54 protein-coding genes (2 of these 54 only partly in view) are annotated in these 57,250 nt (G+C 56.3%); 28 read left to right on the forward strand and 26 right to left on the reverse strand.

The features are described from left to right. Nucleotides 1-360, reverse strand: partial view of a septum site-determining protein MinC gene (minC, locus tag CSK29544_RS13625; RefSeq protein ID WP_004384980.1) — the 5' portion only. 333 nt of this gene lie to the left of the window's left edge; only the first 360 of its 693 coding nucleotides appear in the window; the start codon lies at nt 358-360; its stop codon lies off the left edge, out of view. Nucleotides 361-485: 125 nt separating this feature from the next. Here minC and CSK29544_RS13630 point away from each other — a divergent pair, with 125 nt between their 5' ends. The 3 genes from CSK29544_RS13630 to ycgN all read left to right on the forward strand — a co-directional run bounded on the left by CSK29544_RS13630 (nt 486) and on the right by ycgN (nt 2,072). Then, complete coding sequence (locus CSK29544_RS13630) at nt 486-761, forward strand: YcgL domain-containing protein (RefSeq protein WP_004384981.1); 276 nt, start codon at nt 486-488, stop codon at nt 759-761. Between the two features lie 116 nt (nt 762-877). Beyond that, entirely contained in the window at nt 878-1,537 is a 660-nt protein-coding gene (locus tag CSK29544_RS13635; protein ID WP_007888075.1) for a fumarylacetoacetate hydrolase family protein, read from the forward strand. An 88-nt stretch (nt 1,538-1,625) separates the two neighbouring features. Beyond that, nucleotides 1,626-2,072, forward strand: coding sequence for a cysteine cluster protein YcgN (ycgN, locus tag CSK29544_RS13640; protein ID WP_007888077.1), 447 nt, complete (start codon nt 1,626-1,628; stop codon nt 2,070-2,072). Nucleotides 2,073-2,257: 185 nt separating this feature from the next. On the opposite strand, the gene yncL is transcribed toward ycgN, so the two are convergent. The 5 genes from yncL to nhaB form a co-directional block, all read right to left on the reverse strand. Then, nucleotides 2,258-2,350 carry a stress response membrane protein YncL gene (gene yncL, locus CSK29544_RS23010; protein ID WP_071601485.1) on the reverse strand — a complete coding sequence of 31 codons (93 nt, stop codon included), beginning with the start codon at nt 2,348-2,350 and terminating at the stop codon, nt 2,258-2,260. A 164-nt stretch (nt 2,351-2,514) separates the two neighbouring features. Beyond that, entirely contained in the window at nt 2,515-2,745 is a 231-nt protein-coding gene (locus CSK29544_RS24765; RefSeq protein ID WP_007888078.1) for a hypothetical protein, read from the reverse strand. Nucleotides 2,746-2,968: 223 nt separating this feature from the next. Continuing rightward, on the reverse strand, nt 2,969-3,058 hold the full coding sequence (locus tag CSK29544_RS24925; protein WP_085959387.1) for a hypothetical protein: 90 nt from the start codon (nt 3,056-3,058) through the stop codon (nt 2,969-2,971). Between the two features lie 152 nt (nt 3,059-3,210). Continuing rightward, a complete protein-coding gene (dsbB, locus tag CSK29544_RS13650) occupies nt 3,211-3,744 on the reverse strand; it encodes a disulfide bond formation protein DsbB (RefSeq protein ID WP_004384985.1) in 534 nt (177 codons plus the stop codon). Nucleotides 3,745-3,880: 136 nt separating this feature from the next. Next, nucleotides 3,881-5,443: a sodium/proton antiporter NhaB gene (nhaB, locus tag CSK29544_RS13655; RefSeq protein WP_007888083.1), complete on the reverse strand. Its 1,563-nt coding sequence runs from the start codon at nt 5,441-5,443 to the stop codon at nt 3,881-3,883. Nucleotides 5,444-5,654: 211 nt separating this feature from the next. Between nhaB and fadR the strand changes: the two genes are divergently transcribed. Next, a complete protein-coding gene (fadR, locus tag CSK29544_RS13660; protein WP_007888089.1) occupies nt 5,655-6,374 on the forward strand; it encodes a fatty acid metabolism transcriptional regulator FadR in 720 nt (239 codons plus the stop codon). 60 nt (nt 6,375-6,434) lie between these two features. Here fadR and CSK29544_RS13665 read toward each other — a convergent pair whose 3' ends face one another. Beyond that, a complete protein-coding gene (locus CSK29544_RS13665) occupies nt 6,435-7,970 on the reverse strand; it encodes a SpoVR family protein (protein ID WP_004384988.1) in 1,536 nt (511 codons plus the stop codon). Nucleotides 7,971-8,293: 323 nt separating this feature from the next. Between CSK29544_RS13665 and CSK29544_RS13670 the strand changes: the two genes are divergently transcribed. Together CSK29544_RS13670 and dadX are read left to right on the forward strand one after the other, a co-directional pair. Further along, nucleotides 8,294-9,592 (forward strand): D-amino acid dehydrogenase, encoded by a 1,299-nt coding sequence (locus CSK29544_RS13670; RefSeq protein ID WP_007888093.1) that lies wholly within the window; start codon nt 8,294-8,296, stop codon nt 9,590-9,592. A gap of 12 nt (nt 9,593-9,604) precedes the next feature. Beyond that, nucleotides 9,605-10,675 carry a catabolic alanine racemase DadX gene (gene dadX, locus CSK29544_RS13675; RefSeq protein ID WP_007888100.1) on the forward strand — a complete coding sequence of 357 codons (1,071 nt, stop codon included), beginning with the start codon at nt 9,605-9,607 and terminating at the stop codon, nt 10,673-10,675. A gap of 71 nt (nt 10,676-10,746) precedes the next feature. Here the strand turns inward: dadX and CSK29544_RS13680 are convergent, their stop codons facing one another. Next, entirely contained in the window at nt 10,747-12,477 is a 1,731-nt protein-coding gene (locus CSK29544_RS13680; protein WP_007888106.1) for a potassium/proton antiporter, read from the reverse strand. A 548-nt stretch (nt 12,478-13,025) separates the two neighbouring features. On the opposite strand from CSK29544_RS13680, the gene CSK29544_RS13685 reads away from it, so the two are divergent. Together CSK29544_RS13685 and proA are read left to right on the forward strand one after the other, a co-directional pair. Beyond that, nucleotides 13,026-13,319 (forward strand): DUF1330 domain-containing protein, encoded by a 294-nt coding sequence (locus CSK29544_RS13685; protein WP_007794217.1) that lies wholly within the window; start codon nt 13,026-13,028, stop codon nt 13,317-13,319. Nucleotides 13,320-14,085: 766 nt separating this feature from the next. Next, nucleotides 14,086-19,977 (forward strand): anti-phage protein ProA, encoded by a 5,892-nt coding sequence (proA, locus tag CSK29544_RS13690; RefSeq protein ID WP_007888110.1) that lies wholly within the window; start codon nt 14,086-14,088, stop codon nt 19,975-19,977. A gap of 139 nt (nt 19,978-20,116) precedes the next feature. Here proA and ldcA read toward each other — a convergent pair whose 3' ends face one another. Then, the gene (ldcA, locus tag CSK29544_RS13695; protein ID WP_007896640.1) at nt 20,117-21,064 is read right to left on the reverse strand and encodes a muramoyltetrapeptide carboxypeptidase; all 948 of its coding nucleotides are present in this window, start codon (nt 21,062-21,064) and stop codon (nt 20,117-20,119) included. Nucleotides 21,065-21,193: 129 nt separating this feature from the next. Here ldcA and emtA point away from each other — a divergent pair, with 129 nt between their 5' ends. Further along, a complete protein-coding gene (gene emtA / locus CSK29544_RS13700) occupies nt 21,194-21,805 on the forward strand; it encodes a membrane-bound lytic murein transglycosylase EmtA (RefSeq protein ID WP_029039138.1) in 612 nt (203 codons plus the stop codon). On the opposite strand, the gene ycgR is transcribed toward emtA, so the two are convergent. Next, on the reverse strand, nt 21,806-22,537 hold the full coding sequence (ycgR, locus tag CSK29544_RS13705; protein WP_029039139.1) for a flagellar brake protein YcgR: 732 nt from the start codon (nt 22,535-22,537) through the stop codon (nt 21,806-21,808). A 217-nt stretch (nt 22,538-22,754) separates the two neighbouring features. Here ycgR and CSK29544_RS13710 point away from each other — a divergent pair, with 217 nt between their 5' ends. Continuing rightward, nucleotides 22,755-23,009 (forward strand): GlsB/YeaQ/YmgE family stress response membrane protein, encoded by a 255-nt coding sequence (locus CSK29544_RS13710; RefSeq protein WP_004386309.1) that lies wholly within the window; start codon nt 22,755-22,757, stop codon nt 23,007-23,009. Between the two features lie 71 nt (nt 23,010-23,080). On the opposite strand, the gene CSK29544_RS13715 is transcribed toward CSK29544_RS13710, so the two are convergent. From CSK29544_RS13715 to pdxR, 3 genes are all read right to left on the reverse strand, one after another. Beyond that, nucleotides 23,081-25,198, reverse strand: a complete 2,118-nt coding sequence (locus CSK29544_RS13715) for a TonB-dependent siderophore receptor (protein WP_029039140.1) — start codon at nt 25,196-25,198, stop codon at nt 23,081-23,083. Between the two features lie 187 nt (nt 25,199-25,385). Beyond that, nucleotides 25,386-27,314: an alpha,alpha-trehalase gene (locus tag CSK29544_RS13720; RefSeq protein WP_007896648.1), complete on the reverse strand. Its 1,929-nt coding sequence runs from the start codon at nt 27,312-27,314 to the stop codon at nt 25,386-25,388. Between the two features lie 137 nt (nt 27,315-27,451). After that, complete coding sequence (gene pdxR, locus CSK29544_RS13725) at nt 27,452-28,843, reverse strand: MocR-like pyridoxine biosynthesis transcription factor PdxR (protein WP_007896649.1); 1,392 nt, start codon at nt 28,841-28,843, stop codon at nt 27,452-27,454. A gap of 124 nt (nt 28,844-28,967) precedes the next feature. Here pdxR and CSK29544_RS13730 point away from each other — a divergent pair, with 124 nt between their 5' ends. Both CSK29544_RS13730 and CSK29544_RS13735 read left to right on the forward strand, forming a co-directional pair. Beyond that, nucleotides 28,968-29,447 (forward strand): carboxymuconolactone decarboxylase family protein, encoded by a 480-nt coding sequence (locus CSK29544_RS13730; protein ID WP_012124522.1) that lies wholly within the window; start codon nt 28,968-28,970, stop codon nt 29,445-29,447. Nucleotides 29,448-29,704: 257 nt separating this feature from the next. Then, a complete protein-coding gene (locus CSK29544_RS13735) occupies nt 29,705-30,412 on the forward strand; it encodes a phage antirepressor KilAC domain-containing protein (RefSeq protein WP_004387862.1) in 708 nt (235 codons plus the stop codon). A 156-nt stretch (nt 30,413-30,568) separates the two neighbouring features. On the opposite strand, the gene CSK29544_RS13740 is transcribed toward CSK29544_RS13735, so the two are convergent. Beyond that, nucleotides 30,569-31,165, reverse strand: a complete 597-nt coding sequence (locus CSK29544_RS13740; RefSeq protein WP_007896653.1) for an NAD(P)H-dependent oxidoreductase — start codon at nt 31,163-31,165, stop codon at nt 30,569-30,571. Between the two features lie 113 nt (nt 31,166-31,278). Between CSK29544_RS13740 and CSK29544_RS13745 the strand changes: the two genes are divergently transcribed. Together CSK29544_RS13745 and CSK29544_RS13750 are read left to right on the forward strand one after the other, a co-directional pair. Further along, nucleotides 31,279-31,866 carry a TetR/AcrR family transcriptional regulator gene (locus tag CSK29544_RS13745; protein ID WP_007896654.1) on the forward strand — a complete coding sequence of 196 codons (588 nt, stop codon included), beginning with the start codon at nt 31,279-31,281 and terminating at the stop codon, nt 31,864-31,866. Between the two features lie 160 nt (nt 31,867-32,026). Continuing rightward, nucleotides 32,027-32,812 carry a DUF3750 domain-containing protein gene (locus tag CSK29544_RS13750; protein ID WP_007896655.1) on the forward strand — a complete coding sequence of 262 codons (786 nt, stop codon included), beginning with the start codon at nt 32,027-32,029 and terminating at the stop codon, nt 32,810-32,812. Nucleotides 32,813-32,910: 98 nt separating this feature from the next. On the opposite strand, the gene CSK29544_RS13755 is transcribed toward CSK29544_RS13750, so the two are convergent. The 3 genes from CSK29544_RS13755 to pth all read right to left on the reverse strand — a co-directional run bounded on the left by CSK29544_RS13755 (nt 32,911) and on the right by pth (nt 35,615). Continuing rightward, entirely contained in the window at nt 32,911-33,579 is a 669-nt protein-coding gene (locus tag CSK29544_RS13755) for a YecA/YgfB family protein (protein ID WP_029039141.1), read from the reverse strand. Between the two features lie 220 nt (nt 33,580-33,799). After that, nucleotides 33,800-34,891, reverse strand: a complete 1,092-nt coding sequence (gene ychF, locus CSK29544_RS13760) for a redox-regulated ATPase YchF (protein ID WP_004387866.1) — start codon at nt 34,889-34,891, stop codon at nt 33,800-33,802. A 139-nt stretch (nt 34,892-35,030) separates the two neighbouring features. After that, a complete protein-coding gene (pth, locus tag CSK29544_RS13765) occupies nt 35,031-35,615 on the reverse strand; it encodes an aminoacyl-tRNA hydrolase (protein WP_004387867.1) in 585 nt (194 codons plus the stop codon). A 267-nt stretch (nt 35,616-35,882) separates the two neighbouring features. Between pth and ychH the strand changes: the two genes are divergently transcribed. Both ychH and CSK29544_RS13775 read left to right on the forward strand, forming a co-directional pair. Next, entirely contained in the window at nt 35,883-36,158 is a 276-nt protein-coding gene (gene ychH / locus CSK29544_RS13770; protein ID WP_007850694.1) for a stress-induced protein YchH, read from the forward strand. A gap of 131 nt (nt 36,159-36,289) precedes the next feature. Continuing rightward, nucleotides 36,290-37,336 carry a MerR family transcriptional regulator gene (locus tag CSK29544_RS13775; protein ID WP_007896657.1) on the forward strand — a complete coding sequence of 349 codons (1,047 nt, stop codon included), beginning with the start codon at nt 36,290-36,292 and terminating at the stop codon, nt 37,334-37,336. 1 nt (nt 37,337) lies between these two features. Here the strand turns inward: CSK29544_RS13775 and dauA are convergent, their stop codons facing one another. From dauA to lolB, 4 genes are all read right to left on the reverse strand, one after another. After that, nucleotides 37,338-39,017 carry a C4-dicarboxylic acid transporter DauA gene (dauA, locus tag CSK29544_RS13780; RefSeq protein ID WP_004386059.1) on the reverse strand — a complete coding sequence of 560 codons (1,680 nt, stop codon included), beginning with the start codon at nt 39,015-39,017 and terminating at the stop codon, nt 37,338-37,340. A gap of 121 nt (nt 39,018-39,138) precedes the next feature. Continuing rightward, nucleotides 39,139-40,086, reverse strand: coding sequence for a ribose-phosphate diphosphokinase (gene prs, locus CSK29544_RS13785; protein ID WP_004386060.1), 948 nt, complete (start codon nt 40,084-40,086; stop codon nt 39,139-39,141). Nucleotides 40,087-40,213: 127 nt separating this feature from the next. Continuing rightward, entirely contained in the window at nt 40,214-41,080 is an 867-nt protein-coding gene (gene ispE, locus CSK29544_RS13790; protein WP_029039143.1) for a 4-(cytidine 5'-diphospho)-2-C-methyl-D-erythritol kinase, read from the reverse strand. Further along, nucleotides 41,080-41,703, reverse strand: coding sequence for a lipoprotein insertase outer membrane protein LolB (lolB, locus tag CSK29544_RS13795; RefSeq protein WP_007892454.1), 624 nt, complete (start codon nt 41,701-41,703; stop codon nt 41,080-41,082). The genes ispE and lolB overlap by 1 nt, the downstream gene beginning before the upstream one ends. A 199-nt stretch (nt 41,704-41,902) precedes the next feature. On the opposite strand from lolB, the gene hemA reads away from it, so the two are divergent. Genes hemA through kdsA form a run of 6 tightly spaced genes read left to right on the forward strand, consistent with a single transcriptional unit; the run spans nt 41,903 to nt 47,239 of the window. Beyond that, on the forward strand, nt 41,903-43,159 hold the full coding sequence (hemA, locus tag CSK29544_RS13800) for a glutamyl-tRNA reductase (protein ID WP_029039144.1): 1,257 nt from the start codon (nt 41,903-41,905) through the stop codon (nt 43,157-43,159). Nucleotides 43,160-43,196: 37 nt separating this feature from the next. After that, a complete protein-coding gene (prfA, locus tag CSK29544_RS13805) occupies nt 43,197-44,279 on the forward strand; it encodes a peptide chain release factor 1 (protein ID WP_007868426.1) in 1,083 nt (360 codons plus the stop codon). Further along, nucleotides 44,279-45,136 (forward strand): peptide chain release factor N(5)-glutamine methyltransferase, encoded by an 858-nt coding sequence (gene prmC, locus CSK29544_RS13810; RefSeq protein ID WP_007892451.1) that lies wholly within the window; start codon nt 44,279-44,281, stop codon nt 45,134-45,136. The genes prfA and prmC overlap by 1 nt, the downstream gene beginning before the upstream one ends. Nucleotides 45,137-45,142: 6 nt before the next feature. Beyond that, complete coding sequence (gene sirB2, locus CSK29544_RS13815) at nt 45,143-45,538, forward strand: invasion regulator SirB2 (protein WP_007892449.1); 396 nt, start codon at nt 45,143-45,145, stop codon at nt 45,536-45,538. Then, complete coding sequence (gene sirB1 / locus CSK29544_RS13820; RefSeq protein ID WP_004388051.1) at nt 45,535-46,344, forward strand: invasion regulator SirB1; 810 nt, start codon at nt 45,535-45,537, stop codon at nt 46,342-46,344. Before sirB2 ends, sirB1 begins: the two co-directional genes overlap by 4 nt. Before the next feature lie 40 nt (nt 46,345-46,384). Continuing rightward, on the forward strand, nt 46,385-47,239 hold the full coding sequence (kdsA, locus tag CSK29544_RS13825; protein WP_004388052.1) for a 3-deoxy-8-phosphooctulonate synthase: 855 nt from the start codon (nt 46,385-46,387) through the stop codon (nt 47,237-47,239). A gap of 244 nt (nt 47,240-47,483) precedes the next feature. On the opposite strand, the gene chaA is transcribed toward kdsA, so the two are convergent. Then, nucleotides 47,484-48,587: a sodium-potassium/proton antiporter ChaA gene (gene chaA, locus CSK29544_RS13830; protein WP_004388053.1), complete on the reverse strand. Its 1,104-nt coding sequence runs from the start codon at nt 48,585-48,587 to the stop codon at nt 47,484-47,486. A 274-nt stretch (nt 48,588-48,861) separates the two neighbouring features. On the opposite strand from chaA, the gene chaB reads away from it, so the two are divergent. Together chaB and CSK29544_RS13840 are read left to right on the forward strand one after the other, a co-directional pair. Beyond that, on the forward strand, nt 48,862-49,092 hold the full coding sequence (gene chaB, locus CSK29544_RS13835; RefSeq protein ID WP_004388054.1) for a putative cation transport regulator ChaB: 231 nt from the start codon (nt 48,862-48,864) through the stop codon (nt 49,090-49,092). Nucleotides 49,093-49,309: 217 nt separating this feature from the next. Next, nucleotides 49,310-50,008, forward strand: coding sequence for a gamma-glutamylcyclotransferase (locus CSK29544_RS13840; protein WP_004388055.1), 699 nt, complete (start codon nt 49,310-49,312; stop codon nt 50,006-50,008). Between the two features lie 30 nt (nt 50,009-50,038). Here the strand turns inward: CSK29544_RS13840 and CSK29544_RS13845 are convergent, their stop codons facing one another. From CSK29544_RS13845 to CSK29544_RS13855, 3 genes are all read right to left on the reverse strand, one after another. Continuing rightward, on the reverse strand, nt 50,039-50,284 hold the full coding sequence (locus CSK29544_RS13845) for a DUF1883 domain-containing protein (RefSeq protein ID WP_004388056.1): 246 nt from the start codon (nt 50,282-50,284) through the stop codon (nt 50,039-50,041). Nucleotides 50,285-50,493: 209 nt separating this feature from the next. Continuing rightward, entirely contained in the window at nt 50,494-52,281 is a 1,788-nt protein-coding gene (locus CSK29544_RS13850) for a methyl-accepting chemotaxis protein (RefSeq protein ID WP_007892444.1), read from the reverse strand. Between the two features lie 147 nt (nt 52,282-52,428). Then, complete coding sequence (locus CSK29544_RS13855) at nt 52,429-52,782, reverse strand: DsrE/DsrF/TusD sulfur relay family protein (RefSeq protein ID WP_007794149.1); 354 nt, start codon at nt 52,780-52,782, stop codon at nt 52,429-52,431. A gap of 71 nt (nt 52,783-52,853) precedes the next feature. Here CSK29544_RS13855 and CSK29544_RS13860 point away from each other — a divergent pair, with 71 nt between their 5' ends. Beyond that, complete coding sequence (locus CSK29544_RS13860) at nt 52,854-54,056, forward strand: nitrate regulatory protein (RefSeq protein WP_029039145.1); 1,203 nt, start codon at nt 52,854-52,856, stop codon at nt 54,054-54,056. A gap of 612 nt (nt 54,057-54,668) precedes the next feature. On the opposite strand, the gene CSK29544_RS24930 is transcribed toward CSK29544_RS13860, so the two are convergent. Then, complete coding sequence (locus CSK29544_RS24930) at nt 54,669-54,791, reverse strand: hypothetical protein (RefSeq protein WP_007868408.1); 123 nt, start codon at nt 54,789-54,791, stop codon at nt 54,669-54,671. Between CSK29544_RS24930 and CSK29544_RS13865 the strand changes: the two genes are divergently transcribed. The 3 genes in view from CSK29544_RS13865 to CSK29544_RS13875 are tightly spaced (at most 9 nt apart) and all read left to right on the forward strand, a layout consistent with a single transcriptional unit that may run on beyond the window. After that, entirely contained in the window at nt 54,790-56,040 is a 1,251-nt protein-coding gene (locus CSK29544_RS13865; protein ID WP_007890060.1) for a CmpA/NrtA family ABC transporter substrate-binding protein, read from the forward strand. The genes CSK29544_RS24930 and CSK29544_RS13865 overlap by 2 nt on opposite strands. A 9-nt stretch (nt 56,041-56,049) precedes the next feature. Then, nucleotides 56,050-56,931 (forward strand): nitrate ABC transporter permease, encoded by an 882-nt coding sequence (ntrB, locus tag CSK29544_RS13870; RefSeq protein WP_007890057.1) that lies wholly within the window; start codon nt 56,050-56,052, stop codon nt 56,929-56,931. 9 nt (nt 56,932-56,940) lie between these two features. Next, nucleotides 56,941-57,250, forward strand: partial view of an ABC transporter ATP-binding protein gene (locus CSK29544_RS13875; protein ID WP_007890052.1) — the 5' portion only. The gene runs 479 nt beyond the window's last position; only the first 310 of its 789 coding nucleotides appear in the window; its start codon is at nt 56,941-56,943; the stop codon falls past the right edge of the window.

Consider the following 57,250-nt stretch of genomic DNA (forward strand, 5'->3'; position numbering starts at 1 on the left):
CGCCGCTGGCGGCGCGGGCGTTTCAGCAGGCTTTGCAGCGCGTGGTGCGCTGGCTTTTCCCTCAGTGAGCAGCGCCAGTCCCGCACGCGAAATTTCCGCTTTCAGCGCGTCATCCTGACAGCCGCTGATGCCGACCAGATGCAGCCCGCTGTCGATAAACGTCTGGTGCAGTTGCTGCCAGTTTATCGACCCATCAAGCCCCGCAACATTCACAACCACTGGCGCATTTTTGAGAAAGGCCGGCGCCTGAGCAATTTTTTCTTCAAGCGCCTTGCGAATAACCTCAGGGTGAGCATCATGCAAATGAACCACTGATAAAGTGAAACTACTGCCTTTTAGCTCGATGGGCGTGTTTGACATCCTGGCCTTACTCAATTCAGTTTAAATCCCCACCGCAGTGGGATGATATTCCGAAGCACATCAGGCATGTTATAGTCAGCCTTATATTCAGGCAAGTAACCATCTGGCTAAATTAGAGTAAAAACATGTTTTGTGTGATCTATCGAAGCGCGCGTCGCGAACAAACTTATCTTTATGTTGAAAAAAAAGACGATTTTTCGCGAGTGCCGGAAGAATTGCTGGCCGGTTTCGGGCAGCCAATTATGACCATGATGCTGCCGCTGGATGGTCGTAAAAAATTAGCCAACGCCGATCTCGAAAAAGTGAAACAGGCGCTTAAAGACCAGGGCTATTATTTACAGCTTCCCCCGCCGCCGGAAAATTTGCTTAAACAGCATCTCGAATCGATCGGTAAAAAATAGTCCTGCGCGCCGTTTTTATACGGCGCTTTTTTTGCGCCAATGCGCGCGGTTTGACTTTTCGCACTGGCGGGGCAAATAGTTACGTACTGTCTTATCATCGAACACAGAGGGACGCTATGTACCAACATCATCACTGGCAGGGCGCGCTGCTTGATTATCCGGTCAGCAAAGTGGTTTGTGTGGGCAGTAACTATGCAAAGCATATTCAGGAAATGGGCAGCGCCACGCCGGAAGAGCCAGTGCTTTTTATTAAGCCGGAAACTGCGTTGTGCGATCTGCGCCAGCCGCTTGTGCTGCCGCAGGGGCTCGGCTCGGTGCATCATGAAGTGGAGCTGGCGGTACTGATTGGCGCAACGCTGCGTCAGGCGAGTGAAGAGCATGTCGCCAAAGCGATCGCCGGTTATGGCGTCGCGCTCGATCTGACGCTTCGCGATATCCAGGGCAAAATGAAAAAGGCCGGACAGCCGTGGGAGAAGGCGAAAGCGTTTGATAATTCATGCCCAATCTCCGGGTTTATCCCGGCAGGGGAGTTTACCGGCGATCCGCAAAACACGCCGCTCAGCCTGCGCGTGAACGGCGAGGTGCGCCAGAGCGGCAATACCGCCGATATGATCCATAAGATCGTGCCGCTTATCGCCTACATGAGCCGTTTCTTCACGCTGCGCGCAGGCGATGTGATCCTGACCGGCACGCCGGAGGGCGTCGGTCCGCTTAACAGCGGCGACGCGCTTGACATCACCTTCGACAACCACTCGCTCTCGACGCGCGTTCTGTAAAGATGCCGCCTGCAGGGCGGCAAAACTTGCATCCTGGCGTCAGAGTGTTTATAAGGTGCAGCTTAATTTTTGATGCGCGGACACCGTTATGACCGAAACGCCTTTCTGGCAGCGTAAAACCCTGGATGAGATGAGCGACGCCGAGTGGGAATCGCTCTGCGACGGGTGCGGTCAGTGCTGCCTGCATAAGCTGATGGATGAAGACACCGACGAAATTTATTTCACCAACGTCGCCTGCCGTCAGCTGAATATTAAAACCTGTCAGTGCCGTAACTATGAACGGCGCTTCGACTATGAGCCGGACTGCATCAAGCTGACGCGTGAAAACCTGCCAACCTTCGAGTGGCTACCGCCGACCTGCGCGTATCGGCTGCTGGCCGAAGGGAAAAACCTGCCGCTGTGGCATCCGCTGCGCACCGGCTCAAAAGCCGCGATGCACGCCGAGCGTATTTCGGTGCGTCATATTGCCGTTAAAGAATCCGAAGTACGCGACTGGCAAGACCATATTTTAAACAAACCGGACTGGGCAGAATAAACGCATATTCTTTTTTCGAAGACCTTGAACCGTGCATCTGCTAATTAAAGAAATATAAAAAGCCGCTAACGAAGAGCGGCTTTTTTTATCCGGAAGGTAAGCGTTGCGGTTTTTCTCACCCGTCATAGCGGGAAGAACATCGCGTGGCAAGAGGGTTTGCTGTCGGCCCCGAGACGCAGGGCGGCTCAGATCCAGCCAAACCTGACGGATAAGGAAAGGAGTAGACCAGCAAAGGCGAACAGGTTAAGTAAAACCGCAGTTCTGCTTGAAATCTCCATACAATACTCCGGGCTTCTTGTTTACGACACAGGGAGTATAGCTACTGTTTATTCCGGTGCATCTGTAATTTTAAAAAATCAGACTTTTCGCTTATTGCGGTCTGAGATATTTCTTAAGCAAGTCTGAATAATTGCATTTTCATTAATTAAAGCGTAATGACGGCTTATTCTGGTTCGCAGAATTGCGCGAGGAACTGATGCAGCGTAGCGTGCTCATCAGTAGTGAGGGATAAAAAACGAGCAACCTGTTCTTCAAGATGGCTGCAGGGTTGCGCGATGATGGTTATCAGATTTTCATTATCCGAAAGTCGGATAATCGATACGCCGCGCAGCGTACCGGACGCCGTGAGCACGGCTTTAATGCAAATATCGTCACGAAAAATCAGTGGGTTCATAAGGCTGAGAAGGCTTAGCAAAATCATCTGACCACACAAATAGCACATCTCTTGCCTTGATACAATTCACCTTTTTATAGTGATTGAACTGATAGTCTATATCTATTGTAGTGATAATTAAGGCTCTGTTTTTAATCGTAAAGTTAAGTAAAGACCTTATTGTCTAATAAACCAGCGATTGTAAAAAAATACGATAAAAAAGGCCGCCTCAGCGACCTTCTACTTACTTCTGATTCGGGCTCGGCCTTTTATCGCCAGATTCCGGTGCTTCGTTCGGATCGTCTTTTTCGACGTTAAGTAAATACTTATTCATTACGTCCTCCTGTCGTTAATCAACTCACAATTAAGTATAGGCAGGTGAACTCAGAACAAGCCAGGCGGTAAAGGCAATGCGTATGTTGAGCCAAAAAAAAACGCCCACCGGCCGGAGCGCGGTGGGCGTGGTGCAGCGCAACTGAGAAGCACTCAGTAGCGGCCGAAAAGATCGCGTTTTTTCGGTTTGAACGCCTGCGCCAGCAGCACCAGCAGGGCAACCACCAGATAAGCGGCGAAAATGCCGATTAACCACTGCGGCATCTCAAGCGTCAGGAAGGACCACTGGCGCTCGGCGCAGTCGCCGCTGGCGACAAACACCTGCGGCAGCCATTTATCGAGCGGCAGCCAGCTCGGGAAACGCGCTGCGAAATCGCAGGTCACAAACGGTGAAGGGTGCAACTGGATGTTTGTGTGCTCAATGGCGAGCATCAGGCCTTTCCAGGCGCTGTAAATCCAGATACCCATCGCCACAAAACGTAACGGGGTTTTCGGTGCAATGGCTCCCACCAGCCCTGCGCCCATTACGCCAAACAGCGCGCAACGTTCATAAATACACAACACGCACGGCTTCAGCATCATGACATGCTGGAACCACAGCGCCACCATTTCCAGCGCGAAAGCGGTAAGCGCCAGCAAAAGCCATGCGCCGCGCCCACGCGAACACTGGTTTAAATATCGCAACATAATGATTATCTCTGCAATCTGCGTTGAACCGGCAGTGTAAACGAAAACGGGTTTGACGCCACTAGCCACATCAAAAATAACGCATTAAACCTCTGCCCATAAAAAGAAAATCGGGCTGCGGGAGCCCGATTTGCGATTAATGCAGCAGCGCCGTCGTGGCAGGCGTACTCACCCAGCCGCTTTGCAGTAGCCAGTCGGTGAACGGCACCAGCGTAAACTGTACACAGGCGAGTCCCACCAGCGTCAGTACGATAGTATACGGCAGCGCCATCCAGACCATGCGGCCATAGGAGAGACGGATTAGCGGCGCCAGGGCTGAGGTCAGCAGGAACAGAAACGCCGCCTGGCCGTTTGGCGTGGCGACGGACGGAAGGTTGGTGCCGGTATTGATCGCCACCGCCAGCATCTCAAACTGTTTCGCGTCGATAACCCCCTGTTGGAGCGCGCTTTTCGCTTCGTTGATATATACCGTGCCAACAAACACATTATCGGAGATAGACGACAGCAGGCCGTTGAAAAGATAGAACAGCGACAGCTGGTTATGCGGCGAGGCTTCGAGCACATACGCGATAATCGGCGCGAAGAGATGCTGGTCGATGATAACGGCAACCACGGCGAAGAACACTGTCAGCAGGGCGGTAAAGGGCAGCGCTTCGGTAAACGCTTTGCCGATAGCGTGCTCGTCGGTGACGCCGCACAGCGACGAGGCGAGAATAATGACCGAAAGACCAATCAGGCCCACTTCCGCCAGATGCAGCGCCAGCGCCGTAATCAGCCACACGCCGATAAGCCCCTGGATTATCAGTTTCATGGTGTCCTGACGGGTACGCTTCTGGCGGCTCTTGTCATCGTATTCGCGCAGGATCTTACGCACCGGCTCCGGCAGCGGTTCGCCATAGCCGAACGATTTGGTTTTCTCCACGAGAATGCAGGTGACGATGCCGCAGATAAAGACCGGCACGCTCACGGGCGCGACGCGCAGCAGGAAGTCGCCGAAGCTCCAGCCCGCCGCGTGCGCGATAATCAGGTTTTGCGGTTCGCCGACCATCGTCATCACGCCGCCAAGCGCGGTGCCAACGCCCGCGTGCATCATCAGGCTGCGCAGAAACGCGCGAAAGCGCTCAAGCGTGGCGCGGCGCTCGTCGTCCAGCTGGGCATCATCCACCAGCTCCTGCCCCTCATCACGATTCGACGCGACGCGATGGTAGATACCGTAAAAGCCCACCGCCACGCTGATAACCACAGCGACGACCGTCAGCGCGTCGAGGAACGCGGAAAGAAACGCCGCCGCAAAGCAGAATGCCAGTGAGAGCAGGGTCTTGGAGCGAATGCCCAGCAGCAGGCGGGTGAAAATCAGCAGCAGCAACTGCTTCATAAAGTAAATGCCCGCCACCATGAAAATCAGCAGCAGTACCACGGCGAGGTTATTCGCCACTTCTTCGCGCACGTGCTCGGCGCTGGTCATCCCGATAAACAGCGCCTCGACGGCCAGCAATCCGCCCGGCAGCAGGGGGTAACACTTCAGCGCCATCGCCAGCGTGAAGATAAACTCAATCACCAGCAGCCAGCCGGCGGCGAAGGGGCTTACCCAGAAAACCAGAGGATTAAGAATCAAAAAGCCAAGTAAACAAAGCTTGTACCAGTCCGGAGATTGTCCTAAAAAGTTACGATACAACGCCCGGCCATATGAAATTTCCATGCCATGATCCTTTACGGTTATTTTTCGTTAACATGTCAGGGTACCCGGCAGTGGTGCGGCAATCAAGCCGCAGGCGCGTATGGCGGGCCGGTGGGGATTGTTAAAAACCGAACCACGATCCCTTTTTTTACATTTCGTCATGCTATCTGCGCCCCGGCGCGTCTGGTATGATGAGTGAATTTTGCATCTCAGGTGTATTGGAAAGCTCATTATGGTGATTAAGGCGCAGAGCCCGGCGGGTTTCGCGGAAGAGTACATTATTGAAAGCATCTGGAATAACCGCTTCCCTCCGGGATCTATTCTGCCTGCTGAACGCGAACTCTCTGAACTGATTGGCGTGACGCGCACCACCCTGCGCGAAGTGTTACAGCGCCTGGCGCGCGACGGCTGGCTGACTATCCAGCACGGTAAGCCTACGAAAGTAAACAACTTCTGGGAAACCTCAGGCCTCAATATTCTCGAAACGCTGGCGCGTCTCGACCACGAAAGCGTCCCGCAGCTTATCGACAACCTGCTTTCCGTGCGCACCAACATCGCGACGATTTTTATTCGTACCGCGTTGCGTATGCACCCGGAGCGCGCGCGTGAAGTGCTCGCGACGGCGGATGAAGTGGAAGATCACGCAGACGCTTTCGCGGAGCTCGATTACAACATTTTCCGCGGTCTGGCGTTCGCCTCCGGCAACCCTATCTACGGGCTGATTCTCAACGGCATGAAAGGGCTCTATACCCGCATTGGCCGTCACTATTTCTCTAATCCGGAAGCGCGTAGCCTGGCGCTGGGCTTCTACCATAAGCTCGGCACGCTCTCGCGCGAAGGGCAGCACGATCAGGTCTACGACGTGGTGCGTACTTACGGCCGTGAAAGTGGCGAGATCTGGCACCGGATGCAGAAAAACCTGCCGGGCGATCTGGCGATGCACAGCCGTTAAGGCATGACGCAAACATAAAAAAGGCTTCCTTCGGGAAGCCTTTTTTGTTGAACGCAGGTGTCAGAGCGTATTGATGCGCGGCGGGCAGCGCTCCAGCAGTTCTACGCTGCCGTCTTCGTTCTGCTGCTCCAGCAGCACGTCGAAGCCCCACAGGCGATGCACATGTTTCAGCACTTCGCGGCGGCCTTTGTCGAGCGGCGCGCGATGCTGGGGAATGTAGCGCAGCGTCAGCGCGCGATCGCCGCGCAGGTTAACGTTCCACACCTGAATATTCGGCTCCAGGTTACTGAGATTGTACTGGGCCGACAGCTCATTACGAATCGACCGGTAGCCCTCTTCATTGTGAATCGCCTCAATTTCCAGATAGTTGTTGCGATCGTCATCCAGCACCGTAAAAAAGCGGAAATCGCGCATCACTTTCGGCGACAGGAACTGGCTGATAAAGCTCTCATCTTTGAAGTCGCGCATCGCGAAATGCAGGGTTTCCAGCCAGTCGGAGCCGGCGATATCCGGGAACCAGTGGCGGTCTTCGTCGGTCGGGTTCTGGCAGATACGCTTGATGTCCTGGAACATAGCGAAGCCGAGCGCATACGGGTTAATACCGCTGTACCACTGGCTGTTATAGGGCGGCTGGAATACCACGTTGGTGTGGCTGTGTAAAAATTCCAGCATAAAGCGCTCGGTCACTTTTCCTTCATCATAGAGATGGTTCAGGATGGTGTAGTGCCAGAACGTCGCCCAGCCTTCGTTCATCACCTGCGTCTGTTTCTGCGGGTAAAAATACTGGCTCACCTTCCGCACGATGCGCAGGATCTCGCGCTGCCACGGCTCCAGCAGCGGGGCGTTCTTCTCCATAAAGTAGAGCAGGTTTTCCTGCGGCTCGGCCGGGAAGCGGTGGTGCGCCTCGACGGCTTTCTCCTCTTCTCGACGTGGCAACGTGCGCCACAGCATATTGACCTGGCTTTGCAGATACTCTTCGCGGCTTTTCTGGCGCGCTTTCTCTTCCTGGAGCGAGATCTTCTGCGGGCGTTTATAACGATCCACGCCGTAATTCATCAGCGCGTGGCACGAATCCAGCAGCTTCTCGACTTCATCAACGCCGTAGCGCTCTTCACACTCGGTGATGTAGTGACGGGCGAAAATCAGGTAATCGACAATCGAGCTGGCGTCGGTCCAGCTGCGGAACAGATAATTATTTTTGAAAAACGAGTTGTGGCCGTAACAGGCGTGCGCCATTACCAGCGCCTGCATGGTAATGGTGTTCTCTTCCATCAGATACGCGATACACGGATTGGAATTAATCACGATTTCATAGGCCAGCCCTTGCTGCCCATGCTTGTAGAGCCGCTCGGTCTCGATGAATTTCTTACCAAACGACCAGTGCGGGTAGTTAATCGGCATCCCGACGCTGGAGTATGCATCCATCATCTGTTCGGAGGTGATTATCTCAATCTGATGCGGGTAAGTGTCCAGCCGGTAGAGTTTCGCCACGCGATCGATTTCAGCGAGATAGACATCCAGCAGCTCAAATGTCCAGTCCGGCCCGTCGCTCAGACGTTGGGTATCCTTTTTCAGGGAATCAGTTACGGTAGCCATCAGCGCGCCCTCATTGTTAGCGGCTCTCATCCGGGGAGAGCCTTAATTTCAAGCATAGATCACCCCCGACTTATCAGCGCCACGGCAAAAATTTTTTCTGCGCGATTTCCTGAGCCCACCTGTCGGTAAATGACAGGTATCGCAGCATTTTATTTTGTCGGAATGGGAAGGGAGGCAGGAGATCCTGAAAGCGCTATCCCCGCTGTGGCGGGGAAAGTTGTGAGTCGGTTCACCATAAAAAAGCCATATGTTGAATAATATTTTCTTCTGGGTTATCAATTTGTAATCAGTTAATTATTCTTTAGCCTGAGAAGGAAGAGGACATGCATGTAGTCGTGCTGGGGAGTGGAGTTGTCGGCGTCGCCAGCGCCTGGTATTTACGCCAGGCGGGGCACGAAGTGACGGTGATCGATCGCGAGCCGGGCCCGGCGCTGGAAACCAGCGCCGCCAACGCCGGCCAGATCTCGCCCGGTTATGCAGCGCCCTGGGCTGCGCCCGGCGTGCCGCTGAAAGCCATCAAGTGGATGTTCCAGCGTCACGCGCCGCTGGCCATCAGCCTTGACGGCACGCATTTTCAGCTCAAGTGGATGTGGCAGATGCTGCGTAACTGCGACACCCGCCACTACATGCAGAATAAAGGCCGTATGGTGCGTCTCGCGGAATACAGCCGCGACTGCTTAAAAGCGCTGCGCGAATCCACCGGTATTCAGTATGAAGGCCGTCAGGGCGGGACGCTGCAACTGTTCCGCACCGAGCAGCAGTATGAAAACGCCTCGCACGATATCGCGGTGCTGGAAAGCGAAGGCGTGCCGTTCCGCCTGCTGAAAGCCGCTGAGCTGGCGCAGGTTGAACCGGCGCTGGCGGACGTGGCGCATAAACTCACCGGCGGGCTGCAACTGCCGAACGACGAAACCGGCGACTGCCAGCTTTTCACCACGCGCCTCGCGCAGATGGCGGAAGCGGCAGGCGTGGTGTTCCGTTACAACACGCCGGTGGACAGACTGCTCTCGGAAGGCCAGCGCATTTACGGCGTGAAGTGCGGCGATGAAGTCATCAAAGCCGATGGCTATGTGATGGCGTTCGGATCCTATTCCACCGCTATGCTCAAAGGCATCGTGGATATTCCGGTCTACCCGCTGAAGGGCTACTCGCTCACTATCCCGATTGCCGACGAAACCGGCGCGCCGGTCTCCACTGTGCTCGATGAAACCTATAAAATCGCTATTACGCGCTTTGATAACCGCATCCGCGTTGGCGGTATGGCCGAAATTGTCGGCTTTAATACCGAGCTTTTGAAACCGCGTCAGGAGACGCTGGAAATGGTCGTGCGCGATCTCTACCCGCGCGGCGGCCATATCGAACAGGCGAAATTCTGGACCGGCCTGCGCCCGATGACGCCGGACGGCACGCCGGTGGTCGGGCGCACCGAATTTAAAAACCTGTGGCTCAATACCGGCCACGGTACGCTCGGCTGGACGATGGCCTGCGGCTCCGGGCAGCTTCTGAGCGATATTATCTCCGGCCGCACGCCCGCGATTCCGTTTGAAGATCTGTCAGTCGCCCGTTACGCGCCAGGCTTTACGCCGTCGTCCTCCCACCGCCTGCACGGCGCGCACCCCTGATAAGGAACCCGCATGTCTCGTCCGATACAGGCGAGCCTGGATTTGCAGGCTCTGCGTCACAACCTGGAGGTAGTGCGCCGCGCGGCACCCCGGTCGCGCGTCTGGTCAGTGGTCAAGGCGAACGCCTACGGCCACGGGCTTGATCGCGTCTGGTCGGCGCTCGGTGCCACCGACGGTTTTGCCATGCTCAATCTGGAAGAAGCCATTTTGCTGCGCGAGCGCGGCTGGAAGGGGCCGATTCTGATGCTGGAAGGCTTTTTCCACGCCGATGAGCTGCCGCTGTTTGATAAATACCGGCTCACCACCAGCGTGCACAGCAACTGGCAGTTAAAGGCGCTGGCGGAGGCGAAGCTGAACGCGCCGCTGGATGTCTATCTCAAAATCAACAGCGGCATGAACCGTCTGGGTTTTGTACCGGAGCGGGTGCACACCATCTGGCAGCAGCTGAAAGCGATTGCCAACGTGGGGCAGATAACGCTGATGGCGCACTTCGCCGATGCCGACCGCCCGGATGGTATCGATGCGGCGATGGTGCGCATTGAGCAGGCGGCGGAAGGCATCGACGCGCCGCGTTCGCTCGCGAACTCCGCCGCCGCGCTCTGGCACCCGCAGGCGCACTTTGACTGGGTTCGTCCTGGCATCGTGCTCTACGGCGCGTCGCCGAGCGGGCAGTGGCGCGATATCGCCACCAGCGGCCTGCAGCCGGTGATGACGCTGAAAAGCGAGATTATCGGCGTGCAGACGCTCAAGCCGGGCGATACCGTGGGTTACGGCAGCCGTTACCGCGCCGCTGGCGAACAGCGTATCGGCATTGTAGCGGGCGGTTACGCTGACGGGTATCCGCGTCATGCGCCGGACGGCACGCCAGTGCTGGTGGATGGCGTGCGTACCGGCATTGTCGGCACTGTCTCGATGGATATGCTGGCAGTCGATCTCACGCCTTGTCCGCAGGCAGGCATCGGCAGCCCGGTGGAGCTGTGGGGCAACGAGATTAAAATTGACGATGTCGCCGCGGCCTGCGGCACTATCGGCTATGAGCTGATGTGCGCGCTGGCGCCGCGCGTGCCGGTCAGCACGCGCTAAACGCGTCATACCGGCGATAAAAAAGGGAAACCCGCGGTTTCCCTTTTTCTTTTCTACCACGCTATAACGTCTTACTCGTCGCTGTCCTCGGCGACTTTCAGACCGATGCGGCGGATCTGGTTATTCTCTTTCTCCGCCACCGTCCACGTCATGCCTGCAAAATCCACCTGGTCGCCCACGACAGGCGCGGCACCAATCAGCGCCAGCACCACTTCACCAATGGTGCGGTTTTGATCCACCGCCGACTGGTCATCCAGCCCGTAGATAAACGCCACGTCGGAGAATTTCGTGTCCGCTTCGAGGATAAAATCGCCGAAGAAACGCTGGTCGAGCGCCACCGGCGGCGACTGGCTGAACAGCTTGCCGAGCGCAGGCAGGTCACGTTCGCGGCCAATCACGCACAGCACGTCGCCTTCACGCAGCCGGGTGCTGCCGGTCGGGTGCATCAGCTGGTTTTCACGAAACAGCGCCGCGATGCGCGTCTCTTTCGGCATGTGGAGGTCGCGTAGCGCCGCGCCGACGCACCATTTATCGGCGCTCAGTTGATAAACAAACTGCTCCCACGGGTTTTCCGGGTGAATATCCAGCCCCACGCGCGACTGCGGACGGCCCACTTCCGGCACCACCACTTTGGCCTTTTTCGCGGCCCAGCCGAGCGTCGTTCCCTGGAAGAGCAGCGACACCAGCACCACGAAAAATGCCACATCGAAAAACAGATTCGCGCGCGGCAAACCGGCCATCATCGGGAAGACCGCAAGGATAATCGGCACTGCGCCGCGCAGGCCCACCCAGCTGATAAACACGCGCTCACGCAGCGTAAACCCGCGAAACGGCAGCAGTCCGGTAAAAATAGAGAGCGGGCGGGCGACGAAAATCATCCACAGCGACAGCAGCAGCGCCGGAATGGCGATGGGCAGCAGATGTGACGGTGTCACCAGCAGGCCGAGCACCAGGAACATGCCAATCTGCGCAAGCCAGGCGAGGCCGTCGAACGTTTGCTGAATGCCGTAGCGGTTGCGAATAGGCTTATTACCCAGCACAAAACCGCACAGATAGACTGCGAGAATGCCGCTGCCATCCAGCGCGGTGGTTACGGAGAACACCATGATGCCGCCGCTTAACGCCAGTAGCGGATAAAGCCCGGAGGGCAGCGGAATACGGTTAATGGTTTTTAAAAGCAGCCAGCCGCCGCCAAGGCCAATAAGTATCCCGAGCCCGAACTGCTGAATGATATGCACCAGGAACAGCCAGCTCAGCGCGGTCTGATGCTCCTGAATCATCGAAATCAGCGTGATGGTGAGAAACACCGCCATCGGATCGTTACTGCCGGACTCAATCTCAAGCGTTGAGCTGACACGCTCGTTCAGGCCTTTGCCGCCGAGCAGCGAGAAAACCGCTGCGGCGTCGGTAGAGCCGACTATCGCGCCAATCAGTAACCCTTCCATGATGTCCAGATGGAACAGCCATGCGGCGGCCATGCCGGTCAGCCCGGAAGTAATCAGCACCCCGACCGTGGCGAGCGACAGCGCAGGGCCGAGGGCCACTTTAAAGGAGCTGGCCTGAGTGCGCATCCCGCCATCCAGCAGGATGACGGCCAGCGCCAGGTTACTTATCAGATACGCGAAAGGGTAGTTGTCAAACGGAATTCCGCCCACGCCATCCACGCCCGCAAGCATGCCGATAGCCAGGAAAATCACCAGAATGGGGATACCAAGACGTGACGAGAATGAACTTAACAGGATACTGCAGGTGACCAGTACCGAACCCAGAATAAAAAGACTAATTATCGTCCCGGCGTCCAACGTGCGCGATCTCCTCTGCTGATGGGTTTTCTAAAAACTTAACATACTAATTATGAATCAATCGGTTTAATTAGCATGGTGAATGACATTTTCCCGATGTTTGCGTAGCGTAACTGTCAATGAGGGTAGCAGATCGCAGGGGCCATCCGGTTACCCATTCGCAACATCTTTGCCTTCAGGGCGCTGTTTTGCAGGCGGTTCGGGATTTATCTTACGTCTCACTGGCAGCCAAATGCGTGTCTCGCTGTCGCTAATGCTCTTGTCAGGCAAAGGACGGTTGCAGGATCTGCGCCCAGCCCGTGAAGCAGCTGACGCGCTGCGATATTCCTGTGTCGATTATTCCTCTTTCAGGTAACAGTGTGTTCTGTTTTTGCGTATTTATAACCCTCTCTGTACCTAATAGACTGCCTCAAATCGCGTAACCGCACGACGCTGCCGCGCGCCGGACACCTGCTTGCATTGATACAGAAAATAATTTACCCGTCTTGCGCCCGTTCAGTCTCTCGCCAGCGCGAGCATAAAACCCACTGTTATTAAAGGAAGAGAAAATGAAGAAAGGCTATCTGGTGGCTCACGTGACCATCACCGATCCGGCTGCTTACGCGGAATATGCTGAGGCCGCCGCACAGGCCATGCAACCTTTTAATCCGAAAATCGTGGCATGGTCAGGGCAGTATGAAAATCTTGAAGGCGAGGCCCACGGAAAGCACCTCGTTCTGGAATTTGATTCGTTCGACGACGCGAAGCGCTTTTATGAAAGCCCAGCGTATCAGGCCGCCAAAGCCATGCGTTTAAAAGCCGCGACCGGCACGCTGGTGTTAGTGGAAGGGCCGGAAGTGTGATGCGTTAAAGCCGGAACGTCCGCTCGTGAGGGAGCGGACGTTGCGAATAATTTACGATGGTAGATTGATATTTTAAGGAACACACTTTTAATGAAAAGGAGACTTTTCTAACTAATGATATTGTTGGCAACAATGTCATCGGGATTTTTCGGCTGTGGTTTTTACGTTTACAAGGGCTATGAGGTTTCTGAGGATTGTTAATGATAATACGTATTAGCTGGCATTATTGTATATAGAAATTATTTCCTGGCTCTATCGTGGTGTGTATCTCTATAGACTTTTCGAGTCGCCCCGATTTACCACTTGTATCAGTCTAATTCCCGATTTTAATCATTGTGTAGGCGCCCATTAATATATTTATTTGACTAATAATAAATTATCAGTTGAAAGGGCTGAAATATATTATATATGGAAACAATGTAAGATTGAGAAACTATTTAGGGCTGTGATAATTAAATGCTTGTGCATTGAAATATTAGCTTTACAAATTCAGCGCTCTATAGATTAGCTGTTCATGATCATTTAAAGTGTTAAATCAAGACTATTCTGAGATAAAGCATTCCCCCGGTAGAATTGCCGTGATGTTGCTTCGCGTTTGTTGTCTTTTGCCACCGTATTAAGCATCGGACTGTACATTACGCCTGCGATTTTTCGTTCATCGTCGCAACTATTCATCAATGACACTACCCATATGGCTTTATAACTTCCTGGAACGTCGAAAACTATCCAATGCCTGAGTGGATTTACTCTAAGGAGAAGCGTTTTTATGGCTATCAAAGCGCAGGTAAGTATTGCAAGTAAACTAGGGTTCACTTCACACCAGAATGCGGTACCACTATTACGCGAACTTATCTTGCATAACGAAACAGATGAAAGCTGGGAAGATTTGACATTATCTCTGCAAACATCTCCAGCGGTTCTGGAAGAAAAACAATGGAATATAGACCGTCTTCTTGCAGGCTCTTCAATTGATATCCGCGAACGCGATGTAAAGCTAAATGCTGAATGGTTAGCCGAACTCACAGAAAGCGTAACATGTGAAGTGACGTTAATTCTGCGGCAGGGAGAGAAGGAACTTCTGGCACTTCATTACCCACTTGAGGCACTCGCAAAAAATGAATGGGGCGGCAATGTTATGGTCGAATTGCTGCCATCATTCGTAATGCCGAACGATCCTGCAATAGATAGACTCCTTAAAGCAACATCCGATGTTTTACGGAGTGCAGGGAAGGACGACGCTCTTGATGGTTATAAAAGCCAGTCAAGAACCAGAGTCTGGGAGATGGCGTCAGCGCTTTGGACCGCTATCTGTAATCTCGGTCTCAGTTATGCCTTACCTCCTGCTAGCTTTGAGCAAAATGGACAAAAAATCCGCACACCGGGTGCCATTCTTGAAGGTAAAGTGGCTACCTGTCTTGATACATCGCTCTTATTCGCATCAGCACTTGAACAAATGGGTCTTAATTCATTGATATTACTCAGTGAAGGCCATGCTTTTGCGGGCTTATGGCTGCAGCCTCAGGAGTTTGCGCAATTAGTGACTGAGGATGTATCGTCAGTGCGTAAACGAGTCGATCTAAAAGAAATGATGGTCTTTGAAACCACTCTCATTACCCAGCCGTACCCACCTTCTTTTTCACAAGCGTTTGAGGCAGCGCTTAGTCATTTGACAGAAGAAAAGTTTCATGCAGCTATCGATACTCATCGTGCAAGGATGCAGAAGGTTCGCCCTCTGGCATTAGGTGTTACTCACTTAGACCATGCGCAGGATTCAACTATAGAGGCCCGAAACGGTTTTGAAGCAGCGCCATTTCTGCCATCCTTTGATCTGGATATCGAGGTTGAAGACGATAAAGAAACCACCAGCCGTTTAGTGCAGTGGCAACGTAAGCTGCTGGATTTGACGACCCGCAACCGCCTTTTGCACTTTCCTGAAAGTGCCAAAGGTATCCGGCTCATATGCCCAAACCCTGGTTATCTTGAGGATAAACTTGCAGAGGGCAAACGTATTCGGATCGTTTCTTTACCTGACCTTGAAATGGGAGGGCGCGACGCCGAATTATATCGCCAGCAAACACATGCGGATCTACGTGAAGAATACGCTCATCTGGCGCTTGAGCGTGGTGAGGTAGTATCTCATCTCGAAAAGGGACGATTAGAATCAGCGCTTATCGATTTGTATCGCAAATCAAAGAGTGATCTTGAAGAAGGGGGAGCTAACACTCTCTTTCTCGCTATTGGTTTTCTCAAATGGAAAAAATCCACAGATGATCCTAAAAGTTTTTCGGCTCCTCTGATTCTTTTGCCTATCCAGTTGGATCGTAAAAGCGCACTCTCCGGCGTGACTATGCGTCTTCTGGAAGAGGAGCCACGTTTCAATCTCACATTGCTTGAACTCCTTAAAAATGACTTTGCACTGACAATCAAAGGGTTGGATGGCGAATTACCCACTGATGAAAGCGGGATTGATGTAGAAGGCATATGGAACACAGTTCGCCGTGCTGTAAGGGATATGCCGGGTTTTGAAGTTACTCGTGATGTCGTGATTGGTACGTTTTCATTTGCCAAATATCTTATGTGGAAAGATCTCCTTGATAGATCACCTCAGCTGATGCAAAGCACAGTGGTTAAGTATCTCATTGAGCGAGGCCAGAAAAATGCGACGCTTGAGAGTAAAGGAGAGATCGTTGAAGTTGACAGGCTGGATGATGCGGTTAACGCCAGTGAACTGTTTCTGCCATTACCTGCAGACTCTTCTCAAATTGCAGCTGTAGTGGCTTCAGCTAAAGGGCGGGATTTTGTTCTGGATGGACCGCCCGGAACTGGCAAGTCTCAAACGATTGCTAACATGATTGCTCACAATCTTGCTCTGGGCAGGAGAATTTTGTTTGTCGCTGAGAAGAAAGCGGCACTTGAAGTGGTTTATCGCAGGCTTGAAGCGCAGGGGTTGGGTGAGTTTTGTCTTGAGCTTCATTCAAGTAAAACGTCGAAGGTCGATTTTCTTAAACAACTGGAAAGAGCATGGGGTGCGCGTGATGTACTGACGACGACTGAGTGGGAAGAAGAAGCAGCTAAAGTTCAGCATCTCCGTGACAAGCTTAATGAGGTTGTCAGATTACTTCATCATCGCTGGCCAAACGGTTTAACTCTTCATCAGGCGATGGGGCGTGTTATTCGAGATGCCAGTAACTTAACGCCGCAATTTACATGGCTTGCCGGTACGTTACATACCGCTGAACAGATGGAACAGTTCAGAGACATTGCCAGACGCCTTGAACTTAATCGTCATGCACTCATACAGCATGGTACCCATTTCGAATGTATCAATCAGACTGACTGGACAAATGGATGGCAATCGTCATTGCTTACAGAGGCCCACAATTTCCCGAATAACATTGAGCAACTCAAACAGGCCACTGAAGAATTACTCAAGGCAACAGGAATTACACTCGAGTCAGACGAGCCAGAAAAAATTATTCAGCTAACCATGCTGTGCGAAGCATTATCTAAAGCGCACGGTTTGGAGCTCAGCTTTATGTTTCTTCCAGACGCCACTACCCGCATTGACGCGGCTAAAATGGCGATTAGTTTGTTGAAAGAAATAGAAATAGCGAAAACGCAGTTGTCCGTCGTTTATCCTGATAACAGTTGGCTGCAGGTTAATACTGAGCAAATCCATAAATCACTTGAAGAAGCGGATAAAAAGTTCTGGTTCTTAGCTACAAGGGCTCGTAAGAAAGTTATTGGTGCCTACATTCGCCAGTGCTCTCTTTGTGCGACTCCTGATATTTCTACTGATGTACAGGTTATTAAAACGCTTCAATCGTTACACAAAAAATTGTCAGAGCTCATGCCCTTGACGGCATCTATGCCGGGATGGAATGGACTGGATACTGAATATTCAGATTTGCAGCATGCCATCGATTTAGCCGATGCTATTCGTATTGCACAGTCAGGTTTTGCATCCTCGCCACAGCAGCTGGCCGAAATTCGCTCTGCAGTTAAGACGCTCCTTATCGATGCCAATGAGCTCTTGGATGCACAAGGAATTATCGCTGCCCTTACGGAAAAACTTCGCGTCACACTTCATAGTTTTTCAGAGAGCAAATCAAGGTTTTGCTCATTGATCAAGGCAACAGAAAGTGAGATGACGATATCTGCATTGCATAGCTGCGCGCTGAATATTGTCAATCATCAGTCTTCATTAAAAAGCTGGAGTGACTGGTGTCGGGTGCGCGAAGAAGCAGTTCAACAGGGATTATTACCGCTTATTCATGCTCTTATTCACTTGGGTCCACATGAACAAAGTGCATCAGCTTTATTTGAGACAGCATATTGCCGTTGGTTTGCTTCCTGGATGATCGACTCAGAACCGCTAATGCATAATTTTGTCCCCGCAGAGCATATGAGCGATATTGAGGCTTATCGTATTCAAACCGATCGCCTTGCCAAATTGACCGTTCGCTATATTCGCGCGCGTTTATGCGGAGTGATTCCTGCGAAGAATGAGATTACAAGGCAAGGAGGATTTGCCTTGCTTAAGAATGAACTGCAAAAATCCCGTCGCCATAAGCCGGTGCGACAGATGGCCGCTGAAATGGGTGATGCACTGACTAAGCTGGCCCCTTGTATGTTAATGAGTCCGCTTTCTGTCGCACAGTTTTTGCCTCCCGAACAGGCGCTGTTTGATTTGGTCATTTTTGATGAGGCTTCACAAATAACTCCCTGGGATGCTATTGGCGCGATGGCCCGTGGTAAACAGGTAGTTATTGCTGGTGACCCACGTCAGATGCCCCCAACCAGCTTCTTCAATCGTGCTGCAAACGAAACGGATGATGACACAGAAGAAGATTTGGAAAGCATTCTTGATGAGTGCCTGGCAGCTGGCTTGTATAACCATAGCCTGAGCTGGCATTACCGTAGCCGCCATGAAAGCCTGATTGCCTTCTCAAATCATCATTATTACAGCAATAACTTAATAACGTTTCCAGCTCCCGAAACTCGTCAAAGTGCTGTTCATTGGTACAAAGTGGCGGGTGTGTATTCCAAAGGAAAAGGGCGCCATAACCAGGCTGAGGCAGAAGCTATCGTTGCAGAAACCGTGAAACGATTAAAAGATAAAAACTTTATCACGTCGGGGAAATCAATCGGCATCATCACACTAAACACGGAACAGCAAAGTCTCATCAGTGATTTGCTGGATCGTGCCCGGCAGCAGTATCCCGAAATTGAACCTTATTTTCAGCCTGAACTGGAAGAACCGGTTGTTGTTAAAAATCTTGAAACTGTACAAGGCGATGAACGAGATCTGATTATGCTTGGTATTGGATATGGGCCTACAGAACCTGGCGCTAATTCAATGTCAATGAATTTCGGGCCTTTGAATCGCCAGGGTGGCTGGCGCAGGCTGAACGTTGCTGTCACACGTGCACGTCAGGAGATGATAGTTTTCAGCTCGTTTGACCCATCACTTATCGATCTTAACCGCACTAATGCAGAGGCTGTTTCTCAGTTGAAACATTTTATCGAATTCGCTCAGCGCGGCCCGGTAGCCCTGGCTCAGGCTGTGCGTGGTTCGGTGGGTAGTTATGATTCGCCTTTTGAAGAGGCGGTTGCAAACGGACTGAGAAGAAAAGGCTGGCAGGTGGTACCGCAAATTGGCGTATCACGCTTTCGCATAGATCTAGGGATTGTTCATCCTGATAAACCCGGTGATTATCTCGTAGGCGTTGAATGCGATGGTGCGACCTATCATAGCGCAGCCACTGCACGAGATCGTGACAAGGTTCGAAGCACAATCCTGCAAGGGCTTGGCTGGAAGCTGCTTCGTCTGTGGTCAACGGATTGGTGGATTGATAAAGAAGGTGCGCTTGAAAAATTGCATACAGCAATTGTTAAGCTGCTTGAAGAATCCAGAGCCGCAGATACAGCTGTTGCAGAAGCTAATAATCATGAGAAGGGAACATTAGCTATAGAGAGTGAGGCTAACGTCATCCGCGAAAAGACTGCTTTGAAGAATGCAGCTCAGGTGGCCAATGATGAAGAGTTATTAGCATCAGTTACAAATATCAAAGTCGAATCCGAATCAGAAGAAAATAAAGAGGAGGCAGAGGCGCTCTCATCGGAACTCAAATATGCCAGTGCAGCGACATCTGATAAAAACGCTTGTAAAACTGCAGGTAAATATATTGTTAATAACCTGCAGGAATGGCAAGGCTGCACTGAACCAGAGAAATTCTATATGGCGGAATATGATGAAACGCTAAAAAATCTCGTTGCAGAAATTGTTAACCGCGAGGCTCCTGTCCTTGACACTGCATTGGTGCAGCGTATTGCCCGTGCACATGGGTTTACTCGTGCGGGAAGGCTTATTCGCGAGCGTATAATGGAACTTGTTGATCACCATTATTATGTTGCAACAGATGATAATGGTGAAGATTTTGTATGGCTTTCTGAGGCGCAGAGAAAAGAGTGGAATTCGTTCCGCTTGCCAGCGACAGAAGCTGACATACGACAAGTTGATGCTATTCCAAGTGAGGAGTTGCGTGCCCTTGCGATGAGTGTTAGTGGTGCAAACAAAATACCCAAAATGATTAAATTGCTGGGCATTAAAAGAGTTACCAGTCAGGTAAGACAACGACTTGAACTGGTAATCTAAAAAAAAGGCCGCTTACAAAATTAAGCGGCCTTAATTTAATATCCTGCATAGCCTTAAAGGAAAAGAATTTCTGTTCCGTATGCCACCATCATAGAACACAGCGTAAACCCTGAGCAGCCACGCTGCTCAGACACATCTTTCACTCACTTCCTTGCTTAAACCCCGTCGCTGCCGCAGCAGGTAACACCGGATGACCGCTCAGGCGAAGCTGCGCACGTTCGCCGTCATGGTGCAGTTCGCCGTGAGCGCCAAGCGGCAGCGTGACGGTCTCCTGTTCATGGCCGAAGGCAAGGCCGGTCAGCACCGGGATCCCGAGCCGCTCGCGCAGCAGGGCGGCGACGCTTTCAAGGTTATAGCCGTCGTCGTAGTCGTTCACGGCGGCGGCAGTGAAGCTCCCGAGGATAAGCGCCTTCTGACGCGCCAGAATCCCGGCCGCATGCAGTTGCAGCAGCATACGCTCAACGCGGAACGGGTGTTCGTTGATGTCTTCGACCACCAGAATGCCGCCGTCGATGACCGGCATCCACGGCGTGCCGGTGATGGACGCCAGCATGGCCAGGTTCCCGCCCCAGACGGTGCCTGCGGTTTCGCAGGGCGCGCCGTCGCTGCGCCACGCAAGCGTGAATTGCGGTTCGGTCAGCGCCTGCCAGAAGTGTCGCCAGGTAAAATCGTTCATCTCCGGCGCGCCGAAATTCCCGGCCAGCATCGGGCCGCTGAACGTTATCGTGTTGCCACGCGCCAGCAGCAGCATCTGCAGCGCCGTGAAATCGCTGTGGCCGCAAATCAGCAGCGGGTTCTCCCGCTGGCGGGCAATCAAGGGCTTCGGATCAAAGCGCTCCAGCAGGCGCGTCATCCCGTAGCCACCGCGTACCGGCATCACGATCGCGCCATTTTCAGACAATGCGCTTAACGCCTGTAAATCGCCGAGACGCTCATCGTCGCGCCCGGCGAAACGCTGCATCCGGCGCGTGATAACATGCTGATTTTTTACGATTATTCCGGCCTCTTCGAGACGGCGTACGCCGCGCCAGGCAGCGTCCTGATTAATGCAGTAGCCCGACGGGGCGATGAGATGAACAGAGACCATGACAAATCCTTGCTGACATACCAGGCGAAACCGCTATCATGCCGCTAACCTTAGCGGTTGTCATCCGGATGCCCGCGTGGCGGCCCGGTGTGATGCGTCGTTTAGCACTGATATCGAAAGGAAAGTTGCGTGAAATTAAGATGGTTGATGTGGTTAGTGGTGTTCCTCGCCGGGTGTTCTTCCACGCCGGATTATAAAAACCCGCCCTGGAACCCTGAGGTGCCGGTGAAACGCGCAATGCAGTGGATGCCGATTACCGAAAAAGCCGGCAATGCCTGGGGCGTCAGCCCGCGTCTGGTCACGGCGATTATCGCAGTGGAATCGGGCGGTAATCCGACGCTCGTCAGTAAATCTAACGCGGTCGGGCTGATGCAGATTAAAGCGTCCACCGCCGGGCGCGAAGTCTACCGCTATATGGGCTGGAGCGGCCAGCCGTCGTCCAGCGAGCTGAAAAACCCGGAGCGCAATATTTCGATTGGCACGGCGTATTTAAGCATTCTTGAGCATGGCGTCCTGAAGGGCATTGAAGCGCCGGAAACGATGCAGTACGCGCTGGTGGTCTCTTATGTGAATGGCGCGGGCGCGCTGCTGCGCACGTTCTCTTCAGACAGCAAAGCGGCGATTGAAAAGATAAACGATCTCAGTCCGGATGAGTTTGTCGAACATGTCGCGAAAAATCATCCGGCACCGCAGGCCCCGCGTTATATCTGGAAAGTGCAGCAGGCGATGAACGCCATGTGATTAGCGCACCCGGCTGGCTTTTTCCCGGGCGATACGCTCCAGCGCGAAGATAATGCGCTGGAGTTCGCGCTCGGTGCCCGGGCTTACGTTCATAAAGCGAAAGCTCAGGCGCGGCGTGGCGATAGTCTCGTTTTTACTGTCCACGACTTTGCGCTCGCTGATGGTTAAAAGCTGCGCGTCGACACGAAATTTTCCCCACTCCAGCAGATCAAGCTCCAGCGGCGAGAACTGCATTCCTGCTTCCAGCCCTTCCGGCATCGCGCCTTCCAGCAGCGTGCCCATGCCGCCAAGCGACAAATCCTGCAGGCGACCGCGAAACAGCTTGCCATCTGGCATACGCGCCAGGCTGTAGAACTGCGGCTGCACCGGCGCGGTAATGCGAAAATGCTCGCGGCGCTGCACAAACCACACGGCTTCCGGCAGCGGGGCGACAAAGGCAGACAGGTTCTGAAACTCCCCGACGTTCAGCGCAGGCAGGTTAAATTCCACCTTTGCGCCCTGGGCTTCAGCGCTGAACTGGATATTTTTCGCTTTTTGCACGGCCTGGTTTTCGCTCGCCTGACTGCCGAAATCCAGCACCAGTTGTTCCGGCGAGGCGTCAAGAATACGGCTGATAAACTGCCAGCCGCCCCAGGAGAGGCGGATCGGCGCCTGGCTTTTTTGCAAGTCGCGTAAAATCCCCAGTACGGCCAGCGGATTTTGCTTCAGAAACTGCTCACTGTAATTGCTCACGTCGCGTGATTCCTCAAATGACTGACAGAGAGATGTGAACGGTTATCGGCCCGTCCGCCAGAAACTTAAGATTTATCCTAAAATAAATCATTTTCTGTATAAGGATAATCCGAGCTTACCGGAAGAATCTTTTTTTATTACCTATACTTGAACCACTTCGGTTTGTCGCGCCTTGTGGCGAACCATTCAATGAGACTTAACCAAGAGGGTGGAGACTATGGGTATTTTGTCCTGGATCGTATTTGGCCTTATCGCGGGTATTATTGCCAAACTGATTATGCCGGGCCGTGACGGCGGCGGCTTTATTCTGACCTGTGTGCTCGGGATCGTGGGGGCGGTGGTCGGCGGCTGGCTGGCGACATTCTTTGGCGTGGGCGGTAGCGTGACGGGCTTTAACCTGCCGAGCTTCCTGGTGGCGGTCGTCGGTGCCATTGTGGTGCTGCTGATCTTCCGTATGCTGCGCAGGGATTAAAAAACGGTCCGTAAGGACCGTCTGAATGGTCAGTAAAAACGGCCCCTTGGGGCCGTTTTTTTTCGTCAGGATCAGAAATCGTAGCCGACGGTTGCGGTCACGCTGCGCTCCGCGCCCCAGTAACAGTTAGTGGTATAACAGCCGGAGATATACTCGCGATCGGTCAGGTTGTTGGCGGTCACCTGCACAAACGCGCCTTTCAGCGCGCTGTTCCACGCGCCGAGATCGGCTTTCACCATCGCATCCATCAGCGTTACGGAAGGTACGCGGCGCGTATTCTGGTCATCCGCCCACTGTTTACCGATGTAACGCACGCCAGCGCCCGCGCTGATGCCGTAATCAAACTGATAATGCGCCCAGAAAGAGGCCATCTGATCCGGCGTCAGCAGTGGCGTATTGCCATCTTTGCCGCCGAGCGAATCTTCAAACTTCACCCGGTTCCAGGTATAGCCTGCAATCGTGCTCAGTCGTGGCGTAAGCTGGTTACGCGCTTCGATCTCCACGCCCTGCGATTTCACGTTGCCAACGGCCTGGTAGCTGGAGGTCGCGATGTTCTCATCGCGCTGGGACACATCTTTCTGTTTCAGATCGTAGATAGCAATGGTGTACATATCTGACGTGCCCGGTGGCTGGTACTTCAGGCCGCCTTCATATTGCTCAGACGTGCTCGGCTTCAGCATATCGCCGCGCGCGTCGTAGAGAATCGATGGCGTAATTGCCTGGCTATAGCTGATATAGGGCGACAAACCGTTTTCAAAGGCGTAAAGCAGCGACGCGCGGCCACCCACGTGGTCGTCAGAGCGGCGAATCGTTGTGCCCGCGGTGTCGCTGACTTGCTTTGCGACGATACGATCGTAGCGTCCGGAAAGCGTGGCGTGCCAGCGGTTCCACGTCATCTCATCCTGCAAATAGACGCCGCTCTGGTAGTAACGACGGTTGTAGTGGTTGGTTGAGGTGACGACGTGCCCGGTCTGCGGCGTATAGCCGGTGAACGGGTTATACGGCGCGGCACTGCCATACGCGCCCTGAATATCATTGCGGAAGCGGTGATATTCCGCTCCCAGCACGGCGGTGTGATTCACGTCGCCTGTGGCGAAGTCGGCCTGTAAACGGTTATCGGTGGACCACGCGTTCAGCGACTCCTCATACCCGACATAGCCGCGCGTCAGCTCATTCGTATTGCCAATCCAGCCATTCTGATACACCTGATCCAGCGAGGCGTTGCTGTGGGTGTAACTGCCGCTGGAGTGTACCGACCAGATATCGTTAAAGCGGTGATCAAACTCCGCGCTGTAAATCTGCTCGCGGCGACGGTAACCGTCACCCGGATCGCCTTCGTTATAGTTCGGGCTGACTTTTCGGCCATTGTGGGAATAGAGCGAGCCTTCGGCAGGCGAGGAACCATGATAGCCGCCGGACGGATCTTTTTGCAGATACGCGCGCAGCAGCAGGCTGGTGTCACTGTCCGGCTGCCAGAGCAGAGAAGGCGAAATGGCGTAGCGCTCCTCACGCGTATTGTCGTACTGCGTGTCGGTGTTGCGGGTGATGCCCGTCAGGCGATAGGCCCACTGGTCGTTAATCGCGTCGGTGTAATCAAACGCCGCGCTTTTCGTATTCTGCGTGCCGGCTGAGAGGCGAAAGTGCCCTTCGGAATTGAACTGCGGACGCTTAGAGGTCAGGTTCACCAGCCCGCCCGGTATGGTCTGGCCGTAAAGCGCGGAAGAGGGGCCTTTGATAATATCCACGCGCTCGATGAACCACGGATCGGTCTGCAACACATTGTGACTGCCGCCGTCGCTCATAAGGCGCATGCCGTCGAGGAAAATATTATCCACGTCGCCGCCGTGAAAACCGCGCAGCGCCAGCGCGTCAAAGCGCGTCGCGCCGCCGCCGACGTTGGAGAACACACCCGGCGTATAGTTAAGCGCCTGCGTAAATGTGCTTGCGCCCTGATCTTCCATCTGCTGACGCGTGACGACGGAAACCGACTGCGCGGTGGTGATAAGCGGCTGATCGGTTTTTGTCGCACCTGTGCTGGTTTTCACCGTGTAGCCTTCGGTAGGCGAGGCGGCCGTTTGCGCGGGGGCGGCGCTAACGGTGATGGTCTCTTCGGCGAGCGAGACGTGCGGTGCCGCCAGCGCCAGCGCGCACAGCACGGCGGAGCGTTTCAGGGTTAAAGCGATTGTCATTGTTGTCTTCTCTGGTTGCCATCTGCTCCCTGCGTGACAGGGGCGTAACGATATCTAATAAAGAATGCGAATTATTATCGTTATCAACGCGCGGGGCAACTAACAGAATTGGCGGGGAAAATATATCGGGCGCAGGAAAGCAAAAAAAACTGCCCTCCGCAGAGGGCAGTGGTGTAGCGCGTGTGAATTACTGTGCCGGAGCGGGTTGCGCAGCGGCGTTATCCTGCGCGTTGCTGTTCGGCGCGGCCGGTGCGTTTTCAGCAGGCGCGCTATTGCTCGCGGGCGCAGCGGCGTCGGTTTTCGCCGGGGCTGGCGTTTGCGTTGTTGCCGGCGCAGACGTTTCTGTTTTCGCTGGCGCTGACGTTTCCGCTTTTGCGGGCGCAGAGGACTGCGCCGGTTTACTCAGCATTTTGCCTTCCTGCTTCGGCTGCGGCGCGTGGTCGCTGCCCGGACGGGTCTGCGGCACATCGTCACACGGTTTTTCGGTGCCGCACAGCAGGTCGAGCATTTTCAGCGTCACGCCGTTGGTCCAGCCAAAGCCGTCCTGAAGCGGGTATTCACCACCGCCACCGCCCGTACCGGTCGAAGAAACGTCATATTTCTCCACCAGTTTCTGCTCGCGGTTGTAGGTGTGCTGAACGTTGGTCAGGAATCGCCAGGTCACGTCCATCGCCAGATCTTTCTGCCCGTAATTCATCAGACCTTCGGTCGCCACCCACTGCAGTGGTGCCCAGCCGTTCGGCGCATCCCACTGCTGGCCGGTTTTAACCGTCGTGGTCACAATACCGCCCGGTTTCAGCAGTTGCGCACGCGTTGCCGCCGCCACTTTCTCGGCGCGATCCTGCGCGGCCGCTTTGACATACAGCGGGAACAGCGCGGCGGCGGTCAGCTGATCGCGCACCTTATTGGTTTTCAGATCGTAATCCGCGTACCAGCCATGTTTCGCATTCCACAGATGGGTTTCAATCGCCTGCTGACGCTGGCTGGCGAGCGATTCATAGCGGGCGGCACCCGCGCTGTCGCCTGCGGCTTTGCTGGCGCGCGCGAGGGTTTTTTCCATCTGGAACAGCAGGGCGTTAAGATCGACAGGCACGATACTGGTGGTGCGGATAGAGCCAAGCTGCTGCGGATTATCCATCCAGCGCGAGCTGAAATCCCAGCCGGACGCCGCGCCCGCGCGCAGATCGCGGTAGATGTCAGTCGCCGGGCGATCCGGGTTATTTTTGGCGGTGGTTACGTCATCAAGCCAGGATTCGGTACGCGGCGCGTCGCGATCGTCCCAGTAGCGGTTCAGCACCGCGCCATCTTTCAGTTTCACCACGCGCTCGTGGGCATCGCCTGGTGCCAGATTTTCGCTGCCTTCCATCCAGTAGGCGTACTCTTTCTGCAACTGCGGCAGATATTTCTTCAGCGTCTCGTCGCCGCCTTCATGGGTCGCCAGCAGTTCGACCATAAACGCGAAGAACGGCGGCTGGGAGCGGCTTAAATAGTAGCTGCGGTTGCCGTTCGGAATATGGCCCCAGGCGTCGATTTCATGGGCGAAGTTATCGACCATATCCTGCACTTTATCCCAGTGATTGCTCTCGGCGAGCCCCAGCATAGTGAAGTAGGTGTCCCAGTAATAGACCTCGCGGAAACGCCCGCCCGGCACCACGTAAGGCTTCGGCAGCGGCAGCAGGGAATCCCATTTGCTGGCGGAATCGGTCGAGCGCGTCAGCACCGGCCACAGGCCGTCGATATGCTCGCGCAGGCTTTGTCCGGCTGGCGGAACATAGGCTTCGCCTTTTTGCGGCAGGGTAAAGTTCAGCTCAACGAAATGGCGCAGGTCAAAGCCCGACTGGTTACGCTGCATGCGGTAATCGGCCAGGATCATCAAAGGATCGCTGTTCGGCACCGCGTCGGCGAACGTTTTCTGATCGGGGAACAGTTTGGCGCTCTGTACATCCGTAAACAGCGGGCCGAGAAGCTGGTCCGGTGATTGCGGCGCGGGGCGCTCTGCGCCAGACGGCTCTTCTGCGCTGGCGGGCAGGGTGGAGAACGCCAGCAGCGCGCCGCTAAGGGCGACCTGAATGGCGAAAAACAGCGTCCGGGGACGGCGCGTGACGGGTTGTGACATCAATGAATTCTCCTTAAGGGGCGCAGCGCACACCACTGCGAATCAACCATATGAAAACCTTAGACGAATATTCCCGTTTCGAGCGCACGTAAACGGGAAATTTCTGTTTTTCGCGTTCGGTTAAGCTGCTGTTTACATCATCCGTTAAGCAGCGCCAGCGTCGCCGGTTGCGCGCGGGCCAGCAGGGCGACGGCTTCGTCCGCCGAGCGAAGATTGGCGTAGCCGATAATCAGCCCGTAGCGTTTATCGGGCCGCCGGTACCAGGGCGACAGCGCGCTGACCTGCAACTGGTGCTGGTGCCAGAGGCGGGCAAGCGCCTCATCGCAGGTAGCGGTTTTCAGATACGCCACCACGTGCATCCCGCCATCTTCCAGCGGCGTTTTGAACACGCCAGGGTAAACCGCGTGCAGCGCCGCGATAGCCATCGTGCGCCGCTGCTGGTAGAGCGCGCGCATTTTCCGCAGATGAGTGTAAAACTCACCGCCGGTCAGAAACGCGGCGAGGATCTTCTGTATCAGCAGCGGCTGCCCGCCCGTCAGCAGCGCGCCGTGTTCAAGAAAGGCGTGGCGCGCCGCGCGCGGCATCACCAGATAACCGATACGCACCGACGGCATAATGGTTTTACTGAAGGTGCCGAAGTAAACGACCCGGTCATCGGTGTCGAGGCTTTTCAGCGATGGCAGTACGTTGCGGGTGAAGTGAAACTCGCCGTCATAATCATCTTCCACAATCCATGCGTTATGGCGCGACGCCCACGCCAGCAACTGCTGTTTTCGCGGCAGTGACAGCGACACGCCAAGCGGGCTGTGGTGCGTTGGCGTGACAAACGCGAGCCGGGCGTCCGGGTGGTGATGTTGCAGATAGTCCACATCCATGCCCTCGTTATCCACCGGTATGGCGTGCAGATTCGGCGTGAGCGTTTTCAGCAGCCGCTGACCGAGAAAATAGGCAGGATCTTCCATTGCCACGCTCTCACCCGCGCCGAGCAACGCCTGGACCGTGAGCAGCAGATTGCCGCGATAGCCATTGGTGATAAAAATATCGTCAGCGGTACACGTCACGCCGCGTGACAGCGTCAGATAGCTCGCGATCGCCGCGCGCAGTGGCGCGTAGCCTGCAACTGGCGGGTTCACCATCTCTTCGGGGCGCATGGCGCGCGTCGCTCTTGCGCTCAGGAGCAGCCACTTTTTATAAGGAAACTGATCCAGCGACGGCAGACCGGGGCGCAGAAACCCTTCATGCTCGTTAAGCGCCAGCAGATCGTTGTTATCGCCTGGGCGGACGGGCGCTGGCTCTGCCACGCGCGGCGGCACCGTGAGCGCCGGATTCACCAGCGTACCCTGCGGGCCGCGGCTCACCAGATACCCTTCACCCACCAGCACCGCGTAGGCCGCCTCCACCGTTTTCTTCGCCACCTGGAGTTCCTGCGCCAGCACGCGGATGGACGGTACCCGGTCGCCGGGCTTCAGAAGCCCGTCGTGGATATTCTGGCGATAGCGCTGATAAATTTCACGATAACCCGGTTTCATGTCCTGCCTTATTTCACGGTTTATGACCCTTTTGACTATGTCATGGCGCCGTATGATAGACGAGAAGAATTTGACACGCTCCGCACCGCGCGGGGTGATTTCTCTTGTGATGTAAGGAGTTTCCATGAGTACGCGCGTGAACCATTATCAGACCATTCCGGCGCTGGTTAACACCCTGATGAACGCCAGCGCGGCGCTGAAAAAAAGCAGCCTGACGCCAACGCTTAAACAGCTGATCGACATGCGCGCTTCGCAGCTCAACGGCTGCGCGTTTTGCGTTGATATGCACGCGAAAGAGGCGAAGATGGCGGGCGAGCGTGAACTGCGCCTGTACCATCTGCCGGTATGGCGAGAATCGCCGCTGTTCAGCGCGAAGGAGAAAGCGGCGCTGACCTTAACGGAAGCGATAACGCATATCAGAGAAGAAGGGATCAGCGATGCGGTTTATCAACAGGCGCGTGAGCATTTCTCTGAAACGGAGATCGCAGAGATCGCGTTTGCCGTTGCCATCATCAATAGCTGGAACCGTCTGCAACTGGTGTCGCAAATGGCACCCGGCAGCCAGGACGCGGCGTTTGGTCTGGATCGCGCCGGTCTTGAATAACGCTGTTTTTAACCTTTTGAAAAGCCCGCCTGCGCGGGCTTTTTTTATGGGCGCGGTGGGCAGATAGTGCAGGAGGCAGCGAAAAGGGATTGATTTTTAATCACATAGCGGACCACTCATCGCAGGCCGCGTCTCGCCTGCAACTTAAGTAAAACCGATTAAAAAATCTACTGGATATTTAAACAGGTGCCTGTATACTATTTCTACAAAGCACCAGGTGTTGTTGTAATTGAGTTAGTGAATGAGTGGTGAAACCTATGATGATTCCGCTGGAAAATCTTAATGCTCAGGATCAATCGGTCACAATGAGCAGCCGTGAAATCGCGACGTTAACAGGGATTGCCCACAGTGAAGTGAAGCGCATGATTAAAAGCCTGGAAACTGCGCAGCGCCTGTCCCAGCCTATCGGCATTAATCTGTACGAACGGGAAGGGGAGATGCGTCAGGAGTTCTTACTGAATAAACGCGACTCGCTGCTGACGGTGGCGCGCATTTCGCCCGCCTTTACCGCCGAAATGCTCGATCGCTGGCAGGAACGCGAACGTAACGCCAGCCTGCCGGACTTTACCAACCCGGCCGCCGCCGCGCGCGCCTGGGCCGAGCAGTATGAAAAGCGTCAGCGGGCGGAGCAGCAGCTGGCTCTCTTCGCCCCTAAAGCCGAGTTCTTCGATCGTTTCGTGCAGGTCGACGAGTCGCTTGGCTTTCGCCAGCTGTGCAAAATGCTGAAGGTGAAGGAGCCGGAATTCCGCCAGTTTCTGCTGGAGCGCAACATTATGCAGCGCGCCAACGGTACGCTGGTGCCGCAGCACCACCACCTGCAGGCGGGTTACTTTACGCTGCGCTCCGGTGTGGGCGAAAACCTGCACACCTTCGCCCAACCGCGCTTTACCGCGCGCGGCGTGAAATGGGTGGCGAGCCTGTGGGCCGCTCATCTCGCCGCACAGACCAACGGTGCCGCGGCCTGACGGCCCGGCGCACCGTGAGCGTCCGGCAGCGTCTTGATTCGCTTTTCGCCTGCGGTTATTTGCGGGGTTTAGCGGACAAGAGAGACGCGCCGGATGGCTGTTTCCTCCGCGTTTATTCCCGTTATCTCTCCGTAAACCCTTCTCTGGCCGACGCGCTTATGCTGACGCGGTAAATATTTTCGCGCCCAGCGCGCGTGCGCATTCCAGGGCGTCGTCAGGCGTACTGAGATCCGGCAGAAACAGCGTTTCGTTGGTGATAACCGGCGCACCGCAGTAATCGAAAATCCCGTGGGCGATTTGCGTGTCCCAGGCCTGGTGATAACCGTGTTTGTCGAACGTTTTTCTGTCCGCGCCGCCGATACTCACCAGATGCACCGGCAGATGCCCCAGTTTTTTGACTACTTTCCCTTCCGGGCTTTCTTCATACGCCCAGCCGTTTGAAAAAACGCGATCGATCCAGCCTTTCAACAGCCCCGGCATCGACCACCAGTACACCGGAAACACCAGTACCAGCGCGTCGGCGTGATTGATACGCGCCTGCTCGCGGGCGACATCTGGCGGCACCGGTGCAGTTTTCATAAACGCGGCGTAATCGTGCTCATTAAAGACAGGGTCGAAGCCTTCGCGTGTGAGATCGGCAATGTCGGCGGTATGACCGCTACCGTCACGGGTAATGCCTTCGGCCAGCACGTGCGCGACGCGGTGGGTCAGAGATGACGCTAACGGATGGGAAACGACGATTAATGCGTGCATATTCACTCCTCCTGCGTTGCCATCGGGTGACGACAGACGTAATCTGATATACTAAAAGTAACCTACCATTGGTAAGTTACTTTTAGTAGGTAATTCTGTCAAGGAGAAACGCCGTGTCTGAAATTCGCACGCGCCAGCGGCTAAGCCGCGATGCGCGCCACACCCAGCTTATTGAAATGGCCTGGCAGATTATTCGTGAAGAGGGCACCGAGGCGCTGACGCTCGGCAGGCTTGCGGAACGGGCGGGCGTCACAAAGCCGGTGGTCTACGATCATTTCACCAGCCGCTCCGGCCTGCTGGCGGCGCTTTATCACGAATATGAAGTGCGCCAGAACCGCAAAATGGATGAGGCGATCGCACGCATTCAACCTGAACTGTTGCCGCTGGCAGCGGTGATCGCCGATGCGTATATCGAATGCGTACTGCTGCAGGGGCGTGAAATGCCAAATGTGATGGCGGCGCTCACCGGCACGCCGGAGCTTGAAAAGCTGCGTCAGGATTACGCGGTGGAATTCATCAGTAAATGCCGCACGCTGTTTGCGCCGCTGCGGGCGGATAACGCCCTGCGTGACGCCGCGCTGTGGGCGATGTTCGGCGCTGCCGAAGGGCTTTCCTGGGCCGTCACGATGGGCGCGATTGATGCCGCACAGGCAAAAGCAGAATTACGCGATGCGATTGTCGGAATGGTAGAGAAGAGATAAGCCGCAAGTGGTGAGCATAACGCTGGCTTTCTCAAAGGCGCATGACATGCCTGTTCGAGGCATGTCGCGATATTCGTAGCACAAAACGAACTTTGCTGGATATAAATACAGCGTTAGGATGGTGTCATTGTGATCTATTTTTAACCACACCCGGCCCCGCATGTTCCTGATTAAAACGCTGTTACTGAGTTTTCTTTGTATCACTCTGCTGTCACTTGCCGCGAGCGTCGGCCAGAAGATGTATCACCATGAGCCACTTTCGCAGCGTGGCTGGTGGGCTGCCCGCAGCGACTCCGCGGGGCTCGCACCGGATCCGAGAAAAAACGCCCGGCTGGCATTGGTGCAGGTTTACGCCGCGCCGACATGGGGCTGGAAAGGCGTGGTCGCGGTCCATCCCTGGATAATCTATAAGCGCGCCGGAGAAACCCATTACACCCGCTATGAAGTGATTAGCTGGGGCGCAGGTAAGAAAGTGCGGCGTAACCAAAACGTGCCGGACGGTTACTGGTATGGCTCGAAACCCCGCCTGTTGGTTGAGCATCGTGGCAAGGAAGCCGAAGCCATGATCCCTCAAATTGAAGCGGCTATCGCCTCCTGGCCGTGGCCAGAGACTTATCGCGTCTGGCCTGGCCCAAACAGCAACACGTTCATCGCCCATATCGGGCGGGAAGTTCCTGCGCTGAAGCTGGATATGCCCGCCAATGCTATCGGCAAAGATTTTCGCTCGCTGCGCCATTTCGTTGGCTTACCGCCGTCAGGACGCGGCGTTCAGGTCTCTGTTTTGGGCGTGGCGGGATTTACGCTGGGCGCGGAAGAGGGGCTTGAAATTAACATTCTGGGGCTGAATATGGGGCTGGATCTCTCGCCACTTAAACTCAGGCTGCCCTTTATTGGCGGAGTGGGAAGCGATAATTTGCAGAAAAACAGGGAAGGCGGCGAGGGATAAACTGTCGTTTACGTATTGGTGAACACGTTCCGGTGATGTTTTGTCCCGGCTTTCTGTCCTGCCGCCGCCGAAAAAATGCGCCCGCAGGCGCATCGTGTTTAGTGCAGGCAGCAGTGCTTATACTTTTTACCGCTGCCGCAAAAGCAGGGATCGTTTCGCCCAGGCTTTTGTTCGGCCACCACCGGCTGCTGCGGCTCAGGCACCGCTTCCGGCTGGGCTATCCAGTAATCATGCAGCGCCAGCGCGGCGGGGCGGATAGCAGCGAAACTCGCTTCGAGTTCTTCCTGGGAGAGCGACTCCAGCTGCGGGAAGTTCTCTTCCTTGCCGTGCAGGGCAATGGCGTCCAGCGCGGGCTGCAGTGATTCCGGCAGTGATGACCAGTCGCCGAGTGCCACGCCGCGCAGATAGCCAAAGCACCACTCTTCCACCACGGTAAATTCCTGGCCTTCGGTCTCGCGCACGCCAAACAGCGGATCGAACTGATCGGGGAATTCCGCGAGACGATCGGCGATATCGTTCATATGCTGGAAGCACAGATCCATAAAGCGGTTCATCTCACGCTTGTTGCTCCAGCGGGGAATGCGGTTTTGACCGCCCCACAGCGCGACCAGCCATTCGCTCGGCTCAATCGTTTTTGGGCCGGAAAGCACGGCGGTCAGCAGGCCATCGAGCTCGGCGACATCGACAATCGAATCCTCGCTGCCATACTTTTCCAGCATCTCGTCAAGCCATTCCAGCTCTTTCTCGGTCAGCGGGCCTTCTTTCATCATGTTGCCTCCTCGGCGCTTAGGTCCAGGACTGGCAGTGTAAACACTTACCCTGTCCCTTTAGTCATCAATCTGTTAACCGCGGCGTTATCCGCTAAAGATACGACGCGCTTAAAACGGGTATTCAGGACGAAAAGAAAAATCCACGCCAGAGCGTGGATTTTACATTCTCAGTCAGCTTTATGAGATGGAACACCACCCCACACGCGAAAAGAAATGGTCAGACGTTGAACAGGAAGTTCATGATATCGCCATCTTTGACGATGTAATCTTTGCCTTCGGCACGCATTTTACCGGCTTCTTTCGCGCCCTGTTCGCCTTTGTAAGCGATGAAATCGTCATAAGCGATGGTTTGCGCGCGGATAAAGCCTTTTTCGAAATCGGTGTGGATTTTACCCGCCGCCTGCGGGGCGGTGGCACCGACAGGAATGGTCCAGGCGCGCACTTCTTTCACGCCAGCGGTGAAATACGTCTGCAGGTTCAGCAGCGCGTAACCGGCGCGGATCACGCGGTTCAGGCCCGGCTCTTCGAGGCCCAGCTCCTGCATAAACTCATCGCGCTCTTCATCGTCAAGCTCAGCGATATCCGCTTCCACGGCGGCGCACACCGGCACAACCACAGAGCCTTCTTTCGCGGCGATTTCACGCACCTGATCCAGGAACGGGTTGTTCTCGAAACCGTCTTCGTTGACGTTCGCGATGTACATGGTCGGCTTGAGCGTCAGGAAGCTCAGGTATTTGATGAGATCTTTCTCTTCTTTGCTCAGATCCAGCGCGCGCAGCATACCGGCGTTCTCAAGCTGCGGCAGGCATTTTTCCAGTACGGCCAGCTCGGCTTTGGCGTCTTTATCGCCGCCTTTGGCTTTCTTGGAGATACGATGAATCGCACGCTCGCAGGTATCGAGGTCAGAAAGCGCCAGCTCGGTATTGATGGTGTCGATATCTTCAGCCGGGTTTACTTTGCCCGCGACGTGGATGATGTTGTCGTTTTCAAAGCAGCGCACCACGTGGCCGATAGCTTCGGTTTCGCGGATGTTGGTCAGGAACTGGTTGCCCAGACCTTCGCCTTTGGACGCGCCCTTCACCAGACCGGCGATATCTACAAATTCCATCGTGGTCGGCAGAATACGCTGCGGCTTGACGATCTCGGCGATTTTATCCAGACGCGGATCGGGCATAGGCACGACGCCGGTGTTCGGCTCAATGGTACAGAACGGGAAGTTCGCCGCCTCAATACCTGCTTTGGTCAGCGCATTGAACAGAGTGGATTTACCGACGTTCGGCAAGCCGACGATACCGCATTTGAATCCCATGGTTTACATTACCTTAATTGCTTGTTTATCAGAGGGTTAAAATTAACCCGATGATGAGAAATGGTGTTATTTGGCTATTATACACGTAACGGGCGCGCAACGGGGGAGAAATCGCCCTTATGCCGCGCCGCCACGCGGTTTATTGCGCTTTAAAACTGTGCAGACGGTTAGTGGCTTTGGTTAAGCCGTCCTGCAGCCAGATTTCGGTGCAGCGCGCCGCTTCGTCCACGGCCTCGTCAATCAGCTTTTGCTCGCTTACTGGCGGTTTGCCAAGCACAAAGCCGACAACTTTGTTTTTATCACCCGGATGACCAATGCCCAGCCGTAAGCGATGAAAATTAGGGTTATTCCCCAGCTTGCTGATGATGTCTTTCAGGCCGTTATGACCGCCATGACCGCCGCCTAATTTGAACTTCGCCACGCCTGGCGGCAGATCGAGTTCATCGTGCGCCACCAGAATTTCATCCGGCGCGATACGGTAAAACGTGGCCATCGCCGCCACGGCTTTGCCGCTCAGGTTCATAAAAGTGGTCGGCACCAGCAGGCGCACATCGTTGCCGTTCACGTTGATGCGTGAGGTATAGCCGAAAAATTTGGCTTCTTCTTTCAGCGGGGCGCGAAAGCGATCCGCCAGCAGATCTACATACCATGCGCCCGCGTTATGTCGGGTGGCGGCATATTCCGCGCCGGGGTTCGCCAGCCCGACTATCAGTTTAATCGTCACGTTACTGTTCCTGAAAACACCTGTTTGCGGCGTAGTTTACTGTGGTGTCGCGCAGATCACAAAACCGCGTCGCACCGATGAACGGAAATCAATAATAACAATCATGAATAATTAGATTTTCATGTAATTCATTGGCTTATTTGTAAAGTTTCGTCCAGAGAAAGTTCATAATTGTGATCCCCGGCGCAACCCGCATTTATAAGCGTTGCCTATACTTTACACATAAATAACAGGGATACTTTCCCGCCCATTCTTCCGGAGGTGACTATGAAACGCAAAAACGCGTCGTTGCTCGGCAATTTCTTGATGGGGCTGGGGTTAGTGGTCATGGTTGGCGGGGTCGGTTACTCCATTCTCAACCAGCTGCCGCAGCTAAACCTGCCGCAGTTTTTCGCGCATGGCGCGGTATTAAGTATCTTCGTCGGGGCCGTGTTATGGCTGGCAGGCGCCCGCGTTGGTGGTCATGAACAAGTGTGCGATCGTTACTGGTGGGTGCGCCATTATGACAAACGCTGCAAGCGCAACCATCACTCCAGTTCATAATGATTACTCTCGTTAATACGTAAACGCTGTAAAAAGCTCCCGCCGGTCGGGAGCTTTTTTATGATACGCTCTTGACCCTTACGTTACGTCAGGGCTCACAGTGGGCTTCGAAAGGGAAGAGGAGAGGCGTTATGTTGCTACAGGTTGGTGAACTCGCAAAGCGCGCCGGGCTGACGGTCCGCACGCTGCATCACTACGAAAGCCTCGGTCTGCTCATTCCCTCCGGCCGCACGGCCGCCGGTTATCGTCTCTATAACCGCGATGATATTCAGCGCCTGCATCATATTCAGGCACTGACGCGAATGGGGTTGAGTCTGGCGCAGGTGCGGGAGTGTCTGGAGAGCGGCAGCATGACGCTGACGGAAGTCATTGACACGCAAATCACCCAGCTGAATGCACAGCTTACGCGTACCGCGATACTGCGCGACCGGCTGGTGGTGCTGCGTGACGGGCTTCTGGCCGGTTGTGAGCCGGATCTTCAGGAATGGCTGAAAACACTGGAGTTAATGACGATGTATGAGAAATGGTTTTCGCACGACGAACTGAAACAGCTGCCGTTTGCGCAGGAAAACGCCGAGCGCGAAGCGCAGTGGGCGACGCTGGTGAATGAGGTTAAGGCAGCGGTTTCTCAGGGCGTACCGGTCAGCAGTCCGGCTGCGCAGGCGCTCGCCACGCGCTGGATGGAAACGCTGGAGCGGGATACCGCGGGCAACCCTGCTTTCCTGACTCGCCTCAACGACATGCATGCCGCCGAGCCTGCAATGCGCGATAAAACCGGCATTACGCCGGAGATTATCGACTGGATCACGCATGCCTTTGCCGAAAGCAAGCTTGCTATCTACGAGCGTTATCTGACGCCCGAAGAGTACGCGTTCACCCGTGAGCACTATTTTGATCGCATGATGGAGTGGCCGCCGCTGGTGGCGAAACTTCATGCGGCGGTGAACGCGCAGCTCTCCCCGCAAAGCGAAGAAGCGCGCGAAATTGCGGCGCACTGGCTGACGCTGTTTTCTTCGTTCGCTGGCGATAACCCGCAGACGCAGCAGAAATTTCGGGAGGCGATGATGCGCGAACCGCATCTTTCTAAAGGCACCTGGATGACGCCGGAAACGCTCGCCTGGCTGCAACAGGCATTCGGCGCGTTGATGCAGGCGCAGGGGGCTGCGCCTGCACGTTGATTCACGGCGCGGCTAAGGCTGCGTCGCTCCCCGGGAAGAAAGCAAGACGCCCAGGGATGGGCTGAACGCCTGCGCGCGCCAGCGTGCGCAGCGGCTGGAATTCGAGATGACAGATACGCAGCTCGCAGCCATCCGGCAGGCGTTCAATAAAGCGTTGCAGAGCATCCAGGCCACCCGCGTCCAGCACCGGTACTGCGTCCCATTGCATCACGATAACGCGTTTGCCCGCCGCCTGCGCCAGCAGCGGCGTAAAGACGCCTTCTGCCGCGGCGAAGAACAGCGGCCCGGTCACCCGCACGGCCAGGACATCCTCTGGCACGGAAACATTCAGCGGCGCGAGCCGCGTCATGCGCGCCACCCGGCGCATAAACAGTAGCGAGGCCAGCACCACGCCGACGCTGATGGCTATCACCATATCAAACAGCACCGTCAGCGACATGCAGATAAGCATCACGACGATGTCATCCTTCGGCGCGCGGCGCAGCAGGCCAATCACCTTATGCGCTTCGCTCATGTTCCACGCCACCATCAGCAGCAGGGCGGCCATCGCCGAGAGCGGAAGCCAGGAGAGCAGCGGGGCGAGCGCCAGCAGCGCTAACAGCACCAGTAGCGCATGGAACACCGCGGCGACAGGCGAAGTAGCACCCGCGCGGACGTTGGCCGCCGAACGGGCTATCGCGGCGGTGGCGGTGATGCCGCCAAAGAACGGCGCGACCAGATTACCAAGCCCCTGGCCGATTAGCTCACTGTTGGCGTTATGGCGCGTACCGGTCATGCCGTCCAGCACGACCGCACACAGCAGGGATTCGATAGCGCCCAGCACCGCCATAGAAAACGCGGCGGGCAGCAGCGCGCGCAGCGAATCCAGGCTTAACGTAAATGACGACCCCGGCAGATCCCACGGCAGCACCAGTTGTGGCAGGAGTGGCGGGATACCGTTGCCCTGTGTGCCGTCTGCCAGCAGATAATGAAAACGTGAACCGATGGTCGCGACATTCCCGCCCAGCAGATGAACGACGCCCATCACCGCGCAGCCCGCCAGCAGCGCCGGTAAATGCCCCGGCAGACGGATGCCGAGACGCGGCCAGAACACCAGCACGCCCAGCGTGACGATACCAATCGCCGCATCGCCAGGATTCAGACCAGGCAGCGCCACCGCCAGCGCGGCCACTTTCGGCAGGTAATGTTCCGGCATATGCGCGATGTCGAGGCCGAAAAAGTCTTTGATCTGCATGGTCGCGATGGTAATGCCGATGCCGGAGGTAAAGCCCAGCGTGACCGGCAGCGGAATATACTCAATCAGTCGCCCGAAGCGCGCCAGCCCGAACAGAATTAAAAAGATACCCGAGAGCAGCGTCGCCACCAGCAGTCCGGAAAGCCCAAATTGCTGCGCGACAGGGTAGAGAATGACCACAAACGCGGCGGTCGGCCCCGAGACGCTGTAGCGCGAACCGCCGCTCAGCGCGATAACAATGCCCGCGATGGCGGAAGTATAGAGGCCGTATTGTGGCGGCACGCCGCTACCAATAGCCAGCGCCATGGCGAGCGGAATGGCGATAATGCCGACGGTGATGCCAGCAATCAGATCGCGGCTCAGCCGGGAGACGGTATATTTTTCACGCCAGCAGGCTTCCACCAGCGCACGGAAAGGAAGGATTTGCGAGAGATATTGGGTGTTCACGATATTTCATCCATGCGTTCACCACCATGTAAAAAAATATACGATGATGAATACATAAATCATACAAATAAAACAAAAGAATAAAAAAACCCGCCGGGGCGGGTTTTTACGCTCAGTCCGATTAATGCTCGAACATGGCGGAGATAGATTCTTCGTTGCTGATACGACGAATCGCTTCGGCCAGCATACCGGAGAGGGTCAGCGTGCGCACATTCGGCAGCGCTTTGATCTCTTCAGACAGCGGGATAGTGTCGCAGACCACCACTTCATCAATCACGGAGTTGCGCAGATTATTCAGCGCGTTGCCGGAGAAAATCGGGTGGGTGGCGTAGGCGAAAACGCGTTTAGCGCCGCGCTCTTTCAGCGCTTCAGCCGCTTTGCACAGGGTGCCGCCGGTGTCGATCATGTCATCTACCAGTACGCAGTCGCGGCCTGCCACGTCACCGATGATGTGCATCACCTGAGAGACGTTAGCGCGCGGACGACGTTTGTCGATGATCGCCATGTCGGTATCGTTGAGCAGTTTTGCGATGGCGCGAGCGCGCACCACGCCGCCGATGTCCGGAGAAACCACAATCGGGTTATCCAGGTTCTGCTGCAGCATATCTTCCAGCAGAATCGGGCTGCCGAAGACGTTATCTACCGGCACATCGAAGAAGCCCTGAATCTGTTCTGCGTGCAGGTCCACAGTGAGAACGCGGTCAACCCCTACGCTGGACAGGAAATCCGCCACCACTTTCGCGGTGATAGGCACACGCGCGGAACGCACGCGACGGTCCTGACGGGCATAACCAAAATAAGGGATAACGGCGGTAATACGGCCTGCGGAAGCGCGGCGCAGGGCGTCGACCATGACAACCAGTTCCATCAGGTTGTCGTTGGTGGGGGCACAAGTGGACTGGATGATGAAAATATCACCACCGCGTACATTTTCATTAATTTGTACGCTGACTTCGCCGTCGCTAAAGCGACCGACAGCAGCGTCGCCGAGGGAAGTGTACAGGCGGTTGGCAATACGTTGTGCTAGTTCCGGGGTGGCGTTACCAGCAAAAAGCTTCATATCAGGCACGAGAAGAACCTCAGGCATGCGTCCAGTGGTGGATGGCGGCGCCGCAAAACGCGACAGGAAGCAGGTTCGCCATCCAGGCGGTGTATTTAAAGAGCATGGCGCAACGTCTGGAACAGAGGTGACGTTGTCACCACGACTCAGTTTGCCCGGCGATGGCTTGCTGTAACGGGGAGTGGTTGACGCCTCGCGCAACAAAACCCTTCAGCCATTCCGGGGCTTTCTCAAGCACCCGGAGGGCCTCGGATTCGGTGTTAAATTCAGCAAACACACAAGCTCCGGTGCCGGTCAGGCGCGACGGCGCGTATTCTAACAGCCAGGAAAGCGCGGCATCAACCTCACGAAAACGTTTTCTTGCGATATGCTCGCAATCGTTGTGAAATTCACATTTCAGCAACGTTTCCATTGACCGGACGGGCGTATCGCGCGTGAGCTCCGGATCGCCGAAAATCACGGGTGTGGGAATGCTCACGCCCGGGTGCGCCACCAGATACCATTTCTCTGCAGGGCTTGCAGGCGTCAGCAATTCGCCGACCCCTTCGGCGAAGGCCGCACGGCCGCGCACGAACACCGGCACGTCGGCACCAAGTTGCACGCCAAGGCGCGCCAGTTCATCTTCGCTAAAGCCGGTCTGCCAGAGGTGATTGAGCGCCACCAGAACCGTCGCGGCGTTGGACGAACCGCCGCCGAGCCCGCCGCCCATCGGTAAACGTTTCTCCACGCCCAGATCGGCGCCCGCGCCTTCAGGCAGTCGTCCGGTTTCACGAGCGCGCGCCATCAGAAGCCTTGCGGCGCGCATGATGAGATTGTCCTCTTGCGCCACGCCCTCAACGGGCGTCACCAGCCGAAGCTCGCCGTCCATGCGCGGCGTTATCAGCACCGTGTCGCCATAGTCGAGAAACTGAAACAGCGTCTGTAAATTGTGGTAGCCGTCGTTACGACGGCCCGTGATATATAAGAAAAGATTAAGCTTCGCCGGGGAGGGCCAACGGGTCATTATTTAACAATCCAGTTATCCATTTTGAGCTTGATGCGCTGGTCGCCTTCGTGCAGCTCCAGGTTAGAGGGCATCGCAGGCTGGGTTTTAGTGTCATAACCGCCATACACCACTTTCCAGGTTTTGCCGTTCTGGGTGTAATTCACTTCGCGTAAACGGTATTGATCGTCAAGCGAGTAGTCGGTCGCATCGCCCGGCAGGCCGACAATCCACTGGCGCAGACTATTGAGCGGAATCGGCATACCGGTCAGTTTGCCGATCATCTCCTCGGCGTCCGTGGCCTGATAGTGTTTGCCTTTGTTATCCACCAGTTCCACAGCACCCGGCTTCGCGTTCAGCTCAAGCTCGGTGCTGCCAAGCGGATTAGTGAGCAGCAGGCGATAGTTTTCTTTGCCGGTCTGCTGCCAGAAGAAACGCGCGTAGACTTTCTGCTGGTCGGAAAGATAGGCGAAAGCGCCGCGGGTCTGGAACTGCGCGAGGTTTTGCACCTGCTGTTGATGCTGTCGCCACTGGGGAGAGTCAGGGCTTTTGCCAGGGCCTTGCGGGGCATGGCTGACACAGGCGGTCAGCACCAGGCTCGCCAGCGGGGCGAGAGACCAAAAACGCACAGAAGAAATCGCCATAACAGGAACAAATCCTTGATGTTGATTGAGGTTATAACCCTTCATGCTAGCGTCAGGGGCTGAGGGCGTCTATGGTCAAGTTGTCTTAAATCATGAATCTGTCTATTACTCCAAAAGAGGCGGTTCTCTTTTATTGACCTTACGCATCCTGTATGATGCGCACAGCAAACCTTATCAACGCTGGTACTATTCCCGCTCCATGACCCTGTTAGCTCTCGGCATCAACCACAAGACGGCTCCTGTTTCGCTGCGAGAACGCGTGACGTTTTCGCCGGATACGCTCGACCAGGCGCTGGAAAGCCTGCTGTCGCAGCCGATGGTGCAGGGCGGTGTGGTGCTCTCGACGTGCAACCGTACGGAGCTTTACCTGAGCGTTGAGGAACAGGACAATTTGCACGACAAGCTCGTGCGCTGGCTGTGCGATTATCACAATCTCGACGAAGAGGAAGTGCGCAACAGCCTCTACTGGCACCACGATAACGACGCCGTCAGCCATCTGATGCGCGTCGCCAGTGGTCTCGATTCGCTGGTGCTGGGCGAGCCGCAAATCTTAGGCCAGGTGAAAAAAGCCTTCGCCGATTCTGGTCGCGGCCACGCGAACGCCAGCGAGCTGGAACGCATGTTCCAGAAATCTTTCTCCGTCGCCAAACGCGTGCGTACTGAAACCGATATCGGCGCCAGCGCCGTGTCGGTGGCGTTTGCCGCCTGTACGCTGGCGCGGCAGATTTTCGAATCGCTCTCGACGGTCACTGTGATGCTGGTCGGCGCGGGCGAAACCATCGAGCTTGCGGCCCGTCACCTGCGCGAACATAACGTGCAGAAAATGATCGTCGCCAACCGTACCCGCGAGCGCGCCCAGCGCCTGGCGGATGAAGTCGGCGCGGAGGTTATCGGGCTTGGCGATATTGACGAGCGCTTAAAAGACGCGGATATCATCATCAGCTCCACCGCAAGCCCGCTGCCGATTATCGGCAAAGGCATGATGGAACGCGCGTTGAAGGCCCGCCGCAACCAGCCGATGCTGCTGGTGGATATCGCCGTGCCGCGTGATGTCGAGCCGGAAGTAGGCAAGCTTGCCAACGCCTACCTTTACAGCGTTGACGATCTGCAGAGCATCATCCAGCACAACCTCGCGCAGCGTAAAGCCGCGGCGGTGCAGGCGGAGTCTATCGTCGAGCAAGAAGCCTGCGAATTTATGGCCTGGCTGCGCGCCCAGAGCGTCAGCGAGACCATCCGCGAGTATCGCGCCCAGGCCGAGCAGGTGCGCGAAGAGCTCACCAGCAAAGCCCTGGCGGCGCTGCGCACCGGCGGCGACGCCGAAGCCATCATGCAGGATCTGGCGCGCAAGCTGACCAACCGCCTGATCCACACCCCAACCAAATCTCTTCAGCAGGCTGCCCGTGACGGGGATGATGAACGCCTGCATATTCTGCGCAACAGCCTCGGGCTGGAGTAGCACAACACAATTCTAATTACAGGGTGATCTACCGCCTATGAAGCCTTCTATCGTTGCCAAACTGGAAGCCTTGCAGGAGCGTCATGAAGAAGTTCAGGCTCTGCTGGGCGATGCGGGTACGCTTGCCGATCAGGAGCGTTTTCGCGCACTGTCGCGCGAGTATGCCCAGCTGAGCGACGTTTCGCGCTGTTTCCTTGAATGGCGCCAGGTCCAGGAAGATATGGAAACCGCGCGCCTGATGCTAAGCGACCCGGAAATGCGCGATATGGCGCAGGACGAGCTGCTGGAAGCGAAGGCTAAAAGCGAAGCGCTGGAGCAGGAGCTTCAGCTTTTGCTGCTGCCGAAAGATCCTGACGATGAACGTAACGCGTTCGTGGAAGTGCGTGCGGGTACCGGCGGTGATGAAGCCGCGCTGTTCGCAGGCGATCTGTTCCGCATGTACAGCCGTTACGCTGAATCGCGCCGCTGGCGTGTGGAGATCATGAGCGCCAGCGAAGGCGAGCATGGCGGTTATAAAGAAGTCATCGCCAAAATCAGCGGCGAGGGCGTCTACGGGCGTCTCAAGTTTGAGTCCGGCGGGCATCGCGTACAGCGCGTTCCGGCGACCGAATCTCAGGGGCGTATCCATACCTCCGCCTGCACCGTGGCGGTGATGCCGGAGCTGCCGGAAGCCGAACTGCCGGACATCAACCCGGCGGATCTGCGTATCGACACCTTCCGCTCCTCCGGCGCGGGCGGTCAGCACGTTAACACCACCGACTCCGCCATTCGTATCACCCACCTGCCGACCGGCATTGTGGTGGAGTGCCAGGACGAGCGCTCACAGCACAAGAACAAAGCCAAAGCGCTGGCGGTGCTGGGCGCGCGCATTCACGCCGCCGAAGTGGCCAAACGCCAGCAGGCGGAAGCCTCCACGCGCCGCAACCTGCTCGGCAGCGGCGATCGCTCGGATCGCAACCGCACCTACAACTTCCCGCAGGGCCGCGTGACCGATCACCGTATCAATCTGACGCTCTACCGTCTTGACGAAGTGATGGAAGGCAAACTGGACGCGCTCATCGAGCCGATTATCCAGGAGCATCAGGCCGATCAGCTGGCGGCGCTGGCTGAGCAGGAGTAATGGAATATCAGCAGTGGCTGAAACAGGCCATCGAACGTCTCACTGCAAGTGAATCTCCGCGCCGCGACGCGGAGATCCTGCTGGCGTTTGTGACCGGCAGGACGCGCACATTTATCCTCGCCTTTGGCGAAAGCGCGCTGACTGACGATGAACTCACGCGGCTTGATGCGCTGCTGGCGCGTCGCGCCGCGGGCGAGCCGGTGGCGTATCTCATCGGCCAGCGTGAATTCTGGTCGTTGCCGCTGGAGGTTTCCCCGGCAACGCTTATCCCCCGTCCCGATACCGAATGTCTGGTGGAGCAGGCGCTGGCGCGTCTGCCTGCCACGCCGTGCCGCATTCTCGATCTCGGCACCGGCACCGGCGCGATTGCGCTGGCGCTCGCCTCTGAGCGTCCTGACTGCCACGTCACCGCGCTGGATGTCATCCCGGAGGCTGTGGCGCTTGCGAAACGCAACGCACAGCGGCTCGGCATCGATAACGTCACGGTTTTGCAAAGCCACTGGTTTTCCGCACTGACGGACGCGCGTTTTTCGCTTATCGTCAGCAATCCGCCGTATATCGATGGCGACGATCCGCATCTCTCGCAGGGCGACGTGCGTTTTGAGCCGAAAAGCGCGCTGGTGGCGGATAACGCGGGCCTGGCCGATCTTGAAACGCTGGTGACTGAGGCACGGCGATTTCTTGAGGATAACGGCTGGCTCATGCTGGAACATGGCTGGCAGCAGGGCGAGGCGGTGCGCGAACTTTTTACGCGCGCGGGCTATCAGGGTGTTGAAACCTGCCGCGATTATGGCGGTAATGAACGTCTGACGCTGGGACACTATCGCGACACACAGGATCGCAACACACAGGAGTAAGGCAGCATGGCCGCTTATTTTGCAGTAAAACACCTACATGTTCTGACGGTGGTGATTTCCATCAGTCTGTTTATTTTGCGCTACTGGTGGCAGTACCGCAGCTCGCCGATGTCCTCAAAGCGCTGGGTGCGCATTGTGCCGCATGTCAACGACACCGTATTGCTCGGCAGCGGCGTGGCGCTGGTACTCATCACGCATTTTTATCCTTTTACCCCACAGGGCGCATGGCTGACTGAAAAGCTCTTTGGCGTTATCATCTACATCGTTTTAGGCTTTATCGCGCTCGGGCGTCGCCCGCGCAGCCAGCAGGTCCGCTGGATTGCCTTCCTGCTTGGGCTGGTGGTGCTTTACATCATCGTGAAACTCGCCACCACTAAAGTACCGCTATTGGGGTTGATATGAAGTCGTTGGCCGATTTCCAGTTTAACAACGCGCCGCTCTGTGACGGCATGATTTTGGTTTCACAGCATATCCGCGACGATTTTCCGGTGCAGGACGTCTACGACCAGCTCGAAAGCCTGGTGCGTCTGGCCCGTGAAGAGATCTGCGAAGGTTCACATCAGGATACACAACTTGAGCGCCTGCTGGAGCTGTTTTACGGCGAGTGGGGCTTTAGCGACGCGCGCGGCGTTTACCGCCTGTCTGACGCGCTGTGGCTGGACAAAGTGCTGAAAAAACGCCAGGGCAGCGCGGTGTCGCTCGGGGCTATTCTGCTGTGGATAGCCGGGCGTCTTGATATTCCGCTGATGCCGGTCATTTTCCCGACGCAGCTGATTCTGCGCGCCGACTGGATGGATGGCGAAATGTGGCTCATCAACCCGTTTAACGGTGAAACGCTCGATGAACATACGCTTGAAGTCTGGCTTAAAGGCAACATCAGCCCGGTGGCTGAGCTTTATATGGATGACCTGGAAGAGTCTGAACACAGTCTCGTCATCCGCAAACTGCTCGACACGCTGAAATCGGCGCTGATGGAAGAGCGGCAGATGGAGCTCGCGCTGCGCGCCAGCGAAGCGCTGCTGGAGTTTAACCCGGAAGATCCGTATGAGATCCGCGACCGCGGACTGATTTACGCCCAGCTCGACTGCGAGCACGTGGCGCTCAATGATTTAAGCTATTTTGTGGAGCAGTGCCCGGAAGATCCGATTAGCGAGATGATTCGGGCGCAGATTAACTCGATTTCGCACAAGCAGATTACCCTGCACTAAGCGCGGCGTGTACCGATTTACACAGGATAAAGGCGACAATATGAAACAAAAAGTGGTTAGCATTGGCGACATCAACGTAGCGAACGATCTGCCGTTCGTACTGTTTGGCGGCATGAACGTGCTGGAATCGCGCGATCTGGCGATGCGCATCTGCGAGCACTACGTCACCGTGACCCAGAAGCTCGGCATTCCTTACGTTTTCAAAGCGTCTTTTGATAAAGCCAACCGCTCCTCTATTCACTCTTACCGCGGCCCGGGCCTCGAAGAAGGGATGAAAATCTTTCAGGAGCTGAAGCAGACCTTTGGCGTGAAAATTATCACCGATGTCCACACCGCCGAGCAGGCACAGCCGGTTGCGGATGTCGTGGACGTTATCCAGCTGCCGGCCTTCCTGGCGCGCCAGACCGATCTGGTTGAAGCGATGGCGAAAACCGGCGCGGTCATCAACGTGAAAAAACCGCAGTTCATCAGCCCGGGGCAGATCGGCAATATCGTCGATAAATTCAAAGAGGGCGGCAACGAGCAGGTTATTCTGTGCGATCGCGGCACCAACTTTGGTTATGACAACCTGGTGGTCGACATGCTGGGCTTTGGCGTGATGAAGAAAGTCTCCGGCAACGCGCCGGTGATTTTTGACGTGACCCACGCGCTGCAGTGCCGCGACCCGTTTGGCGCCGCGTCCAGCGGTCGTCGCGCCCAGGTGACGGAACTTGCCCGCGCCGGTATGGCAACCGGCCTCGCAGGACTCTTTATCGAAGCGCACCCGGACCCGGAAAACGCGAAATGCGACGGCCCGTCCGCGTTGCCGCTGGCGAAGCTGGAAGCGTTCCTCACGCAGATCAAAGCGATCGACGATCTGGTGAAAAGCTTCCCGGAACTTGATACCGAGCATTAATCGGCCCGGTCGTAAAAAGAAAACCCCGCGATGCGGGGTTTTTTTATGGGCGTGCGGCGTGCCGCTCAGAGGGGTTAATGTCATATGGCGGGTGCGCAGGCTTATCCGCCCTACGAAAACATATTTAGCCTCTTATCGTAGGGTGGGTAAGCGCAGCGCACCCACCGCCAGGAGCAGAAACCACACGTAGGGTGGGTAAGCAACGCGCACTCACCATTCCAGCGCAGCGCGCCCACCAAAAACTCTACGCAAAAATCGTCATCAAATACGCCGCAAACAGCGCCAGATGCGCACTGCCGTTCAACACATTCGTGCGCCCGGTGGAGAACGAAATCTGACACAGCATCAACGCCGCGAGCATCACCACCATTTCCGGCGCGCCGAGCGCAAACTGCAAATCGTTGCCGGTCAGAATCGCGATAATCGTCACGGTCGGCACGGTCAGTGAAATAGTCGCCAGCACCGAGCCGAAAAAGAGATTCATCGCGCGCTGCACCTGATTATTCAGCACCGCTTTCAGCGCGCCCAGGCCTTCCGGCGAGAGGATCAGCAGCGCCACCAGGAACCCTGTGAACGACACCGGCGCGTTAAGGTGGCTTAACAGCGCTTCAAGTGGGTTCGCGTTCATTTTGGTCACTGCGATCACCGCGACCAGATGCACAATCAGCCACACCGCGTGCCACAGGCTGCTGTGCGCCGACGGCTTACCGTGGTGCGGATCGTCGTCATCGCTCTCGTCTTCATGCTCATAAACAAACAGGCTCTGGTGCGTTTTGGTCTGGATCAGCAAAAACACGCCATACATTGCGGCGGAAATCATCGCCACCAAAAGCGACTGGCCGGTAGAAAAGTTACCGCCCGGCAGCGCCATCGGAAACACCAGCACAATCACCGCCAGTGGGAAAAGGGCGATCAGATACTGTTTAATCCCGAAAAGATTTACATATTGCGTGGCGAATTTACGCCCGCCGAGCAGCAGCGCCACGCCCACCAGGCCGCCGCTGACAATCATAATGATCGAATAAAGCGTATCGCGCATCAGCGTCGGCGCGGCATCGCCCGTCGCCATGAGCGCGGAGATCAGGCTTACTTCAAGGATAACGACTGAAAGACTCAGAATCAGCGATCCATACGGCTCGCCGAGGCGATGCGCCAGTACATCCGCGTGGCGCACCACGCTAAACGCGCTGCTCAGAATCGCGACCAGCGCCAGCGCGTTGATGCCGATAATCACTGGCAGCGACTGGCTGGAACCCCAGAACGCCAGCACCGCCAGCGCTAATACCGGGAAAATGAGAGAAGACTCCTTATGGCGGGTCTTCACCGCCTCATGGTTTGTTTTTGTCACGTTAATTCTCCAGAGAAGCAGGTGATAATCATTATAGTGATGAGGAAGACAGAGCGTAAAACTACCAAAAAATGCGCGGTCAGGAGGCTTTATTTACGCTTTTTTACGGCTAAACCGTAACTTTGCAGTAAATGCGTCAAAAATCCGAATTTCATTGAGGAACCATTTATCAAACAAGGCATTGTGAAGGCATCACAATATGCTTCGCTTGCAGCTGGCGCGCTTTCTGATTGTGTTCCACACTTATCTTTTTATGAAATAAAGGAGCGTAGCGATGCCTTACTCTTCAAGAACCGATTTGCCCGATAATGTCCGCAACGTCCTCCCGGCGCATGCGCAGGATATTTATAAAGAGGCGTTCAACAGCGCCTGGGATCAATATAAAGACGAAGATGACCGGCGCGGCGACGCCAGCCGGGAAGAGACGGCGCATCGCGTCGCGTGGGCCGCCGTTAAACATGAGTATGAAAAAGGCGATGACGATAAATGGCATAAGAAAAAATAATGCTTCGTTAATCGCCTGATTCCTCTCCATCTTTACCTCTGTTCCCGTAAAGCGCGCAGGAACAGATAAGTTTTTTGTCAGTTGAAAACGCCGCTGCGGTCTTGTCAGCGGCGCGTTAATCCCCTATCGTCACCCCGTAATTGCTTTCTGATTGAGCGATAAAAAGATTCTGAAAGCGCTTAAAATCGCAGGGAAGCAGCCGTGGTGGAGGTAGAAGGTGTTAACACGTGATTTCTTAATGACAGCAGACTGTAAGACGGCTTTCGGAGCCATTGAGGAATCGTTACTGTGGACGCCAGAGCAGCGGGCGGCGTCACTGGCCGCCACGCTCGCCTGTCGTCCTGAGAACGAACCGGTCTGGATTTTTGGTTACGGCTCCCTGATGTGGAACCCGGCAATGGTCTTTGAAGAGCGCTGCGCCGCGACGCTAAACGGCTGGCACCGCGCGTTCTGCCTGCGGCTCACCGCCGGGCGCGGCAGCGCCTGCAAGCCCGGGCGTATGCTGGCGCTGAAAGAGGGCGGCGCCACGACCGGCGTGGCGTATCGTCTGCCGGAGGCGGAGCTTGAAACCGAACTGACGCTGCTGTGGAAGCGCGAAATGATCACCGGCTGTTATCTGCCCGGCTGGTGCAGGCTCACGCTTGACGATGGGCGTACCGTTCATGCGCTGGTGTTTATCATGGATCCGAGCCACCCGCTGTATGAAGCCGACACCCGTCCGGCCACCATCGCGCCGCTGATTGCCCGCGCGAGCGGCCCGCTTGGCACCAATGCGCAGTACCTCTTTTCGCTTGAGCAGGAGCTGAAAAAGCTCGGCATGTGTGAAGCATCGCTGGATGAACTGGCGTCAGAAGTGCGCGCGTGTCAGGCGCAAGACGGCGATGAGAGTGGCGATCTGCAACCGCATTTCGCCTGAAAAAACCCCGGCGAGCGCCGGGGAGAATGGTCAGGCCGGAACGTAGCTGATGGAGTGTTCCAGTGTCTGGCTGTGACTGTCGATGAGCACATCCCAGACGCCGCTGTAAGGCACGCTGATATACGCGCTGTTGCGGTTCTGGACGCTTAAAATATCTGCTCCCGCGCGCCTGGCGCGTTCACCCGCGCTCATTAAATGGATATGGCAATTCGCTGAACAGCGCACCACCACCGTGTCTCCGCCAAACAACTTCAGGCTTGCTTTTACCCGCGCCATCTTTAACCCCTCTGTCAATGATAAATCCGTCAGGACAGCCTTTCGAACGTGAGGCTGTTCACAAAACCTGTCGGAAATAACACCAAAGAGGGAGGCCGCGAACGCTGATTTTGATCAAAAAATGCGGCCACAACACGATATTCATCACATTGTTCGTTAAAGCGGCGGGCAGGCGCGCGGAAAATGTCCGAATGCGCGCCTGCGCCTGATTAAATGCGGAAATGGCTGGCCGTCTGGGCGAGTTCTCCCGCCTGGCCCTGCAACGCGCCCGCCGCGGCGGCCGACTGTACCACCAGCTCGGCGTTCTGCTGCACCATCTGATCGAGCTGCAGCACCGCGTGGTTAATTTCCTGAATGCCTTTCATCTGCTCGCTGGTAGCGACGGTGATTTCACGCATGATGCCGGAAACGTTGCCGATGCTGCTGACTATCTCCTCCATCGATTCGCCCGCGAGCCGCACATAGCGCGAGCCGGTCGCGACGCTTTCCGTTGTGGAGTCGATAAGCGATTTAATCTCTTTCGCGGCCTGAGCGCTACGGCTGGCGAGGTTACGCACTTCACCCGCCACCACCGCGAAGCCGCGGCCCTGTTCGCCGGCGCGAGCGGCTTCCACCGAGGCGTTCAGCGCCAGGATGTTGGTCTGGAACGCGATACCGTCGATAACGCTGGTGATATCGCCGATTTTCGCCGAGGCGCTTTCAATCAACTGCATCGTGGAGATGGCTTTAGACACCACTTCACCGCCGCGTGAGGCGGCATCCGTCGCGCTCTGCGCCTGGGTATTAGCCTGCGCCGCCGCATCGGTAGAGTTGGCGACCGACGCGGTTATCTGTTCTACCGCGCTCGCCGTTTCACGCAGGCTGGAGGCCGCCTGTTCGGTGCGCCCGGAGAGATCCTGGTTCCCGGCCGCGATTTCATTCGCCGCCACTTTCACCGAGGCGCTGGCGTCGCGCAACTGGCCCATCACACCCGCGAGCTTATCGCAGAAGGCGTTAAAGGCATGGGCGATTTGCGCCACTTCGTCACGGCCATCTTCCGGCAGGCGCTGAGAAAGATCGTTAGTGCCGCTGCTGATAGCCACCAGCGCGTCGCGGATCATCAGCAGGCGTTTTAACAGTCGGGTGACCAGGAAATGCATCAGCGCGCCGGTAATCAACAGCAGCACCAGCACGGAAATAGCCGAGGTGTTGAGCAGGGCGCGCATGCCTGACGTGGCGTCGTTTTCATCAAGGGCGACCACCAGATACCACTGGGTGCCCGGTACGCGCGTGGCCAGCAGTGCTTTTTGCGCGCCGCCGATATCGCCTTCAAGTGCCGTATCGCTCGTTTTCAGCTCGCTGAACGCGACGCCTGATACCGCTTTATCAAAGGGTTTTGACGTCAGCGCCGGGTCTTTCGCGGCAATCAGCGTACCGTCGTCGTTCACCAGCAGCCCGCTGCTGTTTTCCGTCGGGTGAATGCTGCGCACGTTGGCAATCACGCTCTCCATGGAGAGATCGCCTGCGACCACCGCCGCAATGACGCCGTTTTGCTTCACCGGCACCGCGAACGTCACCACCAGCTTGCCGGTGCCGGCGTCTACGTAAGGCGCGGTCACCACCGGCGCGTCAGCCTTTACCGCCTGCTGATACCAGGGGCGAATGGTCGGATCGTAATCCGCCGGGACACCTTCCGGGTTAGAGAATTTCGCGGTTTTAGTGGCATAACCGGCGTAGACGTTCATAAAGCCGCCCGCTTTCGCCATCTGCGTAAAGACCGGCACCGGATCGGCGCCCAGCGCGACGGTATCCAGCGACTGGATCATTGCCGTTTTGCTGTTCACCCAGTCGCTGATGGCGAGATTATGGCTGGCGCTGGTACTGCGCAGCGTATTCAGGCTCGCCTGCTGATTATCCAGCCGGGTGACCTGATAGTTCATGATGGTATTCAGTAACAGCGCACCGACCAGGCAGCCTGCGGTGGCTGCGATGATGCGCGCGCGAATGGACGTTAACATAGGCGTATACCCTGCTGTGTGTTGTGTGAGCGTTATGTTTCAGACGAGCGTGTTGTTGTAGGTTTTAAGTAAAATATCGGCACACAGGGCGGGGACTTGATGGGCAGCGCAGGCGAATAAGTAAATATTATTACACCTGCGTGATTATCAGAAGGTCAGGACTTTATCAGCCTCCAGCGTCCACCCGGCAAGCTCAACCAGCGTGCCAATCTCCACGCCGTCAATCAGCGGCAGCGCGCTCACGCCGCGCCCGTCGGCGCAGGTCTTGCACAGCTTCACCGGCACATTCTGGGCGGTGAGGATCTCCAGCATCTGCTGCACGTTATAGCCTTCAGCGGGTTTCTGGCCGCGCAGCCCAGCGGTGACGGCATCCGACATCAAAAACAGCTTCAGCTCAGGGGCCTGCGGCTGGTCGCGCAGCGCGATGGCAAGACGCAGGCTATTAAACAGCGATTCGCTGCCGTAAGCCGCGCCGTTGGCGATAATCACGATTTTTTGCATCCGGAACTCCTTTGCCATGACGGCATAGTTATTGCTTGATTCCTGCAAAGGCGATCACAGGAGAAAGAGCGATGGCAATTCCCGCGACATCCTTGCAGAACGCGCAGGCGTGGTTTCGTTTCGCCCGTGAGAGAAAACGCAGCCAGCTGGAGGCGTGGTCGGGCGTCGGCGACTGGGTCAGTCAGATAAGCCATCTGGTGCATATGCTACAGCGCGAGCGCGGCGCGTCCAATATCTGGCTCTGTTCCGGCGGGCAGCTTTTCGCGCGCGAGCGCGCCTTTTGCGTGACAGAAACCGACCAGCGCGCGGCGCAATTTCGCGCGGTGCCCGTGCCGGTTGCCACCGCAGGCAGCCTGCTTTCCTGGCACATGGCCTGCGCGCTCTGGCAGCTAGAGCAGTTGCCTGGGCTGCGCGCGCGCATCCTCGCCCGGGAAATTGAACCCGGCGAAGCGATGGAGAGTTTTAATCAGGCGATCCGGCATCTGCTGGATCTGGTGCCGGAGGTGAGCGAAAGCGTCGATGAAGCCTCGCTCGCCCGCGCGCTGACGGCGCTCTACAGCTTTATGCAGGGTAAAGAGCTGGCGGGCCAGGAGCGCGCTATCGGGGCTATCGGTTTTACGCAGGGCGCGTTCAGCGAGCCGCTGCGCCAGCGGCTGGCGGATCGCATCGACGGGCAGCAGCGCTGTTTCGAGACGTTTTTATCGCTCACCCACGCGGATATTCGCGAGCGTTTCTACCGCCACGGCGAAGCCACGCGCGAGCTTGAGCAACTGCGTCGTCTCGCCTGTACGCGGCTGCCCGCCGATGACCACCGCGCGCGGGCGGTGCGCTGGTTTGGGTTGCAGACCACGCGGCTCGACGCGCTGCGCGATATCGAAGAGGCGTTAATCGCCGCGCTGCTGGCGGAGGCCCGCCAGTTGCTGGCCGAGGAGGCGCACAGCGAATCGCCGGAGGCAGCGCTGGCGCGTCGCGCGAGCCTGCGTGACGAGCCGCAGACGCCAGCGCTTGAGCGTCATCTTTTGCCGCTGGTGCGCCAGCAGGCCCGCGAGGTGGAATCGCTGACGCGCCAGCTCGCCTCGCTACAGGCGAACCTAGAAGAACGTAAGCTTATCGATCGCGCCAAAAGCTTGTTGATGAGTCATCAGCAGCTCAGCGAGGAGCAGGCGTGGCATCAGTTGCGTAAGCTCGCGATGGATCAGAATAAACGGATGGTGGAGATTGCCGAGGCGATGCTTGCCGTCGCCCGGCTCTGGCCGGTAAGCCCAAAGGAGTAGCTGCACAGCCAGCGAGCATTTTATGCATGGAAATGGGGCAGAGCGGGGGAGTGTGCGGGGCGTTTTTCGCGTGTTACTGGCGGGTGCGCTGCGCTTACCCGCCCTACAATATCGGTCCTTACGTTTTACGTAAGGTGGGTAAGCGCAGCGCACCCACCACAGGGATCACCAATCACGTTTTTGTAGGGTGGGTAAGCGTAGCGCACCCACCACGGGGATAACCAATCACGTTTTTGTAGGGTGGGTAAGCGTAGCGCACCCACCGCCTCCCGATAACCAGGAAAAAAGGCCGGAGGAGAGGGTTTTGCTCCGGCTAAAAAAAAATCGGCCCATGAGGCCGATTTTCCGCCGGGAGCCGGGATTGCAAAGGGGGCGGCGGCGAGCCCCCTTTGCACGTTCGCGTTAGGGAAGCATCCATATCAAAAAGGCGTTATGGCGAACGGAACGTGTTCACCGACCTTGTATATTTCCCTTCAGCCTGCCCGTGTAAACCGGACGGCGGGTGCGTTGCACTTACCCGCCCTACGAAGGGGAGATGTGATGCGTAGGGCGGGTAAGCGCAGCGCACCCGCCACGGAACCCACCCTGAAACCTGGCACACTCCTTGCTTAATTAATCCTGACAACCATTTCCCGGCAGCTCGCCAACGGCGGCGGGCAAACCGGAAAGGATAAAGGCGTCCTGCAATGTCTTCGGGCATTGGCGGACGCCTTTTTTATTTTCAGGAGCAGCCATGAGCGATTCATCCTTTTCTCTTTCCCGCCGCCGCTTATTGCAGGCCGGGGCCGCGCTTAGCGGCGCAATGCTGTTACCGGGCCTGATGGGCAGCGTGTGGGCCGCGGGGTCTGACAAACCCGAGCTCGACACCGTACGCGTCGGCTTTATTCCGCTCACCGACTGCGCGCCGGTGGTGATGGCCGCGCTGAAAGGCTTCGATAAAAAATATGGCATCCGCATTCTGCCCAGCAAAGAGGCGAGCTGGGCGGCGGTGCGCGACAAACTGGTCTCCGGCGAGCTCGACGCCGCCCATGCGCTCTATGGGCTCATCTATGGGCTGGAACTCGGCATCGCCGGCAAGGCGCAGCCGATGGCGACCCTGATGACGCTCAACCAGAACGGCCAGGCGATTTCGCTCAGCGCCGATCTCCTGGAAAAAGGCATCACCACGCCCGACGCGCTGCAAAAGCGGGTAGCCGCAAGCGAGCCAGGCGCTTACACCTTCGCCCATACCTTTCCGACCGGCACCCACGCCATGTGGCTGTACTACTGGCTGGCGGCGGCGGGCATTCATCCTTTTAACGATGTACGCACCGTGGTGGTGCCGCCGCCGCAAATGGTGATGAACATGCGCATCGGCAACATGGTCGGCTTCTGCGTCGGCGAGCCGTGGAACGCGCGCGCCATCAACGACCGCATCGGTTTCACCGCCGCCACCTCGCAGTCCATCTTTCCGGATCACCCTGAAAAAGTGCTCGGCACCCGCCGCCTGTGGGTGGAGCAGAATCCGCACACCGCCCGCGCGCTCACCGCCGCCGTGCTGGAGGCCGCCCGCTGGATAGACGCCTCGGATGACAACCGGCGCGAAACCGCGCAGGTGCTGGCGAAACGCGCGTATCTCAATACCAAAGTGCAATACCTCACGCCGCGCATGCTCGGCGAGTACGACGACGGTGCCGGAAAGCGCTGGAAAGATGACCATGCCATGCGCTTCTTCCGCGACGGCGAAGTGAGCTACCCGTGGCACTCCGATGGCATGTGGTTCTTAACGCAGTTCCGTCGCTGGGGGTTGCTGAAAACCGATCCCGATTACGCAGCCATCGCCGCCCGCATTAACCGCACCGACATCTATCAACAGGCCGCAGAGGCGGTGGGCGGCGTCGCGCTGCCCGCGTCGACGCGGCGTACCAGCCGTCTGATGGACGGCAGCGTCTGGGACGGGCGCGATCCCGCCGCGTATGCCGCCCGTTTTGCCATGAAACGTTAAGGGGAAACCATGAAAAAGCGTAAACAGATCGTGAGCGCGGCGCCTGAACAGCCCGCCGGTGAAGTGATAGTGATGCCCCGCGTGGCGGTGCGTAAACGCCGCGCGCCGCTCGCGGCCACGGTAAACGCGCTGCTGGCCCGCGTGGTGCCAGCCATTCTGGGGCTCGCGTTGCTGGTGATTGCATGGCAAATCGCGGCCGTCAGCAGTAAAGGCTTTCCGACGCCGCTTAGCACGCTCGACTCAGCGCTGACGCTGTTCGCCGATCCGTTCTACAACGAAGGACCAAACGATCAGGGCATCGGCTGGAATGTGCTGGCCTCGCTTAGTCGCGTGGCGGTGGGCTTCGGGCTGGCGGCGCTGGTGGGCATTCCGCTCGGCTTTCTGATTGGCCGCTTTACCTTTCTCGGGCGGATGTTCAACCCGCTTATCGCGCTCCTGCGCCCGGTCAGCCCGCTCGCCTGGCTGCCCATCGGCCTGCTGCTTTTTCAGAAGGCCGAGCCGGCCTCCAGCTGGACCATTTTCATCTGCTCTATCTGGCCGATGGTCATCAACACCGCCGAAGGAGTGAAGCGTATCCCGGAGGACTACCTCAACGTGGCGCGCGTATTACAGCTCTCCGAGTGGACCGTCATGCGCCGCATCCTCTTTCCGGCAGTGCTGCCCGCGGTGCTTACCGGTGTGCGGCTCTCCATCGGCATCGCGTGGCTTGTGATCGTCGCCGCCGAAATGCTCACCGGCGGCCTCGGCATCGGCTTCTGGATCTGGAACGAGTGGAACAACCTCAACGTGGAAAACATTCTCATCGCCATCGTCATCATCGGCGTGGTGGGGCTCTTGCTGGAGCAGGTGCTGATGCTTATCGCCCGCCGTTTTAGCTGGCAGGACAAATAAGGAGCGAACATGAAACCGATCATTCAGATACAGAACGTCAGTCAGCGCTTCAACACGGCGAGCGGTGAGTTTCTGGCGCTGCAAAACGTCAGTTTCGACATCAACGCGGGCGAAACCGTGAGCCTTATCGGCCACTCCGGCTGCGGCAAATCGACGCTGCTCAATCTTATCGCGGGCATCACGCTGCCGAGCGAAGGCGGGCTGCTGTGCGATAACCGTGAAATCGCCGGGCCTGGCCCTGAACGCGCCGTGGTGTTTCAGAACCATTCGCTGCTGCCCTGGCTCACCTGCTTTGACAATGTGGCGCTGGCGGTGGATC

The organism is Cronobacter sakazakii (assembly GCF_000982825.1).
GTDB classification, from domain to species: Bacteria; Pseudomonadota; Gammaproteobacteria; order Enterobacterales; family Enterobacteriaceae; genus Cronobacter; species Cronobacter sakazakii.

Bases quoted from the DNA above. Each gene is read 5' to 3' on its own strand.
- CSK29544_RS13630 (WP_004384981.1), top strand. From the start codon at position 486: ATGTTTTGTGTGATCTATCGAAGCGCGCGTCGCGAACAAACTTATCTT.
- CSK29544_RS13635 (WP_007888075.1), top strand. From the start codon at position 878: ATGTACCAACATCATCACTGGCAGGGCGCGCTGCTTGATTATCCGGTC.
- ycgN (WP_007888077.1), top strand. From the start codon at position 1,626: ATGACCGAAACGCCTTTCTGGCAGCGTAAAACCCTGGATGAGATGAGC.
- yncL (WP_071601485.1), bottom strand. From the start codon at position 2,350: ATGGAGATTTCAAGCAGAACTGCGGTTTTACTTAACCTGTTCGCCTTT.
- CSK29544_RS24765 (WP_007888078.1), bottom strand. From the start codon at position 2,745: ATGAACCCACTGATTTTTCGTGACGATATTTGCATTAAAGCCGTGCTC.
- CSK29544_RS24925 (WP_085959387.1), bottom strand. From the start codon at position 3,058: ATGAATAAGTATTTACTTAACGTCGAAAAAGACGATCCGAACGAAGCA.
- dsbB (WP_004384985.1), bottom strand. From the start codon at position 3,744: ATGTTGCGATATTTAAACCAGTGTTCGCGTGGGCGCGGCGCATGGCTT.
- nhaB (WP_007888083.1), bottom strand. From the start codon at position 5,443: ATGGAAATTTCATATGGCCGGGCGTTGTATCGTAACTTTTTAGGACAA.
- fadR (WP_007888089.1), top strand. From the start codon at position 5,655: ATGGTGATTAAGGCGCAGAGCCCGGCGGGTTTCGCGGAAGAGTACATT.
- CSK29544_RS13665 (WP_004384988.1), bottom strand. From the start codon at position 7,970: ATGGCTACCGTAACTGATTCCCTGAAAAAGGATACCCAACGTCTGAGC.
- CSK29544_RS13670 (WP_007888093.1), top strand. From the start codon at position 8,294: ATGCATGTAGTCGTGCTGGGGAGTGGAGTTGTCGGCGTCGCCAGCGCC.
- dadX (WP_007888100.1), top strand. From the start codon at position 9,605: ATGTCTCGTCCGATACAGGCGAGCCTGGATTTGCAGGCTCTGCGTCAC.
- CSK29544_RS13685 (WP_007794217.1), top strand. From the start codon at position 13,026: ATGAAGAAAGGCTATCTGGTGGCTCACGTGACCATCACCGATCCGGCT.
- proA (WP_007888110.1), top strand. From the start codon at position 14,086: ATGGCTATCAAAGCGCAGGTAAGTATTGCAAGTAAACTAGGGTTCACT.
- ldcA (WP_007896640.1), bottom strand. From the start codon at position 21,064: ATGGTCTCTGTTCATCTCATCGCCCCGTCGGGCTACTGCATTAATCAG.
- CSK29544_RS13710 (WP_004386309.1), top strand. From the start codon at position 22,755: ATGGGTATTTTGTCCTGGATCGTATTTGGCCTTATCGCGGGTATTATT.
- CSK29544_RS13715 (WP_029039140.1), bottom strand. From the start codon at position 25,198: ATGACAATCGCTTTAACCCTGAAACGCTCCGCCGTGCTGTGCGCGCTG.
- CSK29544_RS13720 (WP_007896648.1), bottom strand. From the start codon at position 27,314: ATGTCACAACCCGTCACGCGCCGTCCCCGGACGCTGTTTTTCGCCATT.
- pdxR (WP_007896649.1), bottom strand. From the start codon at position 28,843: ATGAAACCGGGTTATCGTGAAATTTATCAGCGCTATCGCCAGAATATC.
- CSK29544_RS13730 (WP_012124522.1), top strand. From the start codon at position 28,968: ATGAGTACGCGCGTGAACCATTATCAGACCATTCCGGCGCTGGTTAAC.
- CSK29544_RS13735 (WP_004387862.1), top strand. From the start codon at position 29,705: ATGATGATTCCGCTGGAAAATCTTAATGCTCAGGATCAATCGGTCACA.
- CSK29544_RS13740 (WP_007896653.1), bottom strand. From the start codon at position 31,165: ATGCACGCATTAATCGTCGTTTCCCATCCGTTAGCGTCATCTCTGACC.
- CSK29544_RS13750 (WP_007896655.1), top strand. From the start codon at position 32,027: ATGTTCCTGATTAAAACGCTGTTACTGAGTTTTCTTTGTATCACTCTG.
- CSK29544_RS13755 (WP_029039141.1), bottom strand. From the start codon at position 33,579: ATGAAAGAAGGCCCGCTGACCGAGAAAGAGCTGGAATGGCTTGACGAG.
- ychF (WP_004387866.1), bottom strand. From the start codon at position 34,891: ATGGGATTCAAATGCGGTATCGTCGGCTTGCCGAACGTCGGTAAATCC.
- ychH (WP_007850694.1), top strand. From the start codon at position 35,883: ATGAAACGCAAAAACGCGTCGTTGCTCGGCAATTTCTTGATGGGGCTG.
- CSK29544_RS13775 (WP_007896657.1), top strand. From the start codon at position 36,290: ATGTTGCTACAGGTTGGTGAACTCGCAAAGCGCGCCGGGCTGACGGTC.
- ispE (WP_029039143.1), bottom strand. From the start codon at position 41,080: ATGACCCGTTGGCCCTCCCCGGCGAAGCTTAATCTTTTCTTATATATC.
- lolB (WP_007892454.1), bottom strand. From the start codon at position 41,703: ATGGCGATTTCTTCTGTGCGTTTTTGGTCTCTCGCCCCGCTGGCGAGC.
- hemA (WP_029039144.1), top strand. From the start codon at position 41,903: ATGACCCTGTTAGCTCTCGGCATCAACCACAAGACGGCTCCTGTTTCG.
- prfA (WP_007868426.1), top strand. From the start codon at position 43,197: ATGAAGCCTTCTATCGTTGCCAAACTGGAAGCCTTGCAGGAGCGTCAT.
- prmC (WP_007892451.1), top strand. From the start codon at position 44,279: ATGGAATATCAGCAGTGGCTGAAACAGGCCATCGAACGTCTCACTGCA.
- sirB2 (WP_007892449.1), top strand. From the start codon at position 45,143: ATGGCCGCTTATTTTGCAGTAAAACACCTACATGTTCTGACGGTGGTG.
- sirB1 (WP_004388051.1), top strand. From the start codon at position 45,535: ATGAAGTCGTTGGCCGATTTCCAGTTTAACAACGCGCCGCTCTGTGAC.
- kdsA (WP_004388052.1), top strand. From the start codon at position 46,385: ATGAAACAAAAAGTGGTTAGCATTGGCGACATCAACGTAGCGAACGAT.
- chaB (WP_004388054.1), top strand. From the start codon at position 48,862: ATGCCTTACTCTTCAAGAACCGATTTGCCCGATAATGTCCGCAACGTC.
- CSK29544_RS13845 (WP_004388056.1), bottom strand. From the start codon at position 50,284: ATGGCGCGGGTAAAAGCAAGCCTGAAGTTGTTTGGCGGAGACACGGTG.
- CSK29544_RS13850 (WP_007892444.1), bottom strand. From the start codon at position 52,281: ATGTTAACGTCCATTCGCGCGCGCATCATCGCAGCCACCGCAGGCTGC.
- CSK29544_RS13855 (WP_007794149.1), bottom strand. From the start codon at position 52,782: ATGCAAAAAATCGTGATTATCGCCAACGGCGCGGCTTACGGCAGCGAA.
- CSK29544_RS13860 (WP_029039145.1), top strand. From the start codon at position 52,854: ATGGCAATTCCCGCGACATCCTTGCAGAACGCGCAGGCGTGGTTTCGT.
- CSK29544_RS13865 (WP_007890060.1), top strand. From the start codon at position 54,790: ATGAGCGATTCATCCTTTTCTCTTTCCCGCCGCCGCTTATTGCAGGCC.
- CSK29544_RS24930 (WP_007868408.1), bottom strand. From the start codon at position 54,791: ATGGCTGCTCCTGAAAATAAAAAAGGCGTCCGCCAATGCCCGAAGACA.
- ntrB (WP_007890057.1), top strand. From the start codon at position 56,050: ATGAAAAAGCGTAAACAGATCGTGAGCGCGGCGCCTGAACAGCCCGCC.